50 protein-coding genes, 1 tRNA gene, 2 pseudogenes and 1 riboswitch (2 of these 54 only partly in view) are annotated in these 56879 nt (G+C 58.9%); of the genes and pseudogenes, 26 read left to right on the forward strand and 27 right to left on the reverse strand.

What is annotated here, in order from left to right; all coding sequences use genetic code 11:
- The 3 genes from AADW57_RS02865 to AADW57_RS02875 all read right to left on the reverse strand — a co-directional run.
- Nucleotides 1-909, reverse strand: partial view of a glutamate synthase-related protein gene (locus AADW57_RS02865; RefSeq protein WP_445819172.1) — the 5' end (the start) only. Its footprint begins 3840 nt before the window's first position; 909 of the gene's 4749 nt are visible here — the first part of the coding sequence; its start codon is at nt 907-909; its stop codon lies beyond the left edge, outside the window.
- Nucleotides 910-1129: 220 nt separating this feature from the next.
- The gene (locus tag AADW57_RS02870; RefSeq protein ID WP_341668555.1) at nt 1130-1873 is read right to left on the reverse strand and encodes an enoyl-CoA hydratase/isomerase family protein; all 744 of its coding nucleotides are present in this window, start codon (nt 1871-1873) and stop codon (nt 1130-1132) included.
- 21 nt (nt 1874-1894) lie between these two features.
- Entirely contained in the window at nt 1895-2866 is a 972-nt protein-coding gene (locus tag AADW57_RS02875) for an NAD(P)H-dependent flavin oxidoreductase (protein WP_341668556.1), read from the reverse strand.
- A gap of 247 nt (nt 2867-3113) precedes the next feature.
- Here AADW57_RS02875 and AADW57_RS02880 point away from each other — a divergent pair, with 247 nt between their 5' ends.
- Both AADW57_RS02880 and AADW57_RS02885 read left to right on the forward strand, forming a co-directional pair.
- Complete coding sequence (locus AADW57_RS02880) at nt 3114-4331, forward strand: CaiB/BaiF CoA transferase family protein (RefSeq protein ID WP_341668557.1); 1218 nt, start codon at nt 3114-3116, stop codon at nt 4329-4331.
- A 47-nt stretch (nt 4332-4378) separates the two neighbouring features.
- Complete coding sequence (locus AADW57_RS02885) at nt 4379-5914, forward strand: 3-hydroxyacyl-CoA dehydrogenase (protein WP_341668558.1); 1536 nt, start codon at nt 4379-4381, stop codon at nt 5912-5914.
- A 53-nt stretch (nt 5915-5967) separates the two neighbouring features.
- Here the strand turns inward: AADW57_RS02885 and AADW57_RS02890 are convergent, their stop codons facing one another.
- Both AADW57_RS02890 and AADW57_RS02895 read right to left on the reverse strand, forming a co-directional pair.
- Nucleotides 5968-8631 (reverse strand): DUF2339 domain-containing protein, encoded by a 2664-nt coding sequence (locus AADW57_RS02890; RefSeq protein WP_341668559.1) that lies wholly within the window; start codon nt 8629-8631, stop codon nt 5968-5970.
- A 743-nt stretch (nt 8632-9374) separates the two neighbouring features.
- Nucleotides 9375-10262, reverse strand: a complete 888-nt coding sequence (locus AADW57_RS02895) for a c-type cytochrome (RefSeq protein ID WP_341668560.1) — start codon at nt 10260-10262, stop codon at nt 9375-9377.
- Between the two features lie 240 nt (nt 10263-10502).
- On the opposite strand from AADW57_RS02895, the gene AADW57_RS02900 reads away from it, so the two are divergent.
- A tRNA-Arg gene (locus AADW57_RS02900) sits at nt 10503-10577 on the forward strand.
- Nucleotides 10578-10759: 182 nt separating this feature from the next.
- On the forward strand, nt 10760-11233 hold the full coding sequence (locus AADW57_RS02905) for a c-type cytochrome (RefSeq protein ID WP_341668561.1): 474 nt from the start codon (nt 10760-10762) through the stop codon (nt 11231-11233).
- 91 nt (nt 11234-11324) lie between these two features.
- Here AADW57_RS02905 and AADW57_RS02910 read toward each other — a convergent pair whose 3' ends face one another.
- The 4 genes from AADW57_RS02910 to gshA form a co-directional block, all read right to left on the reverse strand.
- Nucleotides 11325-11663 carry a hypothetical protein gene (locus AADW57_RS02910; RefSeq protein ID WP_341668562.1) on the reverse strand — a complete coding sequence of 113 codons (339 nt, stop codon included), beginning with the start codon at nt 11661-11663 and terminating at the stop codon, nt 11325-11327.
- Nucleotides 11664-11993: 330 nt separating this feature from the next.
- Nucleotides 11994-12770, reverse strand: coding sequence for a class I SAM-dependent methyltransferase (locus AADW57_RS02915; protein ID WP_341668563.1), 777 nt, complete (start codon nt 12768-12770; stop codon nt 11994-11996).
- On the reverse strand, nt 12767-14818 hold the full coding sequence (locus AADW57_RS02920; protein WP_341668564.1) for a TonB-dependent receptor domain-containing protein: 2052 nt from the start codon (nt 14816-14818) through the stop codon (nt 12767-12769). The genes AADW57_RS02915 and AADW57_RS02920 overlap by 4 nt, the downstream gene beginning before the upstream one ends.
- 219 nt (nt 14819-15037) lie before the next feature.
- Entirely contained in the window at nt 15038-16621 is a 1584-nt protein-coding gene (gene gshA, locus AADW57_RS02925; RefSeq protein WP_341668565.1) for a glutamate--cysteine ligase, read from the reverse strand.
- 188 nt (nt 16622-16809) lie between these two features.
- On the opposite strand from gshA, the gene AADW57_RS02930 reads away from it, so the two are divergent.
- The gene (locus AADW57_RS02930; RefSeq protein WP_341668566.1) at nt 16810-17364 is read left to right on the forward strand and encodes a hypothetical protein; all 555 of its coding nucleotides are present in this window, start codon (nt 16810-16812) and stop codon (nt 17362-17364) included.
- On the opposite strand, the gene AADW57_RS02935 is transcribed toward AADW57_RS02930, so the two are convergent.
- On the reverse strand, nt 17279-17554 hold the full coding sequence (locus AADW57_RS02935; protein ID WP_341668567.1) for a helix-turn-helix transcriptional regulator: 276 nt from the start codon (nt 17552-17554) through the stop codon (nt 17279-17281). The genes AADW57_RS02930 and AADW57_RS02935 overlap by 86 nt on opposite strands.
- A 201-nt stretch (nt 17555-17755) precedes the next feature.
- Nucleotides 17756-17834: riboswitch (SAM riboswitch) on the forward strand.
- Between AADW57_RS02935 and metX the strand changes: the two genes are divergently transcribed.
- The 4 genes from metX to AADW57_RS02955 all read left to right on the forward strand — a co-directional run bounded on the left by metX (nt 17824) and on the right by AADW57_RS02955 (nt 21557).
- Nucleotides 17824-19065: a homoserine O-succinyltransferase MetX gene (gene metX / locus AADW57_RS02940; RefSeq protein WP_341668568.1), complete on the forward strand. Its 1242-nt coding sequence runs from the start codon at nt 17824-17826 to the stop codon at nt 19063-19065. (Overlaps the previous riboswitch by 11 nt.)
- Nucleotides 19065-19697: a methionine biosynthesis protein MetW gene (metW, locus tag AADW57_RS02945; protein WP_341668569.1), complete on the forward strand. Its 633-nt coding sequence runs from the start codon at nt 19065-19067 to the stop codon at nt 19695-19697. Before metX ends, metW begins: the two co-directional genes overlap by 1 nt.
- A gap of 8 nt (nt 19698-19705) precedes the next feature.
- Nucleotides 19706-20935 (forward strand): muropeptide transporter, encoded by a 1230-nt coding sequence (locus AADW57_RS02950; RefSeq protein WP_341668570.1) that lies wholly within the window; start codon nt 19706-19708, stop codon nt 20933-20935.
- Between the two features lie 4 nt (nt 20936-20939).
- Complete coding sequence (locus AADW57_RS02955) at nt 20940-21557, forward strand: trimeric intracellular cation channel family protein (protein WP_341668571.1); 618 nt, start codon at nt 20940-20942, stop codon at nt 21555-21557.
- Nucleotides 21558-21631: 74 nt separating this feature from the next.
- Here AADW57_RS02955 and AADW57_RS02960 read toward each other — a convergent pair whose 3' ends face one another.
- The 4 genes from AADW57_RS02960 to AADW57_RS02975 all read right to left on the reverse strand — a co-directional run bounded on the left by AADW57_RS02960 (nt 21632) and on the right by AADW57_RS02975 (nt 23832).
- Entirely contained in the window at nt 21632-22366 is a 735-nt protein-coding gene (locus tag AADW57_RS02960) for an LrgB family protein (protein ID WP_341668572.1), read from the reverse strand.
- Nucleotides 22366-22716: a CidA/LrgA family protein gene (locus AADW57_RS02965; RefSeq protein ID WP_341668573.1), complete on the reverse strand. Its 351-nt coding sequence runs from the start codon at nt 22714-22716 to the stop codon at nt 22366-22368. Before AADW57_RS02965 ends, AADW57_RS02960 begins: the two co-directional genes overlap by 1 nt.
- A 144-nt stretch (nt 22717-22860) precedes the next feature.
- Complete coding sequence (locus AADW57_RS02970; RefSeq protein WP_341668574.1) at nt 22861-23352, reverse strand: RidA family protein; 492 nt, start codon at nt 23350-23352, stop codon at nt 22861-22863.
- A gap of 102 nt (nt 23353-23454) precedes the next feature.
- The gene (locus tag AADW57_RS02975; RefSeq protein WP_341668575.1) at nt 23455-23832 is read right to left on the reverse strand and encodes a RidA family protein; all 378 of its coding nucleotides are present in this window, start codon (nt 23830-23832) and stop codon (nt 23455-23457) included.
- A 130-nt stretch (nt 23833-23962) separates the two neighbouring features.
- Here AADW57_RS02975 and AADW57_RS02980 point away from each other — a divergent pair, with 130 nt between their 5' ends.
- The 10 genes and pseudogenes from AADW57_RS02980 to AADW57_RS03020 all read left to right on the forward strand — a co-directional run bounded on the left by AADW57_RS02980 (nt 23963) and on the right by AADW57_RS03020 (nt 37471).
- Complete coding sequence (locus AADW57_RS02980; protein ID WP_341668576.1) at nt 23963-24829, forward strand: ATP adenylyltransferase family protein; 867 nt, start codon at nt 23963-23965, stop codon at nt 24827-24829.
- A 342-nt stretch (nt 24830-25171) separates the two neighbouring features.
- Nucleotides 25172-25951, forward strand: coding sequence for an AraC family transcriptional regulator (locus tag AADW57_RS02985; protein ID WP_341668577.1), 780 nt, complete (start codon nt 25172-25174; stop codon nt 25949-25951).
- A gap of 281 nt (nt 25952-26232) precedes the next feature.
- Nucleotides 26233-26352, forward strand: a pseudogene (locus AADW57_RS16745) (ESPR domain-containing protein); the annotation flags it as partial.
- A gap of 9 nt (nt 26353-26361) precedes the next feature.
- Nucleotides 26362-32808, forward strand: coding sequence for a YadA-like family protein (locus tag AADW57_RS02990; protein ID WP_341668578.1), 6447 nt, complete (start codon nt 26362-26364; stop codon nt 32806-32808).
- 124 nt (nt 32809-32932) lie between these two features.
- Entirely contained in the window at nt 32933-33724 is a 792-nt protein-coding gene (locus tag AADW57_RS02995; protein WP_341668579.1) for an OmpA family protein, read from the forward strand.
- Nucleotides 33725-33726: 2 nt separating this feature from the next.
- Nucleotides 33727-34284, forward strand: a complete 558-nt coding sequence (locus AADW57_RS03000) for a SecDF P1 head subdomain-containing protein (protein ID WP_341668580.1) — start codon at nt 33727-33729, stop codon at nt 34282-34284.
- 49 nt (nt 34285-34333) lie between these two features.
- Nucleotides 34334-35104, forward strand: a complete 771-nt coding sequence (locus tag AADW57_RS03005; protein ID WP_341668581.1) for a winged helix-turn-helix domain-containing protein — start codon at nt 34334-34336, stop codon at nt 35102-35104.
- Nucleotides 35105-35136: 32 nt separating this feature from the next.
- Entirely contained in the window at nt 35137-35427 is a 291-nt protein-coding gene (locus AADW57_RS03010; protein WP_341668582.1) for a hypothetical protein, read from the forward strand.
- A gap of 200 nt (nt 35428-35627) precedes the next feature.
- Nucleotides 35628-37325 carry a sodium:solute symporter family protein gene (locus tag AADW57_RS03015; RefSeq protein WP_341668583.1) on the forward strand — a complete coding sequence of 566 codons (1698 nt, stop codon included), beginning with the start codon at nt 35628-35630 and terminating at the stop codon, nt 37323-37325.
- A gap of 23 nt (nt 37326-37348) precedes the next feature.
- Nucleotides 37349-37471, forward strand: coding sequence for a putative transporter small subunit (locus tag AADW57_RS03020; RefSeq protein WP_341668584.1), 123 nt, complete (start codon nt 37349-37351; stop codon nt 37469-37471).
- A gap of 118 nt (nt 37472-37589) precedes the next feature.
- On the opposite strand, the gene AADW57_RS03025 is transcribed toward AADW57_RS03020, so the two are convergent.
- Nucleotides 37590-38114, reverse strand: a complete 525-nt coding sequence (locus tag AADW57_RS03025; protein ID WP_341668585.1) for a carboxymuconolactone decarboxylase family protein — start codon at nt 38112-38114, stop codon at nt 37590-37592.
- A 42-nt stretch (nt 38115-38156) separates the two neighbouring features.
- The gene (locus tag AADW57_RS03030; RefSeq protein ID WP_341668586.1) at nt 38157-39482 is read right to left on the reverse strand and encodes an aspartate aminotransferase family protein; all 1326 of its coding nucleotides are present in this window, start codon (nt 39480-39482) and stop codon (nt 38157-38159) included.
- Between the two features lie 188 nt (nt 39483-39670).
- Between AADW57_RS03030 and AADW57_RS03035 the strand changes: the two genes are divergently transcribed.
- Complete coding sequence (locus tag AADW57_RS03035; protein WP_341668587.1) at nt 39671-40531, forward strand: MurR/RpiR family transcriptional regulator; 861 nt, start codon at nt 39671-39673, stop codon at nt 40529-40531.
- A 5-nt stretch (nt 40532-40536) separates the two neighbouring features.
- Entirely contained in the window at nt 40537-41574 is a 1038-nt protein-coding gene (locus tag AADW57_RS03040) for a C45 family peptidase (RefSeq protein WP_341668588.1), read from the forward strand.
- A gap of 17 nt (nt 41575-41591) precedes the next feature.
- Here the strand turns inward: AADW57_RS03040 and AADW57_RS03045 are convergent, their stop codons facing one another.
- Together AADW57_RS03045 and AADW57_RS03050 are read right to left on the reverse strand one after the other, a co-directional pair.
- The gene (locus tag AADW57_RS03045) at nt 41592-42149 is read right to left on the reverse strand and encodes a cob(I)yrinic acid a,c-diamide adenosyltransferase (protein ID WP_341668589.1); all 558 of its coding nucleotides are present in this window, start codon (nt 42147-42149) and stop codon (nt 41592-41594) included.
- A gap of 10 nt (nt 42150-42159) precedes the next feature.
- Nucleotides 42160-42684 carry a GNAT family N-acetyltransferase gene (locus AADW57_RS03050; protein WP_341668590.1) on the reverse strand — a complete coding sequence of 175 codons (525 nt, stop codon included), beginning with the start codon at nt 42682-42684 and terminating at the stop codon, nt 42160-42162.
- Between the two features lie 111 nt (nt 42685-42795).
- On the opposite strand from AADW57_RS03050, the gene AADW57_RS03055 reads away from it, so the two are divergent.
- Nucleotides 42796-43104, forward strand: a complete 309-nt coding sequence (locus AADW57_RS03055) for a copper-binding protein (RefSeq protein ID WP_341668591.1) — start codon at nt 42796-42798, stop codon at nt 43102-43104.
- A 168-nt stretch (nt 43105-43272) separates the two neighbouring features.
- Here the strand turns inward: AADW57_RS03055 and hslU are convergent, their stop codons facing one another.
- The 5 genes from hslU to AADW57_RS03080 all read right to left on the reverse strand — a co-directional run bounded on the left by hslU (nt 43273) and on the right by AADW57_RS03080 (nt 47665).
- A complete protein-coding gene (gene hslU, locus AADW57_RS03060) occupies nt 43273-44610 on the reverse strand; it encodes an ATP-dependent protease ATPase subunit HslU (RefSeq protein ID WP_341668592.1) in 1338 nt (445 codons plus the stop codon).
- Between the two features lie 17 nt (nt 44611-44627).
- Nucleotides 44628-45161: an ATP-dependent protease subunit HslV gene (gene hslV, locus AADW57_RS03065; RefSeq protein ID WP_341668593.1), complete on the reverse strand. Its 534-nt coding sequence runs from the start codon at nt 45159-45161 to the stop codon at nt 44628-44630.
- A gap of 205 nt (nt 45162-45366) precedes the next feature.
- Nucleotides 45367-45804: an RNA polymerase-binding protein DksA gene (gene dksA, locus AADW57_RS03070; RefSeq protein WP_341668594.1), complete on the reverse strand. Its 438-nt coding sequence runs from the start codon at nt 45802-45804 to the stop codon at nt 45367-45369.
- An 83-nt stretch (nt 45805-45887) separates the two neighbouring features.
- Nucleotides 45888-46976 (reverse strand): CobW family GTP-binding protein, encoded by a 1089-nt coding sequence (locus AADW57_RS03075; protein ID WP_341668595.1) that lies wholly within the window; start codon nt 46974-46976, stop codon nt 45888-45890.
- Nucleotides 46977-47173: 197 nt separating this feature from the next.
- A complete protein-coding gene (locus AADW57_RS03080) occupies nt 47174-47665 on the reverse strand; it encodes a Fur family transcriptional regulator (RefSeq protein WP_341668596.1) in 492 nt (163 codons plus the stop codon).
- Between the two features lie 83 nt (nt 47666-47748).
- Here AADW57_RS03080 and AADW57_RS03085 point away from each other — a divergent pair, with 83 nt between their 5' ends.
- Genes AADW57_RS03085 through AADW57_RS03100 form a run of 4 tightly spaced genes read left to right on the forward strand, consistent with a single transcriptional unit; the run spans nt 47749 to nt 50540 of the window.
- The gene (locus AADW57_RS03085; protein ID WP_341668597.1) at nt 47749-47898 is read left to right on the forward strand and encodes a hypothetical protein; all 150 of its coding nucleotides are present in this window, start codon (nt 47749-47751) and stop codon (nt 47896-47898) included.
- A 4-nt stretch (nt 47899-47902) separates the two neighbouring features.
- Nucleotides 47903-48619: a metal ABC transporter ATP-binding protein gene (locus AADW57_RS03090; RefSeq protein ID WP_341668598.1), complete on the forward strand. Its 717-nt coding sequence runs from the start codon at nt 47903-47905 to the stop codon at nt 48617-48619.
- Nucleotides 48616-49521, forward strand: coding sequence for a metal ABC transporter permease (locus AADW57_RS03095; RefSeq protein WP_341668599.1), 906 nt, complete (start codon nt 48616-48618; stop codon nt 49519-49521). The genes AADW57_RS03090 and AADW57_RS03095 overlap by 4 nt, the downstream gene beginning before the upstream one ends.
- Entirely contained in the window at nt 49518-50540 is a 1023-nt protein-coding gene (locus AADW57_RS03100) for a metal ABC transporter substrate-binding protein (RefSeq protein WP_341668600.1), read from the forward strand. The genes AADW57_RS03095 and AADW57_RS03100 overlap by 4 nt, the downstream gene beginning before the upstream one ends.
- 263 nt (nt 50541-50803) lie before the next feature.
- Here AADW57_RS03100 and AADW57_RS03105 read toward each other — a convergent pair whose 3' ends face one another.
- The 4 genes and pseudogenes from AADW57_RS03105 to AADW57_RS03120 all read right to left on the reverse strand — a co-directional run.
- Entirely contained in the window at nt 50804-52006 is a 1203-nt protein-coding gene (locus AADW57_RS03105) for a WD40/YVTN/BNR-like repeat-containing protein (RefSeq protein WP_341668601.1), read from the reverse strand.
- A gap of 106 nt (nt 52007-52112) precedes the next feature.
- Nucleotides 52113-53318: a WD40/YVTN/BNR-like repeat-containing protein gene (locus AADW57_RS03110; RefSeq protein WP_341668602.1), complete on the reverse strand. Its 1206-nt coding sequence runs from the start codon at nt 53316-53318 to the stop codon at nt 52113-52115.
- Between the two features lie 6 nt (nt 53319-53324).
- Complete coding sequence (locus AADW57_RS03115; protein WP_341668603.1) at nt 53325-54221, reverse strand: hypothetical protein; 897 nt, start codon at nt 54219-54221, stop codon at nt 53325-53327.
- 5 nt (nt 54222-54226) lie between these two features.
- A pseudogene (locus AADW57_RS03120) lies at nt 54227-56879 on the reverse strand (type VI secretion system Vgr family protein); it runs 135 nt beyond the window's last position.

Consider the following 56879-nt stretch of genomic DNA (forward strand, 5'->3'; position numbering starts at 1 on the left):
AAAGGTGGCTGTGTCGGACTGGCCTTCGTAAACAATGGGGTACAGTTTTTGCAGGTCTGCGCCCAGCACGGCCGATTCCATCGTGCCTTCGCGGGCGCGCAGCCAGTTGAAGTTGCCCTGTACCGTGTTGATCTCGCCGTTGTGGGCGATCAGGCGATATGGGTGGGCCAGAGGCCAGGCGGGGAAGGTGTTGGTGGAAAAGCGCTGGTGCACCAGCGCCAGGGCCGAGCTGGCGCGCGAGTCGGCCAGATCCAGGTAGTACTGCCCGACCTGGTTGGCCAGCAGCAGGCCTTTGTAGACGACGGTGCGTACCGATGCCGAGGGCACGAAGTATTCCTGGCCGTGGGCCAGCTGCATGCGGTAGATGGCATGGCTGGCCGTCTTGCGGATGACGTACAGCTTGCGCTCCAGCGCGTCGGGCACCATGACGTCGGGGCCGCGGCCGATAAACAGTTGGCGGATGACCGGCTCGTTGGCCTTGACGGTCGGCGACATGGGCATGGTGGCGTCCACAGGCACATCGCGCCAACCCAGCAGAACCTGTCCTTCGGCGCGCACGGCGCGCTCCAGCTCTTGTTCACAGGCCAGTCGCGAGGCGGTTTCTTTGGGCAGAAACACCATGGCGACGCCGTATTCGCCCGGTGGCGGCAAGGTCACGCCCTGAGCCGCCATTTCTTCGCGGTACAGTTGGTCGGGGATCTGGATCAGGATGCCTGCGCCATCGCCCATCAGTGGGTCGGCTCCCACCGCGCCGCGATGGTCCAGGTTCTCAAGAATCTTCAGGCCTTGGGTGATGATGGCGTGGCTAGCCTGGCCTTTTATGTGTGCAATAAAGCCGACGCCACAGGCGTCGTGTTCATTGGCGGGGTGATACAAGCCTTGGGCTTGGGGGGGACAGGACTTTGTCATGGGGGGCATCCGCAAAGAACAGTGTGAAGCGCTGCATTTGTTGCAGCGCAAAAAATAAAATACTGCGTTTTTTTTTTATCGCGCAAGATTTTTTTTGCGTTTTGGCAAAAAAAATGATGGATAGCCGTATTGTCCTAAGTCAAGCCTGGCAAGGGTTTGGGCGTTTTTTGATGTGATTGCCCTAGGCACTTGCTTGAAAATTGAAGCAAAAAGCCGAGTGTTAAGTCGGTTTACGCGCCGTCGACAACTGTGTCAGGATGTGTCTGGCCTCGTCGCCCTGCAGCAATTGCATGAACAGCTGGCGCTCACGCTCCAGCGTATCCATCAGCGCCTGTCGTTGGGGCGCGCGCAGCAGTTGTTTGCTGGCACGCAAGGCCCGAGGTGGCTGTTCGGCCAATGTCCGCGCGCAGGTGCGGGCGGCCTCCAGGCTGTTGCCCGGATCGGTCAGGTCGGTCAACAGGCCGTCCTGCATGGCCTGTTCGGCGCTAAAGGGTTGCGATTGCAGCAGCCACTGGTTGGCACGACGCGGTCCTATCATTTGCGCCAGCAACTGGCTGGATGCGCCTTCCGGGCAAAGCCCCAAGGCCGTGAAGGGCATGCGCAGACGTGCATTGCGGGCGGCAAATACAAAATCAGCGTGTAGCAGCAAGGTCGCGCCTATGCCTACGGCGTGGCCTTCGACGGCCACGATCAGCGCAATGTCGGCTTGTACGAGACTTTTCAGGAAGGTGATGGCCGGTGGCTCCTGGTCTGTGCGCACGCTGGACAGTTCGGACAGATCATTGCCGCCGCAGAAATGTTCGCCTTGGCCATGTACGATGACGGCCCGCCAATCTGGATTCCGGTCTGCTTCTTGGATGTAGTCAGCCAGTTGCAGGTACATGGCGTTGGTCAGGGCATTGCGCCGCTCCGGGCGATCCAGAGTGATTTCCAGCCAGTGTTCCCGTTCTTGGGTACGTATCATGGCGCTCTCCGTGGCGGCAGGTCAGGCAAAGGGGGAGTCGATGACGGCTTGGCGCGCTTGCCGGTACTCGGCTTGCAATTGGGTCACGATCTGGGCCGTGGGCAGCACGGCGTCGATGCCGCCTATGCCTTGGCCGGCCCCCCAGATATCGCGCCAGGCTTTGCTGGAACCAGAACCAAAGTGGGTGTTGACGGTGTTTTCGGGGTTCAGCCTTTCCGGGTCCAGGCCGGCGGTTCGTATGCTGTCTTTCAGGTAGTTGCCGGGGATGCCGGTGAAATAAGGTGTGTACACAATGTCGGCCGCCCGGCCGCGCACAATCATGTTTTTGTAATCGTCAGAGGCGTTGGCCTCGGTGCTGGCGATAAAGCGCGTGCCGATATAGGCCAGATCGGCACCCATCGCTTGGGCAGCCAGGATGTCGTGGCCGCGTGTCATGGCTCCGGACAGGGCGATGGGGCCGTCGAAAATACGCCGGATTTCGTTCACCAGCACGAAGGGACTGAGCGTGCCGGCATGTCCGCCTGCGCCGGCGGCCACCACGATCAGTCCATCGACGCCGGCTTCCAGGGCTTTTTCCGCATGGCGCAGTGTGGTGACATCGTGAAAGACCTTGCCGCCCCAAGCATGCACATGGGGGACGATGTCCTGGGGGGCACGCAGGCTGGTGATGACCAGCGGCACTTTATGGTCGGCGCAGACCGCCATGTCCTGTTCCAGTCTGTCGTTGGACTGGTGAATGATGTGGTTGATGGCGTAGGGGGCGATGCGGCGTTCGGGATGCTGGCGGCGCAGTTCGGCCAAGGCGGCGTCGATTTCGTCCAGCCAATCCTTGAGCCGTTCCTGGGGGCGTGCGTTCAGGGCGGGCACCGAACCTATGATGCCGCTGGCGCATTGGGCGATGACCAAGGCGGGGCACGACACGATGAACATGGGTGCCGCCATGACGGGCAGGGACAGGGATTGATAGAGCTGCTGGGTCAAGATCGAAGGCATGGGCCGGGTCTCCTGGAAACAAGATGTGCGCCCCGCCGGCAAGCCTGAGCGGGGGTCCTGCAAGGAACATCTGCCGCTGAGTGTCTATTGTGGCTATTCTAGGATGGTTTTCGTTCGTCGGGGCGTGTGCATAGCGACCACGGCGGATCGGCCCGAAACGACCATCCCATGAGCACTTTGTTCTGTCCGCACGCCGGACTGTCTGCCATGGTGCATAATGAAAAGCTTCTCTGGATCATTGCTTCTTATGACCGCGACTGTACGAATTGCTCCTTTGGCTGGTTTACGCGTGCTGGACCTGACGCGAGTATTGGCGGGGCCCTGGTGTACCCAGAACCTGGCGGATCTGGGCGCGGATGTCATTAAGATAGAGCGTCCGGGCGCAGGGGACGACACGCGCGGGTGGGGGCCGCCCTATTTGCAGGATGCCCACGGAGCGGACACATCGGACGCTGCCTACTTCGGGGCTGCCAATCGCAATAAAGAGTCGGTGGCCTTGGATATAGCTACCCCTCAAGGGGCCGCTCTGGTGCGTCGACTGGCGGTGCGCAGCGATATCCTGGTCGAGAATTTCAAGGTGGGCGGCTTAAAGAAGTATGGGCTGGATTACGAGTCCCTGAAGGCGCTTAACCCGGCCCTGATCTATTGCTCTATTACCGGCTTCGGGCAGACCGGCCCGTATGCGTCCCGGCCTGGCTACGATTTTATGATTCAGGGACTGGGTGGGCTGATGTCCTTGACCGGTGAGCCGGGCGGCGAGCCGCAAAAGGCCGGTGTTGCGGTGGCGGATGTCATGACCGGCATGTACGCCACGGTGGCCGTGCTGGCGGCAGTGCTGGAGCGTCAGCGCAGCGGCCTGGGCCAACACCTGGACATCGCTTTGCTCGATTGTCAGGTTGCCATGATGGCTAATCAGAACATGAATTTCTTGACGACAGGCCAGGTGCCGGAGCGGCCCGGCAATGCCCATCAGAATCTGGTGCCGTATCAGGTCTTTGCCGCCAGCGACGGGCACCTGATCGTGGCAGTGGGTAATGACACGCAGTTCGCCAGTCTTGCCCGTGTGCTGCAACATCCCGAATGGGCGCAGGACCCGCGTTTTGCGCGCAATGCCGGGCGCGTCGTACATAGAGAGCTCTTGGTGCCACTGCTGGCGCAGCAGATGCTTACCCGAACCCGCGATGCCTGGTTGTCGGCCCTGGAAGCCGCCGGTGTACCGGCCGGACCGATCAACACGATGGCGCAGGTGTACCAGGACCCGCAAGTGCTGGCCCGTGGCCTGCGGCTGGATTTGCCGCGCCCGGATGGCAGCCTGGTGCCTTCGGTGGCCAGTCCGCTGCGCTTGTCCGAGACGCCGGTCCAGTATCGCCGTGCGCCGCCGGGCGTGGGCGAGCACACCCGACAGGTGTTGACGCGGGTGTTGGATATGACGCCGGAGCAGATAGATTCGGCTTTAGGCGGCTAAGGTCGCCACATTGCTATTTTCATTGCTTATTGATCAGGTTGTGAAACATGAAACAGATACAAACCATCGGTATTGTCGGGGCCGGTGCCATGGGGCGCGGGATTGCCCAGATTGCGGCCCAGGCGGGCAAGCAGGTGCTGCTGTATGACGTGAATGCCGATTCCGTGCAGGCTGCCTTGGCGGATCTGCGCGCGGTCTGGGGGCGCTTACAAGAGAAAGGCAAGCTCAGCGCCGAGCAGGTCCAGGCCGCCCAGGCGTGCCTGAGCGTTGCTTCCGATTTGCAGGCCCTGGCCGGCGCGGATCTGGTGGTGGAAGCCATTGTGGAGCGACTGGATGTCAAGCAGGGCTTGCTGCAGCAGTTAGAGGACATCGTCGCGCCTGACTGCGTGCTGGCATCGAACACGTCGTCCTTGTCCATTACTGCCATTGCCCAGGCTTGCCGTCATCCGGAGCGTGTTGCCGGGTATCACTTCTTCAATCCTGTCCCGCTGATGAAGGTGGTGGAAGTCATCGACGGGCTGCGCACTCGCCCGGACGTAGGCGATGCGCTGATGCAGGTGTCGCGTGATATGGGCCATACACCGGTGCGCGCCAAGGACATGCCTGGCTTCATCGTGAATCACGCCGGGCGCGGGATGAATATCGAGGGGCTGAAGATCGCCCAGGAGTGCGTTGCGCCTTTCTACCAGATCGATGCCATCATGCGCGAACAGGCCGGCTTTCGCATGGGGCCGTTCGAGCTACTGGACCTGACAGCGCTGGACGTGTCCCATCCTGTCATGGAGTCGATCTATCGTCAGTTTTACGACGAGCCACGTTTCCGGCCTTCGCCCATTACGGCGGTGCGCCATGCCGGTAAGCTGTTTGGCCGCAAAAACGGTCAAGGCTTCTATACCTACGTAGACGGCAAGAAGCAGGTGCCCACCGAACCCGCCGTGCCCGTGGTCGAACAGACGGCGTCGGTCTGGGTGGCACCTTATCACGAGCAAGGCAGTGAACGGGCACGTCGTTTGATGGAGCAACTGGGCGCGACGGTGGTTCAGGGTGAACAGCCCCCGGCCGATGCCCTGATTCTGCTGACGCCGTATGGCGAAGATGTGGCCACGCTGGTGGCGCGCCATGGCCTGGACCCAGCGCGCAGCGTGGCCTTGGATACCTTGTTCGGCCTGGAGCAGGGGCGGCGTCGCGTGCTGATGTGCTCGGCGGCTACAACTCCGCCGTGGCGCGATCAGGCCTGGGCTCTGCTGGCCCGCGACGGCACAGCGGTCAGCGTGATCGAGGACTCGGCCGGCTTTGTGGCGCAGCGGCTGGTGGGGACGATTGTCAATATCGCCTGCGACATTGCGCAGCAGCAGATTGCCACGCCGTCGGACATTGACGCGGCCGTGCGCTTAGGTCTGGGTTACCCGCACAATGGGCCGCTGTCCATGGGCGATGCCTTCGGTGCTGCTGCCCTGCTGCAAGTGTTGCAGACTCTGCAAGCTGTGACCGGTGATATGCGCTACCGTGCCAGCCCCTGGTTGCAGCGCCGTGTGCAGTTGGGCCTGTCCCTGACCGCCCAACCTCAGTGTCGGGCCCAGTAGTGGGATGAGGGTATCATTCTCAGGCTCGTCAAAGCCGCCATGCCATATTCGCTTCATGGCGTATCATTGGCTGTAGGCATAGACTCGTCGCACTGGTGTTTATCCTTTGGGGGTAGTGGCGAAAAATACCCTACGATCAGCAGCAAAATGGCCGTGCCTATAAATGCGATCGATCGCGCCAAACCGCCCCCTCCTGCACTGTCGATCAGCATCAGTTTGGCGATTGCCAAGCCTAGCAGAAACGCACCGCACAGCCATTGTTGGCGAGACTGACGATTGGTCGCAAACAGCATTATGGTCAGCGCTGTCAACGTCCAGAACAGGGTGAAACAAGTTTGAATTAAACTGGATTGCCAAAGATCTGCGATCTGCCAGGCGACATTACTATATGTGGCCACCACGCGCAGCAGCGCTCCATTTAGCCACCAAAAAATCAACGCCAACAGGGCGAAGTGCGCTTGGAGGCGGTGGCGGGCAGGCAGGAGATGAAGAGAGAGACGGTTAAAGAGATACAAACCCGACAAGGCAAAGGCTGCGCCCATTTCGAGAGGATTGAGCAGTGGCAGATAGATTTGATTCGCAATGATACCGTCTTGTACGTTTGTGGCTACCAGCAGTAGTGACAGCAATGCGGCTACAGGCGCCAAGGCGATTGAGTCACACGGCGCACTCCAGTGCTTGAATGGCCACAATTGGTGACGAATCGCAGCATAGCTTAGTACGATAGTGATTCCGCCTGCGGCCATCAGCAAACCGCCGCGCCAGGCGGCCATATTCCAGGGCAACGATTGTGTAAACCAATACAATTGCATGCCGAATGCGCACACAATCATCCAGAACAAAGAAATATGCAGTGCTTGGGAAATGCGTAGCGGTAAGCGTTCGCTATCTCGATAAAGCAGGTTGAGGGCACAAGGAAGCGCCACGCACCAGGCCAGATTTTGCCAACCAGCCGCAAAAATCTGTTGCTGCTCGATTTGTTTTGCCAGCATTCCCAGCATGGCGGACCATAACAACCAGGGGCTGAGGCCGAGTTCCGGCCAGGCAAGCCGTTGGCTTAGGTAGCGCCAGAGCAAGGCGGAGAGCGCGATCAATGTCAGTGTTCCAAACCAGGTTGGGAAGACATGCGTTAATGCCCACTGTGATGCGCTGATCAGCGTCGCCAGCCAGCACACGAGGCTGGTAGCCAACATGCCGTGGCTAACCGAGTTGTCCGCGCCGCGCCATAGCCAGGCACCGGCCAGCCAGCACAGGCTGAGCACGGAAAAGATCATCACGATGGAGGCGGGCTGTTCCCCATCGATCAACGCCCAGAGTGCGCTGTTTAGCGCGAGAGTCATTAGCGCGGTACCGCTGTAACTCATACTTCGCTGCTGCTGCGAGATGCCGAGCCATAAAATACCCAGCCCTTCCACGGCCCAGGCCATGGCGGTCCAGCGCGAGGAAAATGCCAGTGGGATAGCGAGTGTGGTAAACGTCGCACCGAGTGCAAGAGTCGCCAGGGCTAAGAGGCGCCCCTGCAAGCGATAGCGGTGCCAGGTGAACCAGCCAAAGATCAGATAGAAGCACCCATAGCCCAAAGCGCTGAATGCTGGGCCATAAGCCATGTGTTGGGTGATGGCATATTGCATGCCAAAACCAATTAAAGGTGGAGCAAATAGGAAGACGCCGTCAATGAGCACCTGGTTTGTTTTTTGTGCGCGTAAGGAGAGCAGTACGCTGATGACGCCGAACAGCAGTACATTGGCAATCAAAAAGAGCTGAGAACTGAGCCAGTGTTCTGTTTGATAACTATTCAGCCCCCAAAAACCGCCGACCCCGAATGTGAACAACAATCCTAATAGATTGAGCTCACGCCAGTGCTGCCAGACGCTGATTGCCAAGATGCCGATGGAAAGTAAGAGATAGAGCGAAAATAAAGCAATATGGTTGCTGCTGCCGGTTGAGATTAGCAGTGGTGTCAGGTATCCGCCAAGGCTGGCGAGCATGGCCAAGCTGAGCGATTTTTGTAAAATAGCCAGTCCAACGCTGGCCGCGCAAATTAAAATTAGCAGACTGATGGTTAATGCCAATGGCAGCATTTGCCATAGTCGAAATGCACCGAAAACAATTAAATAAAGTGCACCGAGAGCGCCCCCTTGAAGAATTAAGGCATAAACCGGCTTTTTAAACCGTAGTCGCCAGCCCACGCCCAGCAAGCCTATGGCACCAGCGGCTGTCGCAATAAGCCTTAGCTCCAGTGGGAATAGGGCATGCTCTACGGTGTAGCGTAATAGAAAAGCCAAGCCAAGAAACAGTAGTAGGATACCCAGTTTAGCCAGTGGATTGCCCTGTATGCTCCAACGCAGCAGCGACGAAATAATGCCGTTGAACGCCGATTGTCTGTGTGCGGGGAAGAAAACAGTCTCTTTGTTTTCGGTTTGCTTGGGCTTATCCGGTAGAACTAAGGGCGTAGGTGTGATGGTTGTGGAGAGTTCGGAGGGGAGGGCCGTGAAGGCTGGAGCAGGATTGGCAAGTATTTCGGATGTCTCGGGAAGATCGCTGGGGGCGTTTGTAGACTCCGGATATGGGACGGTTGCCAGCGTTTGTTGTGTGATTTGTTCTTCGAGTTGTCCCACTTGATGACGCAGCATGGCAATTTCAGCGCGTAGTGATGAGCTCCGGGTCAAAGCGATAAATGCCATCAAAAGCGCTGCTGCGACGAGTAAATCAAGCATGACTATCCTTGGGTTGAAACGATTTGGCTTGTCTTGATCGAAAAATAAAATAAAAACAGATTTTTATAAAAGAAAAATAATTTTTAATATGAATTGTTATTGGATAAAAATCAAGTGTTGGTGTTTTGATTGGATTTTCATTTATTAATATATTGTTTTTAATTGTGGCAATAAAAATGTAACGCCATGATGTTGAAGAATAGATATTAAAAGCGTCAAAAAAGACGGCCTAGTGCAGTTTTAGGCGGAGTGATTGGGCCAGTTTTCGGAATCTATATGAAGGGGGCAGCCCAACGCAGCAAGGCTGTTGCGGCCATATCGGCAGTAACTTAGGATTGGGGAGGACCCACGGCTCACAAGCAGAGATCGTCTATGACTTGTGCCATATCGTGGCCAAGTAAGGATCAGAGCTCATTGAGCGGGTGCGCCTGCATCAACCTCTTCAACGGCTGCTGGCGATCCAGGTTCGACATATTGAACTCAAGCTGGTCTGGTTCTGCCGAAAAGCTGCCTGAACACAACAAGCCTGAAGCCACGGGTGTGAACAGGCCGAGCAAGGCACAATAGCCGCTGATCACCTGTGCCCAGTGCCCGACAGCTTATCCATCTGTACGGCATGCCGACCAGATGCCGCTATGCCCGGAATTTCTTGATGAGCCAAAAAAAATGCCAGGCAGTGTTGCTGCCTGGCATTTTTTAGGATGATGAGCAGGCGTTAGCCTGCGCAGCATGGACGTATTTGCTTATTTTGCGGCGTTGACCATGTGCTGGACGGCTGCGCGGATTTCCTCGTCGGAGGCTTGCGAACCGCCACGGGGAGGCATGGCACCGACGCCGTGGATGGCTTTCTGGACCATGCTGTCCATGCCGGTTTCGATGTAGGGCTTCCAGGCGGCCTGATCGCCGAACTTGGGCGCACCGGCAATGCCTGCGGCGTGGCAGGCAAAGCAAACCGTGTCGTAAAGTTTGATGCCGGCAGGGTCTACCTTGGCGGTGTCCTGAGCGGCGGCGGCAGGCTTGGCGGTTTCGGCAGCCTTGGGCGCTTCGCTGGCCTTGGCAGCTGTGCTGACGTCGGCAGGCTTGGCCTCGTCTTTAGCCTGTTGGCCATCGGCGGCAGCCGGCTCTTTGAAGTCTGCTCCGGTGGCATTGGCCATGTAGACTACGGCGCGGGCTACTTCTAGATCGTCCAGCGAAGGGTTGCCGCCCTTGGGGGGCATGGCGCGAATGCCGTGGATGGCGGCATTGACCAGCGCATCCTGACCTTGTTTGAGCAGAGGGCCCCAGGCACCGGCGTCACCGAACTTGGGCGCGCCGGCGATGCCGGCGGCGTGACATGCCGTACAGGTCGTTTCGTAGACTTGTTGGCCGGTCTTGAGTTCTTTGACGGCATTGGCGTCCACCAGCTTGAAGCCAGCGACGGGCTGAATGCGCTGGGCGATGGCTTCGGGAGCCAAGGCATCGGAGCCTGCGCCGGTTCCCATAGAGGCCGTGACCAGGTTGACCAGCATGACAATGATCGCGATGGGCACCAGGAAAGCCAGAGCCACGGTCACGAGCAATTGTTTAGGAGTTTTGATCATGGCTTTGTGACCCTCGTTGTGTTCTTCGGATTGTTGTTCCGTGTTGCTCATTATCGGATCCTGCAAGTTCGTACAAGAAAAGACGGTAGGGCCAAGGATGGCCGCCAGCGAAGGCTTGCGCCTGCGAAAATTCGTACGCGCACACGCGCGGCAGCATGCATGCCCAAGGTGCGCAGCCACCGATTATAGCGGAGTGTATCGCTCTTGTATTCGCCTGCAGCAATGCCGGCGATGATTCCATTGGATAATTGCTGAAAAAAACGTCGATTTCAGGCTACAATGATTGGCTTAGCGACCGTAGTTCAATGGATAGAATTAGAGTTTCCGAAGCTCTCGATACAGGTTCGATTCCTGTCGGTCGCGCCAGATGCAATAGTGTGCAGCCCGCTGGCTGCACGCTTTAGATATCAAACCACGGTCATGTGCCTTCAGGCATGCGGTGGATATTAAGGCAGCCGCAAGGCTGCCTTTTTTATTGTGTGCGTTCGGACATATCGCCTTGTTTGGGGCGGGATGCCTCCAAACAGTTGATCTGGATCATTTGTTCTATGACAACACTAAAGCGCAGTTTGTGGCTGGCGGGGATAGTGCTTGGCGCTGGAGTGGCGCTGTTTCAGGTGCTGGGTCTGTCATCATCCGAAGACTATATCTCCCCGGACGATACCGAGCGCGTGTTGCGCGGTCGGCAAGTGTATGCCCAAAATTGCGCGGCGTGCCACGGCGCGCAGCTTCAGGGTCAGCCTGATTGGCGTCGGCGGCGGGATGATGGCCGCCTGCCGGCACCGCCGCATGATGCTTCGGGCCATACCTGGCATCATGCCGATGACGTTCTGCTGGATATTACACGTCACGGCCTGGTGCCGGGGCGCACGGCTCCTGACGGGTATCACAGCGATATGCCGGCCTATGTCGATATCTTGTCCGATGACGATATCGTGGCTGTGATTGCCTATATCAAAAGCACATGGCCTGAAGCAGAACGGCAGGCCCAGAAAGAGGTAACCCTGCAGAGCAGGCCTTAGCGACAGGCATGCCAAGACGGTGGCCGTCGCTGGCGTCACCTGTTGGTGGCAGGCCTAGCTGATTCGCTGGCGTCACCTGTTGGTGGCAGGCCTAGCTGATTCGCTGGCGTGGCGTGGGGGTGGGGAGTTCGCGGTGGCTGCGCTCTAAGCGGACACGCCGCAGGGGCAGGCTTTCTGTGCGGCCCATGACGTTTTGCATGAAGCGGTCGGCTTGTTTGGAATGGGCCTGGAACTGCACGCGCAAACGCCAGGATTTATCGGCGGTGTCTGCGGCAGGGCGGCTCAGGCGTTGGCAGGACTGTAGGCGCAGACCGCATTCACGGGCAGCCTGCTGCAGTTCGGTTTCTAACTGACGCAGGCAGCGGCTTTGGGTGTCCAGGCTAAGGCTGTGGGTGGTCTTGGCCCGGTTCAGAAAGGCAAAATTGAACATGATGGAACTCCTTGTCGTCACGGCCCGTTAAGGACGGGCTGGATAAAACGATATCGGTCCTTATTCAGCCCAGAGGGGCGGAAAAAGGCGACGGGACGGTGCAAGGGGCGGGCGGCTTGGATGACTGGCCGCGCCGGCATCATGTGTCAGGCGGGCGGCGCATCCAGCCGACGCGGCCCCGGTTCGGGATCGTCGGGCATGATGGGCTCCGTAAAAAGTACCGGCAAGTCGCAATGAAATCAGGGCGAACCTGCCGGGGTTATGTTTTAGCTCTTTATTGTAAAACGGTTTTTTGTTTGCGCACAGCCTGCTCAAGCGCGTGATGCGGACTCAGGCAGCTTGGGCGCAGATGACGTAGTCGTGGCCGTGACGCAGGCCGCCTTCGGCCTGGCACAGGGCCAGCGCCCGGCGACGCAATGTTTCCACATGTTCGGACAGTGCCAGCGCCAGATTGCGGTCTTGCAGGCGACGTAGCCGTTGTGTACACATGTCCAGTTGGCCGTGGATAAAGCGTTCGCCGTAACGTATGCCAAAGCGCTGCGCATCCAAACAGCGAAAGCCTGCCTGGCGCAGGTGGCGCAGCACCCAATCCATCGGATATTCTCGGTAAGGGCGTTCACCGGCCAGGAGTAGACAGGCGTCGCGCAGTCGGCCTATTTCCACGACCAAGGCTCCTGCGGGTTCGTCTGCCGAATAGGGTACGTAGGGTTCCAGGCCGATGATGTACAGGCGCTGCCCTGTCAGAGGGCGCAGGCGGGCAAAGAGCTGGTCCTGGGCATAGGGGGCAAAACCATCCATGGCACCGAGCAAGTAGTCGGCCAGGACGGTATCAAACTGTTCACCCTGTAGCAGTTGCGTATCGGTCCAGTTTCCCACCACCAGCCTGTCTTGGGGGCGTTGCCGCTCACCCAGCTCTCGACGGACTTGTTCGGCCATGCTCTGGGCGCCGGTAATGGCCGTCCAGCTGTCTGTGGGCAGACTCAGCAGCCAGTTCATAGAGCCGCGTCCCGTGCCTGCGTCCAGAACGTGGCCCCAGGGCAGGCCGCCCTGCATATCGGCCACGACCTGGAACAGACGGCTGCCCGTGTGTATGGGCAGGGCGCTCAAAACTGCACCTTGATTCCGGCCATGATGTTGCGACCCATCAGGGGGGCTTGGCGGGCAATGAACGAAGTGTGGTTGTAGGCCAGCTTATCGAGCAAGTTGTTTCCTTTCAGGTACAGCGTGTACGTGGTGTGATCCATCCTGGTCTGGTAGCTGAGCCCTGCTCCCAGCAGACCATAGGAAGGCGAGCGTTGCTCGAAGTCGGCAAGCCGGCTCTGGGCAAAGGTGTGGGTGTAGTCGACAAAGCCCGACCATTGCTGCCAGTTCATGTCAGCCCGCACCCCCAGGCGTGCCGAAGGCATGCGTGGCAGGTTGCGGCTGGGATTGAGCAGTTTACCGCGCACTATATCGCCAAAGACGCTAAGCGTCGCCCAGCGGCGCACGGGGTAAGACACGGTGCCTTCCAGGCCCCAGAAACGGGCGTCGTCCTGACTGTACTGGATCAGGCTGAAATCTTCATGTCGGTCCAGGGTGCGGCCATAAATATAGTCTTTGCTGCGGGTATAGAAGGCGCGCAGGTCAAAACGCAGGTCTCCGGCATGTTTTTGCAGGCCCAGATCCACATTCTGGCTGGTTTCGCGCGTTAGATTCGGATTGCCCCGCTCATAGCTCAGCGTGGCAAAGTGGACGCCCCGGGCGTAGAGTTCTTGCGCGTTGGGCAGACGCTGCGAACGCGATACCGATACGCTGGCTGAATATTGCGGGGCAAAATCCCAGATCGCCCCGGCCGAAAAGGAATTGGCCGTGCCGGTGCGGCGCTCCAGGCGCGCAGAGTCAGGCGTGATGCTCTGCCATTCCTGGCGCGCCCCGAATTCAAAGCGCCAGTCCTGCCAATGCAGGTTTTCCAGCACGAACAATCCGTGGCTGCGACTGCGGGTTTTGGGAATAAAGTTTTCGCTGCCGCCGCGCGATTCAAAGTCGGACAGCGCGGTTTGCAGGCCGACGACGCCGGTAAAGGGGCCCAGCGGGCGGTGTTCCAGTTCCAGCCGGCCATCATAGCCACGGTTGCTGAAGCGGGTGCCATCGATGTCGCCGTCTTTTTCGACATGGCGATAGTCCGTGATGCCGGCGCGCAGCCGGGCGCGCTGAAAGCCTGGAAGTGGATCGCGCAGCTCGCCGCGCAGATCAATCCGTTCGCTGCGCAGCACGGCGGTGGCGGTGTGTTCGTGTTCATGAGCGTGATCATGCCCATGACTGTGATCGTGCCCATGGTGGTGGCCATGTCCGCCGCAGTGCAGTGTGGCTCCGTGCGGATGGCAGTCCTCGTACTCATGGCTGTGGCCAGGCAAGCCATATCTGTCTTCCCGGTAGGAATAGGCTGCGCCCAGATAACCGCGTTCGCCGATGAATGACAGGCCCACGCTCATGTTGTCGCTGCGGGCATGGGAGTCTTTGACGCGGCTGTCGGTCCAATTGGGTACGCGGTAGTCGCGGCCACGGCGCGAGGAACCTTCCACATGCACGGCCACATTGCCTTGACCAGCGGTTAATTCTACTGCTGCGGCGTGGCCACGATCCGCCGTGGACCCTTGTGCCTGCACCGAACCTTCAAAGCCATTTTCCGGGATGGCCTGAGGAATCTTGCGGTCAAGCACATTGACCACGCCGCCGATGGCATTGCCGCCGTACAGCAATGCTGACGGGCCACGCAGCACTTCGACCCGCTCGGCCAGCCAGGGGTCGACGGTAATGGCGTGATCGGGCGAAATAGCCGAGGCATCCATGACCTGCGAGCCGTCGCTCAGCACGGTAACGCGTGGTGCCGTCTGGCCACGGATGACGGGGCGACTGGCTCCGGCTCCAAACGTATCGGAGTAAATGCCCGGTTCGCCGTCCAGCAGTTCGCCCAAGGTGGCGCTGCGACGCAGGTCCAGCTTGGCCCCTTGCAATACGGTTGCCGGCGAAAGCAGCTCCTGCTGGCTCAGGGCCAGCGGGCTGGCCGAGATGCGTATAGGTTCGAGCTGAGTGACGGTTGCCGGATCAGCGGCCTGGGCCAATGGACTGATTGCCACGGCCAACGCCAGCGGCAGGGGACGGAGAGTGGGCTGCATGAACTATCCTGACGGTTCGTTAAAATTGTGTGATGTTATAACATAACAATTCTAGGGCGAACCCAGGATGACCCGGACGGGCGCAGGGGTTTTAAGCGCGTGTCTGACGATAAGAAACAGCCGCTAATGTTGCCGCTGTTTTATGCGTAGCCGTCCACAAGCAGTGGTGCGATGAGCGGATTGTTGAACGGCTGCGCAGAAAACGGGCGCTGGCGGCGGTCAGCTAAGTTTGACTTCCGGTGGGATCAGGTTGCGCTCGTAGCGATCGACATAGGCCTCGAAGGGCTCTTCGTCGCGCGCTTCGATGCGGGCCTGTTCCAGCAGCGATTCCGCCGCTTGTTGCTCGTAGTCGTGTTGCTGGGCCGGAGTCAGTGGCTGGGCCAGCAGGGCAGCGTGCTGCTCTTGGCTGCGCCGCAGGCCATAGTCGTGAAAGCTCAGACCGCTGGTGCGCAGGCGAGCCAGCGCCTGGGCCGAAGGAGTTTGCTCGGGGTCGTCCAGCTTGCTCGATTGTGCCTGGACAGCCTGGGTATGGGCTTGCGTGTTCAGCGCCTGATCCAGTAGCACGGCGTACGGCAGCAGGGCCTCTAGCACATCGCGTCCCCAGTCCTGCAGGGAAACGACCTGCTTGTCTTGATTGAGCAGTGTCAGGCCGGGACGGCGTCCTTCGCGCACGACGGTGGCGAAGTTGCTTTTGCTGTCCTGACAGTAGCCGCCATCGGGAAAGAAGGGGCTTTCGTGGGCGGCGCAGTACAGCAGGAATGTGTCCAGAAAGTAGCAGGTTTGCTCGGAGATGCCGACAGGCGATTCGGGATCGATGTCCAGGCAGCGCACTTCGATATATTCCACACCGCGTTGGGCCAGCGCGGTGGCGGGCCGCTCGCAACGGGCTGTCGTGCGCTTGGGGCGGATGCTGGAGTAATACTCGTTTTCGATTTGCAGAATATGCGTGTTCAACTGAATCCATTGACCATCGCGGTGGGTGCCCAGTTTTTCGTAGTCGGGCCAAGGCGTGATGGCAGCGTGATACATACGCATCACGAATGTGTCCAGATCGTTGTAGCACAGTTGCAGTTCGGCCTGGGCTTCTTTGTTGTGGTAGCCCAGATCGCTCATGCGCAGGCTGGTTGCCCAGGGCATGGTCAGGGTGTCCTCGTCCAATTGCTCCAGGGTGCTGGGCCGGCCGTGCAGAAAGCTCGATGCCAGGGTGGGCGAGGCACCGAACAGATACATCAGCAGCCAGGAGTAGCGCGTGAAGTTGCGGATCAGGGCCAGGTAACCGTTGGAACGCTGGTCTTGCAGCGTGTCGCCGGGAACGCCCAGCAGCGGCCAGATGGCATCGGGCAGCGAAAAATTGTAGTGAACCCCGGCAATGCACTGCATGGTTTTGCCATAGCGTTCGGCCAGGCCGCGCCGGTAGACGTGTTTGAGCATGCCGGTGTTCGAGGTCCCGTACCAGGCAATCGCAATGTCTTTTTCGTCGGGCAAGGTGGCGGGCATGGATTGGTTCCAGATGATTTCCTGGTCCAGTTTGCCAGCCACGAAGGTGTGGATGTCGCGTAGTTCTTGCAGCAGGTCTTGGACGCGCGCATGGGGGCGGGTAATCAGCTCCAGCAGGCTTTCCGCGTAGTCGGTGGTGATATGCTCGTTGGTCAGGGCCGAACCGATGGCAGGCGGGTGCGGGGTGCGTGCCAGCCGGCCTTGCGCATCGACGCGCAGGCCTTCTTTTTCGATACCGCGCAAAATGCCTCGCAGGATGTCGGGATTCTGTTGCAGGGCAGTCTGGCGGTGTTGGCTGGTCGTCATGGTGGCGTTTCCCACTTTTCGATATCGGGCACGGGGTCCGGGGCTGTTCAAGGGGCAAGTGCCCGTCTATAAATAGTAGTCTGAGCCCGCCGGCTTTGTTAAGTCGCAGTCAAATCGGCGGACTCCGGAGGGCGAGTATAAAGCCGGCTTGTCCGCTTGGCGGCAAAAAGCACCAAACAGGATATGGAATGAACATGACTATTTTCGGGCGTTTTATGGCCGCGATGGCCGCTGTTGCGGTGTTGGCCGCCTGTAGCCCGCAGTTCAACTGGCGTCAGGTGCAACTGGAGCATACAGGTTTGCCGGCCATGCTGCCGGGCCAGCCGGTGACCAGTCATCGGCCACTTCAATTCGAGCAGTTCACGCTGGACTTCTATCTGACCACGGCCACGGCGGGGGGCCAGATCTACACCGTGGGCCATGCATTGTTGCCGGCCCAATTGCAGCAGGATGCGGCGGCCCGGGAGCGGTTGTATCAGGCCGTTCATGCCTCTTTGCGCCAGAAGTTCCTGCCTGCCGAGCTGATTCCGGGTCAGGCACCGCCACCCTTGCCCGCGCCCGGCAAGATTTTTTCTATGGGGCGCGATATCGGCGGAACCGCGCTGCGCATGCAGGGCATGGTGCGTGTGGAGCCGGGCTGGCTGGTGGAGGGCTTTGTCATGACGGATTCCGGGGTGGCACCGGATGCCGAGCAGGCGGCGATTTTTTTTGACGCTTTGGCTCGCTTGTCGGATCGCCCGTGATCAAGCGTTGCTGCAGCGCCAGTGTGATGGCCGCCTGACGGCTGTAGACGCCCAGCTTGGCATAGGCATTTTGCAGATGGAAGTTGATGGTGCGTTCCGTGACGCCCAGGATAATGCTGATTTCCCAGCTGGTCTTGCCATGAGAGGCCCAGTTCAGGCAGGACTGTTCGCGTGTAGTTAAATGCGCCACGGTAAAGCCATTCCTCGTGCGGTCGTGATGAACATCGGGGCAATGTACCGAATTTCAGGGCCGAAAGCGGATACTTCAGGCCGAAAATAATGATGTAAATCAAAGTGCTGGATGTTTTCGGTGTTTGTCCGCGTCAGGCTGATCCTGCCGTTTTTCGGGGACGCTTGGACGCCGGGCGGGCGCGGTGCTAAACTTTCCAGCTATACGTTTTGCGCCGATTTGCCTGATCCGCTTGCGGGCGCTCCATAAATCCAGCTAAAGAGGTCCAGATGGCCACTGAATCCGTATCTTGCGCCGATAGCGGCGCGCTTGTCCCATCCTGCGGTCTGATCCCCGAAGGCTCCGTGGGCCCCGTCGAACCCGAACTGATCGCGTTCGACGAACCTTTACATTTAAGCAGCGGGCAGGTGTTGCATGGCTACGAGCTGGCCGTGGAAACCTACGGCGTGCTCAACGAGGCACGCAGCAACGCCGTGCTGGTTTGCCATGCCTTGAATGCTTCGCACCACGTGGCCGGTTATTACGCGCACGAACCCAAGAATCTGGGCTGGTGGGACAATATGGTCGGCCCAGGCAAGGCGGTGGACACCGACCGATTCTTTGTCATCGGCGTAAACAATATCGGCTCCTGCTTTGGCTCTACCGGCCCGTCCAGCATCAATCCGGCCACGGGCAAGCCTTGGGGCGCGGACTTTCCTGTTCTGACCGTGGAGGACTGGGTATGCGCCCAGGCCAGGCTGGCCGATTACTTCGGCATACGAAAATTTGCCGCTGTCATGGGGGGATCGCTGGGCGGCATGCAAGCGCTCAGTTGGGCCATCAGTTGTCCGGAGCGCGTCGAGAATTGCGTAGTCATTGCCAGTTCGCCGCGTCTGTCGGCACAAAATATTGCCTTTAACGAAGTGGCGCGCAGCGCCATCCTGTCCGACCCCCAGTTTCATGGCGGCAATTACTACGAACATGGCGTCGTGCCCAAGGCCGGGCTGGCGGTGGCGCGCATGGTGGGGCATATCACGTATCTGTCCGATACGGCTATGGCCGAAAAGTTTGGCCGCACCCAGCGCGAACCGGCCGCCGGGGGCGAATACCACTATAACTATGGCGTGGAGTTCGAGGTCGAGTCCTATCTGCGTTATCAGGGCGAGAAATTCTCGCGCTACTTCGATGCCAATACCTATTTGATCATCACGCGTGCCCTGGATTATTTTGACCCGGCACGTCAGCATCAGGGGGATCTGGCCAAAGCGCTGGAGAAAGTTCTGGCCAAGTTCCTGCTGGTGTCCTTCAGCACCGATTGGCGGTTTTCGCCCGAGCGTTCGCGCGAAATCGTGCAGGCCTTGCTCAAGAACCAGCGCCAGGTCACGTATGCCGAGATCGATGCGCCCCATGGGCACGATGCTTTTTTGCTGGAAGATGCGCGCTATCACGCCATTGTGCAGGGCTATTATGATCAGATCGCGCTGTCGCTAGGCCTGCCGGCGCGTCAACGTACCACAGGAGTGCTGGCCTGATGTCTGTTGTCATTTCGCAGGGGCAGTCGGTATTGCGCCAGGATTTGCTGCGCATAGCCCAGTGGATCGAACCCGGTTCGCGCGTGCTGGATCTGGGCTGCAACGATGGGGCGCTGCTGGCGTATCTGCGCGATACGCGTCAGGTCGTGGGCACCGGCGTGGAGCTGGATGACGAGTCCGTCATTGCCTCGGTACGTCGGGGCGTGCCCGTGATTCAGCAGAATCTGGAAGAAGGGCTGGCGCTGTTCAGCGATTTGCAGTTTGATACGGTGGTTTTGTCCAAGACTCTGCAATCCATGCACCATACCGAGCACATTTTGCGCGAGATGGGGCGGGTCGCCCGCTATGGCATTGTTTCCTTCCCCAATTTTGGTTACTGGCCGCATGGCTGGGCCATTTTGCGCGGGCGCATGCCCGTGACCGGCGAAATGCCCTACCAGTGGTACGACACGCCCAATATCCACTTGTGTACCATGAAAGACTTCCAGGACCTGGCCGGGTCGCTGGGATTGCGCATTACGCACCGCGCCGCATTTAATGACCGGGCCGAAGTGCGCGTGCTGCCGGGTTGGCGCAGCACGCTGGCCGTGTATCGTTTCGAGTCCCCTCACTTTCAATCTGCTGCGCGCTGAGGCTGTCCGTGTCCCGTGTCTATACCAGTCCCCGAGTCCTGCCTTTGCTGATTCTGGGGTTCGCCAGCGGCCTGCCCCTGGCGCTGGTGTCGGGCACGCTGCAAGCCTGGGCGACCGTCGAGAATGTGTCCCTGACCGAAATCGGTTTTTTGACGCTGGTGGGCTCGGCCTATACCCTGAAGTTTCTGTGGGCCCCTTTGGTTGACCGTTATGCGCCGCCTTTTCTGGGGCGCAGACGCGGCTGGATTGTGCTGACGCAATTGTTGCTGGCCGGCTCCATTGCCGCCATGGGTTTGTTTTCGCCGGCCACGAATCTGACTGCTTTGGCCTTGCTGGCCGTCTGGGTGGCGTTTTTGTCGGCTACCCAGGATATTGCGTTTGATGCGTATAGCACCGATGTGCTGCGCGCTCCGGAGCGGGCGGCCGGTGCCGCCGTCAAGGTCATGGGCTACCGGCTGGCCATGATCGCCTCCGGCGGTCTGGCTTTGATTCTGGCGGATCGCTGGCTGGGTTGGTCCAACACCTATATGTTGATGGGCGTATTCATGGGCTTGTGCGCCCTGGTCACCCTGATCGCGCCCGAACCCGAGCTGGACAGTCGCCCGCCGCGTAGCTTGTCTGAAGCTGTGGCGGCACCCTTGGCCGAGTTTTTTTCGCGCCCCGGTGCCTGGGCGATTTTGCTGCTGATCGTGTTGTATAAGCTGGGCGATGCCTTTGCAGGTGCTTTGTCCACCACGTTTTTGATCCGTGCCGCTGGATTTACCTTGTCCGAAGTCGGTAGCATTAATAAAGTGTTCGGGTTGGCCGCCACTGTGGTGGGTGCGCTGTTGGGCGGCACCATCATGGCGCGCCTGGGGCTGTACCGGGCCTTGATGATGTTTGGTCTGTTGCAGGCTGTCTCCAACCTGGGATATTGGTTCATTGCCGTCCAGGATACGCCGTCCATGCTGCTGATGGGCGTGGTGGTGGCGCTGGAAAACCTGTGTGGCGGGCTGGGAACGGCGGCATTCGTGGCGTTGCTCATGGCCTTGTGCAACCGGGCGTATTCGGCGACGCAGTTTGCTTTGTTGTCTGCTTTGTCGGCTGTGGGGCGCACGTATCTGGCCGGTCCGTTAACGCCGGTGCTGGTGCAGTCCCTGGGCTGGCCGGTGTTTTTTATCTGTACCGTGCTGATTGCCTTGCCGGGGCTGCTGATGCTGCGTGGCTACCGGGGTCTCATCAACCAGTTGGATGCCTGAAGCCATGCTACTACTTGTACTCTACATTATCGCCATCACGGCCGAGGCCATGACTGCGGCCCTGGCCGCCGGTCGCCGGGACATGGACTGGGTGGGAGTGTGTACCATCGCCTGTGTCACGGCCCTGGGGGGCGGCTCGGTACGCGATGTCTTGCTCGGTCATTACCCGCTGACCTGGGTGCAGCATCCGGAATACTTGTGGATTACCGCGGGTGCCGCTTTGCTGACCGCCCTGATTGCGCCGGTCATGCGGCGTCTGCACAGCTTGTTTCTCTTGCTCGATGCGATGGGCTTGGTGGTGTTTACGGTCATCGGCTGCCAGATCGCGCTGGACATGAAGCTGCCTATTACAGTGGTGCTGTTGAGCGGCATGATTACCGGCTGCGCAGGCGGTGTGCTGCGCGATATTCTGTGCAACGACATTCCCCTGTTGCTGCGCAAAGAAATGTATGCCAGCGTATCCATGCTGACCGGTGCCTTGTATCTGGGAGCCGTGCATCTGGAGATGAACCCGTATGTCACTTTGCTTGCTCCCATGTCCATAGGCTTGGGGTTCCGCATGCTGGCTTTGCGTCTGAACTGGCAAATGCCGCGTTTCGTGTACCGCGACGAGTGGCGCTAGCCATTGCGACAACCGCCCGAGCATCGACTCCGGGCGGCTTTCGTTATCGGGGCGCGGAACCCAGTACAGGCTGACTACATCATGCCCAGCCCGTGCAGCACCCAGGGCAGCAAAGGCATCAGAATGGCGGTCAGTATGCCGTTCAGGCTCATGCCCAGGGCAGAAAAAGCACCGATGGTTTCGTGCAGTTGCAGAGCGCGCGCGGTGCCGATGGCATGGGCGGTGACGCCGACGGAAAAGCCGCGCGCCTGTGGGCTGTCGATGCGTAGCCAGCGCAGCAGCGGCGGGGCCATGATGGTGCCGGCAATGCCTGTCATGGCCACGGCCACTGCCGCCAGCGAGGGCTGTCCCCCGAAATGATCGGCCAGCGCCATGGCAATCGGCATGGTGGCCGAACGCGGGGCCAGCGACATGATGGTTTCCGTCGAGGCACCCAGCGCCCAGGCAATCAGCACCGTGCTGGCGATGGCGGTCACCGAGCCGATCAGCAAGGCAATGCAGACCGGCTTCCAGATCTTGCGCAACTGGCGCAGTTGGCTGTAGAGCGGAACAGCCAGCGCCACCGTGGCCGGTCCGATCAGAAAGTGGATGAATTTAGCGCCTTCGAAGTAGACAGGGTAAGGGGTGCCGGTCAGCAGCAACAGGCTGACAATAACCAGCACCGACGTCAGGATAGGCAGCAAAAATGGCGTGCTGCCGCACTGTCTGTAGACCCAGACGGCGCTGGCATAGACCGTACAGGTCAGCGTTAGCCACAGCAGGGGTGATTCGGCCAGAAAAACCCAGATTTCAAAAAAACCGTCTGTCATTACTGGTTTTCCTTGTGGTTTTTAAGCAGGCGATTAAGCACCACGGCGGTGACTACGAGCGTAATCAGCGTACCGCCTAGGGTAGCAATGACAAAGGGTTGCCATTCTTTGGCGACATGATCGAAATACAACATGACACCGGTGACGGCGGGAATGAACAGCAGCATCAGGTGCTGCAGCATAGAACCGGCAGTCTGTTCCATGGCGGCCGGGACGCCGCCGCGCACGACAAAAGCCACGGTCAGCAGCAGCATGCCGGCCAAAGGGCCGGGCAAAGGCAGGGACAGCGCCTGCACCAGGATTTCGCCCAGCAACTGGAACACAAACAGAGCAGTAATCGCGTAGATCATGGGAAGTCCGGAAAAAAGCATTGCACGCCAGGCTACCGGGCCTGACGTGCAATGCATCATTCTTGAGTGGACACTTAGTGTGCCATATAAGCTGACTGGGCAGATATGTGGTCGCTCATATCTGTACGCCTATATTGATTGGGGTTACTTTTTGCCAGGAGCAGGGCGCTCGCCCACCCAGGCTTGAAGTTCGATTTCCACATCCACTCCTGCGACCAGCTTGGCCTGTACCAGCGAGCGGGCAGGGAAGTGATCGCCCAGCCGTTCTTGATAGGTCTTGTTGAATTCGTCGTAGAGCGCCATGTCGGACAGCCAGACGGTCGCTTTGACCACATTGCTCAGGTCGGCACCTGCCAGGGTCAGCGTTTCTTCGAGGCGGTCCAGTACGGCTTTGGTCTGATCTTGTATGCTGCCGCGCACGACTTCGCCTTTTTCATTGATGGGGATCTGTCCGGACAGAAACAGGAAGCCGCCGGCCTGAACGGCGCGTGAAAACGGAAGGGCGGTGTCACTGGCATAGCGTTTGATAGCCAAGGCCTGGGATGTTGCAGGGCCTGCGGCCTGGGCAGCGGTCAGGCCGATGCCCAGTAGCGTGGCGGCCAGCAGGCTATTGCGGGTCAAGGCAAAGAAACGCATGGAGGTTCTCCTTGTTGGTCTGGCTATACATAGAAAAAACAGTGTGCCATAGGCGCGGAGTACACGCGTTCCTTTGAATGACCCGCTGGTCAGAACAGGCGTTTAGGCGCGATCACCGATCCAGGCCTGTACTTCGATTTCCACATCGGCACCCTTGGCCAGCTTGGCCTGTACCAGCGAACGTGTGGGCAGTGTATCGCCGAAGCGCTCGGCATAGACTTTGTTGAAGTCTTCAAACAGAGCCATGTCGGATAGCCAGACGGTGGCCTTGACCACATCGGCCAGCGTGGCGTCAGCCAGCGCCAAACCTTCGATCAGGCGATCGAACGCGGCATGTGTCTGATCCTGGATGGAACCGCGCACGACCTGGCCTTGCTCATCGTAAGGCAACTGCCCGGACAAAAACAGAAAGCCGCCGGCCATGGTGGCGCGGGAAAAGGGTAGGGGCAGGTGGCTGGCAATGCGGCGGATGCCGGACATGGTGATCTCCTGAAGGGAAAAAAATCAATAACAAGGGTGGAAAACCAGAACAAGGCCGCCGGAGTAACTACGAGCGGGACTTGCCTACAATAAGACGTCACTATACAACTTCAATCAGCAAGGAGAGGTCATGAGCGCGGAGTTATTGCAAAGGCTGGAACGGCTGAGCCAGGCGGCTTTGGCCAGTGGCGATTTGCTGCCTGTACAGGCCCAGGAGGTGCTGGTGCAACAGCAGGGGCTGCCGTTTTATGTACGCTGGGTGTCGACCTTGGCCGCCAAGGATGCAGCCAACGTGTCGATTCCGGGTGGGCCACGCGATCCTAATTTCAATCCTTTCCTGCCACCTGACCCAAATTTGACGCTGGAGGATGTCAGCAGCACGCATAACATCGTGCTGAACAAGTTCGCGGTCTGTGATTTGCACTTGGTGTTGGCGGACAAGGTGTTTTCCGAGCAGCTCAGTCCTTTGCGCGATATAGATTTGCGGGCGCTGGCGCAGTTTTTGGGTACCTATGGCGGCCTGGGCTTTTATAACGGCGGCGGCCCGGCAGGAGCCAGCCAGCGTCACAAGCACACCCAATGGGTGCCGCAGGCGGCGGGCAATGGCAGCTTGGGCATGTATCTGGATGCGTTGCCGGCTGATGCGGCACCGGGCAGCGATCATCGTCATGTGGCGTTGCCATTTGCGCATTGTTTTGTCCGTTTACACGACCAGAACGACGTTGCGGCATTGGCCGACAGCCTGCTTGATGCGCATCGCCGGGCGTGCGAAGTATTAGGGCTGCGCGTGGGATCGGATGGACTGCTGCCGGCTCATAATGTATTGGCCGGTCAGGGCTGGATGCTGGTGGTGCCGCGCTCTGCGGAGCTGGTGGACGGTATTTCTATTAACGCCTTGTCGTATGCCGGGTGCATCTATGTGCGCACGCCCGAGCAGATCGACGTGGTGCGCACGACGGGGCCTTTGGAGGTGTTGGCCAGGGCAGGGTACGCCTGACAATTCTCTTTTGATCCGCAGTAGTTCGTCACCGACCTCGCTATCCAGCGAGGTTTTTTCTTGCCATGTGGTTTTGTAGTGTTTGGTATCTACCGTGTTTATCTTTGCTATTTATATATAAAAAAAGAGGGAAATATATAAATAATAATATTTGCTTGCAATTGGAAAAGAATAAGTCATCAAATAATGAAAACAAGAGAAACAATGTAATTTTTATTGAAAATAATAGGTGTTTTTAAAGGTCAATTACAGTAAAAGAATGAGTAATTAATTTTAATAATTATTAGAATGGCGCATAGCGACGAGCAGCATGGATTTTTCTTTCTTTCTCGGTTAATTGTCATGTGTGCCCAGCCCGATGCCCATATTCTGATTATTGCAGCAGAACCAGCCCGCATAGCCGGGCTGATGGCTTTGTTGCGCGCCAGTTCTTTTCGCGTCAGCTTTGCGCTGGATGCCCAGCAAGGTTTGCTGCGTTGTCAGACGTTGCTGCCGCATGTGGTGCTTAGTGACTATGAGCTGCCCAGCATGCGGGGCGATATGTTCATGCGCATGCTGCGCTCCAATCCGGTTACGGCCGCCATTCCGGTGCTTTTCTTATCGTCCATTGCCTGCGTGGAGGCGCAGATGCGGGCCTTGCGCAGTGGCGCGCGTGATTTTATTTTCAATAAAACCCACGAAGGCCTGATTCTGGAGCGATTGCGCCTGCATTTAAATTTGCGTGAAATCGGGTTTGAAAAGCAAGCAGATACGCCAGTGCGCGAGCCTATACGCAGAGAAGAAGACTTACCTCGCAATCATTTGGTGGAGGCGGTGCAGGAATACATACAGGACAATCTGGCCGATACCTTGTCGGCTGAATTTCTGGCGACTCTGTTCGGTTTGACCGAGCGCCGCCTGAACGAAGAATTCAAACAGGCCCTTGGCCTGACTGTGCATGACTTTGTCCGTTCCACGCGCATGCGCCATGCCATGAGCCTGCTCAGTCAAACAGATTTGGCCGTCACCAATGTGGCGGCTGAATCAGGCTACATAAACCCCGCCAATTTTGCGACGGCCTTCCGGCAGTACAGCGGATTTTCGCCTTCGGCATATCGTCGCCGGCATCGTGCTAAAAATTGAATCGAATTTATAAAACACAAATTTAACATTTATTGATGTTGTTTTGATGAAATTCAAAGGTGTTTGGCAGAAAATCAAAAGTCGTGTTCTTGAAGTAGTAAGAAAATAAAACGGTCTGAGTCATTCGGCGTGATTCAGTAAGTCTTTCCAACTCTGCATATTTCTTTTCGCTAATACGGGGCGAGGGATTTGCTGTGCCTAAAAAAAGCTGATGCGTGAACAAGCGTGCAGCGGGCCGGGAAGGGAGGGAACACCGCTAATTATTTTTTTGCGTAGAGATCATGAACAAAATCCACAAGTCGATTTGGAATGAGCAAACGGGGACATTTGTAGCCGTAGCGGAAAACACTAAAGCGTGCGGTAAGCGTACATCCGGATCTGCGCGGGAAATAGGCGCATCGTTGGGCGCAATGCAGGGTTTGACCTGGAAGCTGGGTGTGGTGGTACTGGCCTTGATGAGCGCGGGCATGTTGGCGCGCCCGGCCCAGGCCCAACTGCTGGGCGGCTGGGATCTGAGCGTGGATGGTGCGGCCGGATTGCGCGTGTTGCTGGACAGCACCTTGTCGCTGAACTCCAGCGACAATATCAATCTGGTACGCAATGGCAGCGCAATCACCTTTAATCTGGACCCTAATCTGGTCGTCGATACCGTTACCGCCTCGGGTGCCATCAAAGGGGGCAGCGGCGAATTCACAGGTGGGCTGACGGCGGGCAGCGCCACGATCGGTGGTGCCTTGCAGGCTGGCAGCGCGACAGTCAGCGGTGCTTTGCAGGCAGGTTCGGCCACCGTCACCAACAATTTGACGGCGGGCAGTGCTACGGTCGGCGGTGCCTTACAGGCCAACTCGGCCACTGTTACTAATAATTTGACCGCCGGCAGCGCGACAGTCAACGGTGCTTTGCAGGCGGGTTCAGCCAACGTCACCAATAATTTGACGGCGGGCAGTGCCACAGTCGGCGGTGCCTTGCAGGCCAACTCGGCCACCGTCACCAACAACCTGACGGCAGGCAGCGCCACGGTTAACGGTGCCTTGCAGGCTGGCACTGCAAACGTGACCAATCAACTGACGGCTGGAAGTGCAGTTATCAATGGTGCTTTACAGGCCAATAGCGCCGCTGTGACCGGCGCGCTTACATCTAACAGTCTGTCTACGGTGAATCTGACGGCGACCGGCACGACCAGCCTGCAAGCCGTTAATGTGAACAATAACAAGATATCCGGCCTGGCCGACGGTGTTGTCAGTAACACCAGTACCGATGCGGTTTCCGGCAAGGTACTTTATGGCATTCTGAACTCCGGCGACGGTATCAAGTATTTCCACACTAACTCCATTAAAGGCGATTCGACAGCGACAGGCGTAGACGCCGTTGCCATCGGTCCTGAAACGACGGCGCAAGGCCAGGCGGCTTTGGCCGCCGGTCTGCAGGCGCAGGCTAAAGGCGATTCTTCTTTGGCGTTAGGGCAGTTGGCCAAGGCCGAAGGTGTCAGCTCTATTGTGTTGGGCCAGGAAGCCGCTGTGGACGAATTGTCTGAAGGGGCCATTGCCATTGGACGTCAAGCCAGCGTACAAAAAGATACGGGCGCTGTATCGGCCATTGCTATCGGCGACAAGGCGTCTGCGTCTGCTACGAATGCGGCTGCCTTGGGTGCGTGGGCAACGGCAGGTGGTGCCAATGCCTTAGCGCTGGGGGTGCAGGCAGGGGCGGGCGGTGTTAATTCCCTGGCGGCAGGGCATCAGGCGCAAGCCGGCGGGAGCAATGCGGTTGCCCTGGGCGATGGCGCGCGTGGTCAGGCTACGGGGGCCGTGGCTTTGGGGTACGGAGCCAGCTCGACGACTTTGAACAGTATCGCAATCGGTACCGGGGCTGGCGTAGGAACCAGTTCCGGCAGCACGCCGCCGGGCTTGGACAAGACCTCGCATGTGGCTATTGGTACGAATGCGGGGCGTAACGTCACGGGTAATCAGAGCACCGCGATTGGTTACGATGCGGGTACCGGGATCGTCGGCGACTATACCGTTTCCATTGGTAATGAAGCGGGTGACTATCTGTCTGGCGATCACAACGTGTCGATCGGCAATAAAGCCAACAGCAAAGCCAGCGCGACCGTTGTCGAACACGCCATATCGATAGGCGGTAGCAGTTCGGCCAGCAGTCGCTCGGTGGCGATCGGTGAACTGGCACAGGCGATCGGTCAGGCATCGACCGCTGTAGGTGCCAATGCCACCGCATCCGGTGCAAATAGCGTGGCTCTGGGTGCCAATGCCTGGGCAGACGCGGACAGCGTGGCCCTGGGTGCCAATTCGCGTGCAGAGGCCTCGACGGGAGTCGGGTTTTTGACCAGGTCCAATAGTTCCGGCGGCAGCATCGATGTGGTGTCCGTAGGTTCGTCGGTCGGGGGAGGGAGTGTCGGGCGACGAATCACTAATGTGATCGATGGCTCAGCCGGAACCGATGCCGTCAACGTGAATCAGTTGTTGGCCGCGCAACAAAACCTGGCTGACGTTTTGGGCCAGGGTACGGTGGTCGATGGCCGGGTAACCGAGTTCCAGGTCGGCACCAAGAAATATGCCTCTGTTGCCGCTGCATTTGCGGAGTTGGGGGCTGGTGGCCCAGGCGTACCTATCGATCCGACCGGTGCGGTGTTGTATGACAGCGGCTCTAACAGCGGTGTTGTTACCTTACAGGGCACGGGTGGCACGCGTATCCAGAACGTAAAGGACGGTATTGCGCCGACCGATGCGGTTAACGTGGGTCAATTGACCTCCGTGGTGGATGCCAACAAAGCGCATTACGTCAGCATTAATTCTACGGGTAGCGAAAATCGCGAAAACCGGGGTGCGACGGGTGCTGAAGCGATTGCAATCGGGGCGGCTGCCGAGGCAACGGCGCGCAACAGTTTGGCCGTGGGTCGGGAAGCCACCGCCCTTGGCGAAAATGCCACCGGCTTGGGCTCGGGGGTCGAGGCGCGTGGCCTTGGATCTACCGCGATTGGCCTGGGTTCGATTGCGTACGATGAGCAGACCGTTGCTATGGGTGCTGTCGCCAAAAGTCGCGGCACAAACTCGATCGCCATCGGCACCGGCGCGGAAGTGGACAGCAAGGAAGGCGCGACTGTTACCTCCAATAACGGCATTGCCATCGGTACCGATGCCGATGTGACGGCGGATAACGGTATTTCTCTGGGTGAACGGGCTGTGGCGTCCGCCGTTCGGGGCATGGCGTTTGGTAACGAGGCAGAAGCACGCGGCGTGAATTCCTCGGCCAGTGGTACCCGAGCACGGGCTTTGGGTGTGGATTCACAGGCCAGTGGCACGGGCGCAACCGCATCGGGCAGCCGTTCGCAGGCCAGTGGCACCGGTGCCACGGCCTCGGGTACAGATACCGTTGCTGTCGGTACCGGTGCCAACGGGCACGGAGTCAACGGCGTGGCGCTGGGTACGGGCGCGGTAGCCGGACGAGCCGGTTTGACTAGACCGGAAGATATTGCCAACAACGTCGATATGCTGGCTTTGGGGGCTCGTTCGCAGGCAGAAGCCAAGGGTTCCGTGGCACTGGGCTCGGATTCCAAGACGCAGGCCTCGTACGGGGCATCGGTAGCGCGCTACTCCAATGTGAACCACGATGACTCGGTCAATGGCGTGGTGTCAGTGGGCGATCACGGTGGCGAGGGTGGAGTTAACAGCATTCAACGCCGCATTACCAATCTGGCCGGTGGCATGGCCGATACCGATGCGGTCAATGTGCGCCAGCTTCGGGCGGTGCGTGATACGCACTGGTCCTACTCGGGCAATACCGGCTCGACCAATCAGACCATGGGCTCGACGGTTGCGATTTCGGGCGGGCATACCGGTGCGGCCATCACCAGCAACGAGAACGTCAAAACGGTGGTCACCCCTGGTGTACAGGGTGTAGACGGTAACGGCGACGTCGTCTTTACCGGCGGCAAGATCGATATTCAGTTTGCAGAAACGCCGCATTTCAAGGGCGCGGACATGGGTGGCCAAAAAATCACCAATGTCGCAGCCGGCACGGTGTCCTCCAGCAGCATGGATGCCATCAATGGTTCGCAGCTGTATGCGGTGGAAAACAAGCCCATTACCTTCAGCGGCAATACGGGTTCTGTACAGCGCAAACTGGGCGAAACGCAGATCATCAAGGGTTCGTTGGCGACGTCGGCAACGGCCAATGCCAGCAATATCCGCACTCAGGTCAATGCAGCTGGCGAGGTCGAGATTCTGTTGGCCAACGCCCTGACCGCCGACAGCCTGACCATCAACAACGGCGGTCCGGTGCTGGGCAGCGGCGGCCTGAACATGAACAATCACAAGATCACCAACCTGACGGCCGGCACAGCCGACACGGATGCGGTGAATTTAAGCCAGTTAAAGGCCGTAGATGATACGGCCAAACTGGGTTGGAACCTGGGCGTGAACGGTGGCGTGGCCACTAACGTGGCCCCCGGCGGTGCCGTGGATCTGAGCAGCGCGACCGACAACAACATCGTGATTACCAAGGATGCTAACAACCACGTCAAGTTTGGCCTGGCGAACAATGTGAACGTGGGCGGCACACTGACGGTGGCGGGTGTCAGCACGCTGACCGGTGGTGCGCATATCAGCAACGAGCTGATTGTTAATCCGAACACGACCGTGAACCTGGGTGGCAACAAAATCACCAATGTGGCAGCCGGCGTGGTGTCCTCCACCAGTACGGAGGCTATCAATGGTTCGCAGTTGCATGCGGTGGAAAACAAGCCCATTACCTTCCAGGGCAACTCGGGCACCACGCCACGCAAGCTGGGTGAAACCCAGGTCATCAGGGGTTCGCTGGCCAGCACGGCAGCCGCCAATACCAGCAATATCCGTACCAACGTAACGGGCACGGGTGAGCTGGAAATCCTGCTGGCCAATGCGCTGACGGCGGACAGCCTGACCATCAACAACGGTGGGCCCGTACTGAGCAATACCGGCCTGAATATGAATAACCAAAAGATCACTAACCTGACGGATGGCACGGTCGACACGGACGCGGTCAACCTTGGCCAGTTGAAGGAGGTAGGCGATATCGCCAATACCGGTTGGAAGCTGGGTGTGAATGGCGGCACGGCCAACAAGGTGGCTCCTGGCGATACGGTGGATTTTTCCAGTTCGGACGGCAATATCGTCCTGACGCAAACCGACAAAAAAGTGGACCTGAAGCTGTCCGATGACCTGAGCTTGACCAATGTGACGGTAGCCGGCAACACCACGGTCAATAACTTGACGGCGACCGGCGACACGATTCTGAAGAACGTGAATGTAGGCGGCGATACCTTGGTCGTGAATGAAGGCAATGTGACGATCAAGCAAGGCACGACCGTCAAGCTGGGAGACCAGTTCACGGTGAATCAGGGCGGCGATGTGCACTACACCGGTCCGATCACCGAAAACACGCACATCGTGAACAAGGAGTACGTGGATAACAGTTCGCAGAACGTCATCAACAACAATCCGCTGACCTTTGCTGGCACAACGGGCTCCACACAGCGCAAGCTGGGTGAAACGCTGAATGTGGTGGGCAGCAACGCCAATATTTCCACAGTGGCGACCGAAGGCCAACTGGCCATTGCCTTGAGCGATGATCTGGTTCTGAACAGCGTCACGACCGGCGACACCAAGGTCAACACCGACGGTGTAACGGTCAAGGGCGCGGCGGGTGGCCCGGATGTGGTGATGAACAACACGGGCTTTAGCGTAGGGCCGAACATCGCTTTGACGGCAGCCGGGCTGCGCGCCGGAACGGTGGTGGTGTCCGCGGAGAGTAATGACATCACGGGCCTGAGCAATCTGACGCTGGGCAGCAGCGACTTTGGTACCAAAGGCCGTGGCGCGACCGAAGAACAGTTGCAACTGGTGCGCGGCGAAACCCAGAAAGTGGCCGACCGCTCCGTCAAGTACGACCTGAATCCGGACAACACGGTCAACTATGGCAAGGTCACCATGGAAGGGGACGTGTCCACCGACGGCGGTCGTACCGGCGGTACCGGGATCACCAATGTGGCGCGTGGTGATATTTCCGCCAACAGTACAGATGCGGTCAACGGCAGCCAGATATCCGACATGGGCGACAGCATCGCGGCGGGCATGGGTGGCGGCTCCAAATTCGTGGACGGCAAGCTGGTGACCGACCTGAATGTGGGCGGCACAAGCTACAACAACGTCAACGATGCCTTGGGCGGCTTGGATTCCAAGATCGATAACGTCGGTCAGGTGGCCAGCGCAGGCTGGAATATCCAGACCAACGGCGATGTGGCCGATAAGGTGGCCCCTGGCTCCACGGTGCAGTTCCTGAACGGCGACAACATCGAGATCACCCGTTCCGGCGCGAATGTGACAGTCGGAATGGCTCAGGACATCAAGGTCAACAGTGTGGTGTCCAAGTCGGTGACGACCAACGAGCTCAAGATCGAGAATGGCCCGACCATCAACCAGAGCGGCGTGAACATGAACGATAAGCCCATCACCAATCTGGCCGATGGGAAAGCACCGCAAGATGCCGTGAACGTGCGCCAGTTGGGGCAGGCCACGGCCAATATTCAGGGCCAGATCAATCATCTGGATGGCCGCGTCAACAAGGTCGAAAACCGCGCCAATGCCGGTATTGCGGCAGCGCTGGCAACCGCCGGCTTGCCCCAGGCGTATTTGCCCGGCAAGAGCATGTTCTCGATGGCCGGCGGTGCCTGGAATGGCGAAAGCGGCTATGCCCTGGGCTTGTCCACGGTGTCGGATGGCGGCAGTTGGGTGGTCAAGGGCACGGTGGCAGGCTCGTCTCGTGGTGACTACGGCGGCTCGGTAGGCGTGGGCTTCCAGTGGTAAGCAGGCACTAGCAGTCACTAGCAGGGTCGCGCACAAGAAGGGCGCGACCCATTTGCCGGGTTCGGCCCGGTATTGCATGTCCGCAGACCAGGCGTTCGGGCCTGTCCGGAACGGAGAATACAGAATGTACGAAACAATGAAACAAGCAGGTAAAAGCGCTGTGGCGCTGGTGGCCGCTTTGGTCTTGGCAGGCTGCGGCTCGCTAAGCAAGGTGGACGACAAAGGCAACACCCAGGAGCCGGTGTGGCCTGATACCAAGGACATCACCTTCAAAAACGGCTCGTATCCGAATCTGGACGATCTGCGTCTGGTGGGCCCGGGCATGAGCAAGGATCAGTTGTATAACCTGCTGGGTCGTCCGCATTTTGGCGAAGGCCTGGTTGGCGTGCGTGAATGGGACTACTGGTTTCATTTCCGGACGCCGCAGGGCGATCTGAGCTGCCAGTACAAAGTGCTGTTTGATTCGGACAAGCGAGCGCAGAACTTTCTGTGGAAAGACCCTGCATGCGCGGACCTGCTCAAGGCTGCACCGGCAGAATCCGCTCAGCCGGCACAACGCGATTTTTCCTTGGGCGCAGATGTGTTGTTTGGCTTTGACAGCGCGCAGCTCTCGCCCGCCGGTCGCCAGGCGGTGGAGCAGGTTGCCGACCAATTGCGCGAACAGTCATACAAAGAAGTGCGTGTGGTTGGGCACACGGATCGTTTGGGGGGCGAGCGCTACAACCAGCGTTTGTCCGAACAGCGTGCTCAGGCGGTAGCCAATCAATTGCGCGCGCAGGGTGTGGACAGCACGCGCATAACGGTGCTGGGTGCCGGCGCATCGCAGCCGCTGGTCAAGTGCGGTCCTTTGTCGCGCAGTGAACTGCTGGCGTGCCTGAAGCCCAATCGGCGCGTTGACATCTCAGTGCGAGGTTGAGCATGGGTCTCGGACATATCGTAGCGCGCCTATGGGGTGCGGCCGCGCTGTCACTGCTGGCTGCCTGCCAGACGACTGCTCCGCGCGCCGCCGCGCCCGCGCCGGATCTAAGGCCGCCTGCGGTACAGGCTCCGCGAGATGTCGAGGCCCAGGACGGAACGCGTAGCTTTTTGGCGTCCCAAGCGCCGGCGCGTGCACCACAAGTGGATTTTTTTGTGGGCATGCCGCAGCCAGGGCAAGGTCTGGTGCAGGTTCAGGGGCCGGCAGGCCCGTTGTGGCTGTATCCACAAGTCATCCTGCAGCGCGCGGATCTGAGCCGGGTGGCAACCTTGCGTACCCAGCAGGGGCAGCACCTGGTGCATTTCCAGCTTAACGGGTTGGGGGCGCGCAAGCTGGCCGAAGTCAGCACCAGCAATGTCGGTGCTTTGCTGGTGCTGGTCATGGACGACAGAGTCGTGCATGTGGCTCGCATCGGTGGCCCCATGAATCAGGGCGAGATTTACCTGGCCGTGCAGGATGATGCCGCAGCCCAGCAGTTGCTACGGCGTATCCAGGGTTGAGTTCTGCCGTTCATGAGCAAATCGTTGGCAAGCAACAAGGAATGACACTATGACGGTGGAGCGGGTTTTTCTGTTGTACGACGACGCGGCGATGCTGCACAAAATTGTGGCCGAGTCCGGGCAGTGGGGGGTTCATATGCAGACCTTGGGGAGCATGGACGAGTGCCTGTCCGTGGCCCGCTCGGAGCCGGTCGAGTTGGTGTGTGCCTTGCGCTTTCAGGCCGATAGCGTGTTCTTGTATGTCAACCGCCTGCGTGCCGATTTTCCGGCAGCAGGCATTATTATTTTGCGCGGAGAGAACGTGGCAGGATTGGAGCGCGGGCATTTGCTGCTGGTGGGGGCCGATGCCTGTTTTGATGCCAGTGCCTTGCCGGTGGAAGTGGTCGCCAGCATCCAGGCGTTGCGGCGTCGTGGGCGGGCATTACGGCAAAGCCTGCAAGCGGCAGTGACTTCGATGCCTGAAGCACATGCTGCAGCGACGGTTCAGCAGGACTGGGATTTGCACGAGAACGGCTGGCGCTTGCAGACACCGCGCGGACATTCAATCATGCTGACCCGGGGGGAGCGGCGCATCATGTTGGTACTGTTTGCAGCCTGCCCGGAAACGGTGGAGCGAGACAGGTTGTTTGCGACTGATTCTGGGCGCGAATTGCCGGCCCGCTCCGTGGATGTGCTGATTAGCCGACTCAAGCGCAAACTGGCGTCCGTCGGCGAGGAGCTGCCTATCCGCTCAGTGCGCGGAGAAGGGTACGCTTTTGTCGGTAAAGTGCAGTCGGGCGGCATGGAGCAGGCGCGCCTGTGTCTGCAAGACGAGGTGTAAGCGGTTTTTTCTGTCCTTAAACCCCAGGATCGATGCTGAAACCGCATGATCTGGACTGCTGCATCTTAAAACTGTATACTTCAAGTATCTGGTCGATCAGGCCAGCATTCCGAATCGGCCTGTCCAGCTTGCCCGGCAAGTCTGGAAATGGCTGGTTCATCAACCGGCTGCTGCACAGCGGCCCGGCTTCAATGGCCGAAACACCCTGCCCGACCCTTTGGTCGCGGAACAATCAGCCGGATGCCTTGGTATCCGGTCAGCAACAGAGCGGCATGTCTCTGGCCCTTTTCAAGCGTAAGGCCTGCAGGCGTGGCGTGATGTAAGGCACTTTGCGGTGTGTCTTGCGCATGGCCTTGTTTTTCTTCACGAAAAGCATGGGCGGTTGCGTGCGTCCTATTTCTTTACCTCGGGTGTGTCGGTCCACGTGGGATCAGTGCCGCCCAGCGCGCTCAAGCGGAATCGGCACACATGCGTATTCGGTGCCGCCCTGGCAACCGGCGCGCAGAAGAGGAGAGAAAAAGACATGCAAGAGACGGAATTTTTCCAACTCTCGGGGACAACAGCCTTGCTGCTGCTGATCGGTTTCTACGGCGCTACCTTCTTGATGTCGCTGCTGATCGGGCAAAAAAAAGAGAATGTCGACGGTTATATGGTGTCTAACAGTGCTGTGGGCTTTGGCCTGTCGGCCGCCAGCATGATTGCCACCTGGATCTGGGCGGCCTCGTTTTATGCCAGCGCCACCTCCGGTTACAAATACGGCCTGTCCGGGCCTTTGCACTATGGCTTTTGGGGGGCCTTGATGATTTTGTTCATTTACCCCTTTGGCCGGCGTTTTCGGGCGCTGGCACCGCAGGCTCACACACTGGCCGAAGTGGTGCATGCGCGTCACGGTGCGTCCAGCCAGATGATCATGGCGGTCTCTAACATTGTGGGCAGTTGCATCAGCCTGATGGTCAATTTCACGGCAGCCGGGGCGCTGGTATCTGTATTGAGCCCGCTCTCGTTCATACAAGGCGTCTTGATTGCCGGGCTGGGCGTGCTGTCGTACACACTCTGGTCGGGTTTTCGTGCTTCGGTCATGACGGACTTTGCCCAGTTGGTGGCGATGGTGCTGTCGGCCGTGGTCATTATTCCGCTGATTTTTTATAACGCAGGCGGTACCGAGATGTTGCAGGCCAATATGTGGCGTCTGGATGCCGAACAAGCCGATTTCTACTCCACCAAGGCCATTCTGGAGCAGGGAGCACCATACTTTGTGGCCGTACTGGCTTACGCCATCGGTAACCAGACGATTGCTCAGCGCCTGTTTGCCGTGCGGGAAGATCTGATCAAGCCCACTTTTCTGACCGCTACGATCGGCTATGGCGCAGTGGTGATCGGCCTGGGCATGCTGGGCCTGTTGGCCCTGTTTACCGGCTTGCAGCCGGTGGACGGCAATATGAATAACATCATTCCGCAAATGGCCTCGACCTACCTGCCGCCGTTCGGCATCGCGCTGTTCTTCATTCTGGTGGTAGGGTCGCTATCCTCGACGGCGGACTCGGATCTGTCTGCCCTGTCTGCCATCATGATGACGGACATTTACGCCAAGAACCTGGCGCGCGGCCGTCCCAACCCGCAGCGCATGCTGTGGTGGGGCCGTGCCACCATGATCGTGGCCACCATGCTGGGCGTGATCTTTGCCAGCCTGCGTCTGGATATCCTGGTCATGCTGGTGTTTGTGGGGGCCTTGTGGGGGGCCATCGTGTTTCCTGTCATTGTCAGTTTTTATTGGGATCGCGTCTCCAACAGCGCCTTTACCTGGTCGGTGCTCAGTGCCGTCATTTTGTTTTCGATCGTGCGCTTTGAGCTGCTCCCCATCCAGGGGGCCGTGGCCGTGTTCTACGAGATCAGCGCGGCCGTCGGCGGCGGCGTGGTGGCGGGGTTGATGGCCTTTGCGTTCTTTCGAAGCAATATCGCCATTGCTTTTGGCACTGTCATTGCTTTGATTTTGCTGCCCAATTTTGTTGGCGCTTTGCGGGAATACATTGTGTTGACGGCATCGTTGACAGCGTATGGCGTCAGTGCCGTGGTGTGTACGGTATTGAGCCTGCGCAGTCAGGAGCGTTTCGATTTTTCTGTACTGGCCGACCGGGTCACGTCGTTTCACTACGAAGAAGCCCGTTTACAGGGTAAAAAGCCTGCCGGACAGGCAGGCAAACCAGCAGCGGCGCGTGCTTGAACACATTGAATAAGGAAAACACTATGTGGTTGACACTGTACATCCTAATCTGGCCAGCCATGTCGGCGGCGGTATTGCTGCTGTTGCTGGTGACTTTGCGGCGCGATTTAAAAGCGGCACGCCAGAGCGGCAAAGCCATGCTCTAGGCGCATCGGCAGCCATCAACGAATTCGCCCCGGTTCCGCTGCGCGCGGGCCGGGGCGATTTGCTTGAGGACGTCAGTTTGGACTGGTGCAGGCATGTTGCCCCTGGGCACCGCCGGGTTCAACGCGCGTCGTGCGAGTGGATTTGCAGGGCTTCCAGAAAGCGCGACACCATATTGTAGGTGGCGATGGTGGCGGTCAACTCCACGGTCAGACGTTCGTCAAAGTGGTCGCGAACCTCCTGGAACACGGCGTCCGGCACTTGCACCTCGCAAGTCATGGCATCCGTGTACGCCAGTACGGCACGCTGTGTGGCGTTGAACAGGTCCGAATCCTGCCAGTGGGGCAGGGCGTCCAGCTGGGCCTGATTCATGCCTTCTTGCAGGGCGATCGGTGCGTGCTGGTCGGCTTCGTAGGGAGCGCGATTCAGAATGGCAACGCGCATAATGACCAGTTCGCGCAGATCGCCTGGCAGGCTGTTGTGGTGGCGTATGCCGGTCAGGTGATTGAGCCAGCCGCCGGCAATGGGCGGGCTGTGCAACAGCATTTGATACAGGTGCAGGACACTGCCGCGTTCGGCAATGATTTTTTCCACCAGAGCGGCGGCCTCGGGGGCGGCAAGATTGGCGTATGGCAGGCGGGCCATGATTCTCCTCGTTCAAAAGCCGGCCAAGCCGGCGTGGCAGGTTCAGCGCGGCAGGACGGCGTCTATGGTCTGGACCAGCAACTGCACAATGCGGCTGATGTCTTGGGGGGTGCAGATAAAGGGCGGAGCCAGCAGGATATGGTCGCCATGCACGCCGTCGACCGTGCCACCCATAGGGTAGATCATCAAACCATGTTCAAAGGCCTTCTTCTTTAGGGTGGCATGGGTTTTGAGCGCCGGGTCCAGGACTTGCTTGCTGGTCTTGTCCTGCACCAGTTCTATACCGACGAACAGGCCGCGACCGCGTATATCGCCCACATTGGGGTGGCTGTCCAGCGCGGCATGCAGCTCGGCGCGCAATTGCTCGCCGCGTTCGCGCACATTGGCCAGCAGCCCGTCTTGTTCAATGGCGTGTTGTACGGCCAGTGCGCCGGCGCAGGCGCTAGCATGACCCATGTAGGTGTGGCCATGCTGGAAAAAACCCGATCCGTCCAGAATGGCCTGGTAGATGCGGTCACTGGCGATCATGGCACCGATAGGCTGGTAACCGGCACCCAGGCCCTTGGCGATGGCCAGAATATCGGGTGTCACGCCGTCTTCTTCGCAGGCGAACAGATAACCGGTGCGTCCCATGCCGGACATGACTTCATCCAGAATCAGCAATACGCCGTGGCGGTCGCAGACGGCTCGTATCTTTTGCAGGTAGCCGCCGACCGGGGCCAGCGCGCCGGCTGTGGCTCCCACCACGGTTTCGGCCACGAAGGCAGCCACATTGTGCGCGCCCAGCTCGCGTATCGCGTCGTCCAGCTCCTGGGCCAGACGGTCTGCGTATTGTTCGTCACTTTCGCCGGTCTGTTGATCGCGGTATGGATAGCAGGCAGAGACATGGTGGGCCTGGGTCAGCAGCGGTAGAAATGGCTTGCGACGCCACTCGTTGCCGCCTATGGCCAGGGCTCCCAGGGTGTTGCCGTGGTAGCTCTGGCGGCGGGCAATGAAAATCCGGCGCTCGGGCTGGCCGGTTTCGACAAAATACTGACGCGCCAGCTTCAGGCTGGCCTCCACGGCTTCGGAGCCGCCGGACAAAAAGTACACGTGGTTCAGGTCGCCCGGAGCGCGCTCGGCCAGAAAGTCGGCCAGATCTTCGGCCGCCTGGCTGGTGAAAAAGGACGTGTGAGCGTAGGCAATGTTGTCCAGTTGCTGCTTGATAGCCTGGATGACGGCCGGATGGCTGTGGCCCAGGCAAGAGACGGCGGCACCGCCGCTGGCATCAATATAGCGCTTGCCATCACTGGCAATAATGGCGATGCCATCGCCTTTGACAGCATAGGGCAGCGTCTGTTTTGGGGAGCGGTGAAACACATGAGTCATGGCGCGGGTCCGTAAAGGGGTAGGTGCGGCAAAAGACGAATTTCAACAAATGTTGATTTAATAATAATACTTTCAACAAATAAATCATCATTCGATGTGCAAAAGATCTGGATAAAGCCCGGCACTGTTGCCCTTTTGCCGCTTTTTCTCACGATATACTTGATAAGTCGCCTTTATTTCATCAGCCCATGACAAACCTGAGCACCCTGACGCAACGCATTCAGGCGCAGTTCGCCACCATGTCACCCCAGTTTCAGGTGGGCGTGCGCTATGTTCTCGATCATGCCGAGCAGGTGCCTTTGCTGTCCATGCGCCAGATTGCAGTTCAGGCGGGTGTGCAGCCGGCGACATTGTTGCGGCTGGCTCAGTCCCTGGGCTACGCAGGCTGGGGGGATTTCAAGGCGGTGTTCACGCAGGCCATTCATGGCCAGACCGGGCGGCGCTATGCCGAGCAGGCCCGCGCGGTGGTTCGTAACCGCCACAATCCGGATCGCTTCGAGCAGACGCTGTCTGCGCAAATCGATAATCTGTCCGCCTTGCGCGAGCTGAACCAGGATCGCCTGCCGTCCGCCGTCCAGTTGCTCAACCGCGCCCGTCGTGTGTACGTGGCGGGGTTCCGGGCTTCGTTTGCGCATGCCTTCACCTTTCACTATCAGTATCGCTTGTTCCGTCCGTCCGTCGTTCTGTTGCGGGGGGACGCGGGTACGCTGGAAATGGATCTGCGGGCGTTGCAAAAAGACGATGTGCTGGTTCTGTTCGGTTTCGCGCCATATTCGCAGGAAGGGGTGCGGGCCCATCAGGCGGCGCGTCAAGCCGGGGCGCGCGTGCTGGCCATCTGCGATAGCTTGCTTGCCCCTATTGCGCTGGAGGCCGACACCACATTATTGTTTGGGACCGACGTGCCCTCCTTTTTTCCATCGGGTGTGGCAGCCCAGGCTTTGGTGGAAGTGCTGGTGGAGCATGTGCTGGCTAAGGCCGGGCGCAAGGCCGTCAGTGGCATTGAGCTGGCCGAAAATCAATTGCACCAATCCGGTGCTTACTGGAAATAGATACGATGGCTAAGTTGTCCTACCTGGAGTTAAGCGGTGGCCCCAAAGAAATCGGCCATTCCCTGGGACGTTTCGGCGCGCCTGTTGCCCATGCCTACCTGATTCACTCGCCGGCCTGGCAGGGAGTCATGCAGTGGAAGGGCAGTGAACAGGCACGTCGCATGGCTGAATTCACCGAACGCTATTTCCCTCGAATATGGACCGAACTCCAAGGCCTGGCGCTGGGGCTGGAGCTGCCTTTCGAAGACGTATTGCTGTGGAACTGTCGCGGCGATATCTGGGCGATGACTCCCGACGGGTGTACCACCGTGCAGATGCCCGGGGACGGGCAGCCGCGCATTGTGCATAACGAAGACGGTGATCCGGGCTTTGCGGGGCATTGCGGGGTGGCCAAGTTCATTCCTGACAGCGGCATGTCTTTTATTTCGTTTGTCTACCCGGCCTCCATACCCGGCCATACGCTGGCAGTTACGCAGGCCGGGTTGGCCATGACGGTCAATAATGTGCGCGCCCGTCAGGTGCAGCCCGGCGTGCCGCGCATGGTGCTGACGCGCGCGATGCTCGATCAGCCCAGCCTGGATCAGGCCGTGGCGGTATTGCGCGATCATCCCCGTTCCGGTGCCTTCCATCTTAGTCTGGCACAGCGCGGCGATGCCCGTTTACTGAGCGTGGAGTTCAGTTCGCAGGCAGTATCCGTGCTGGATGTGACCCGCAACAGCCTGCACGCCAATCATGCCATCCATCCGGCCATGCAAGGTTTCGAGCAACAGATCACCCGTTCGTCCCAGTTGCGCCAGGAGCGGGGCGACCAATTGCTCGAACAGGCGGCGGCCAGTGTTAATCCATTGGCGGTGTTGGCCGACCAGCACCATGTGGACTACCCAATCTGGCGCTGCGCGCCCGACGACAGCGACGCGGAAAATACCTTGGCCACCGTTGACATACAGCTGGGCAGCCAGTCCCTGAAGTGGCAGGTCTACGAAAATCCCACCCAGGAACCACGCTTCAGATTTGCCGACATTACCCGGCTGGATCAGGACTAGACCGGGGGCTGCTGCTATCAGGCCTGCTGGTCCCGCTTGGGCTGCCAGAGAACGTCGGGGCGACCGGCATGGCGGTTCAGGCTGCGTGCCAGCACGAACATCAGGTCGGACAGCCGGTTCAGGTACAGGCGCGGCCCGTCCTGCGGCAGGGCGTCCACAGGAACGGCTACCACGCTGCGTTCGGCTCGGCGCGCCACGCAACGCACCACGTGGGCGCAAGCGGCGGCGGGACTGCCGCCGGGCAGGATAAATTCCTGCAGCTTGCCCAATGCTTCGTTGTAGTGGAGCAGGGCCTGTTCCAGGCGTTCCACGTGGGTGTTGGCGATGACTTGGTGGCCCGGAATGCATAACTCTGCACCCATGTCGAACAGGTCGTGCTGAATGTCCGACAGCAGCGTATCCATGTCGGGCGGCAGATCCAGCGTGCGCAGCACGCCGATCTGGCTGTTCAGTTCGTCTACATCGCCCAGCGCATGGATCAAAGGCGCGTCTTTGGGCAGGCGGCTGCCGTCGCCCAGGCCCGTGGTGCCATCGTCGCCCGTGCGTGTGCTGATAATGGAAAGTCGTATGGACATCGTTAAGGGCCTAGGAGTCGGTGGACACGGGGTGACCTTGAGCCAGGTGGAGCAGGGCCGGGCCGGTTACGCGTGCCACGCGCCAGTCGTGCAGGATCTGCGCGCCCTGATGCTCGTAAAAGTCGATGGCGTTCTTGTTCCAGTCCAGCACGACCCATTCAAAGCGACCGCAGCCTTGGCTGACCGCCAGTTTGGCCAGGTGGCGTAGCACGGCGGCTCCCAGTCCTTTTTTGCGGTGCGCCGGGTCGATATACAAGTCTTCCAGGTAGATCCCACGACGATCCAGAAAGCTGGAATAGTTGTAGAACCACATAATGTAGGAAATCGGCGTATCCGGCTCATCTTGCGGGGTGATGACCAGACAGTAAGCGCTGGGTTCATCAGTGAAAAAGCTGTTGCGTAGTGATTCGGGCGTGGCGTGGAAAATATGTTCCAGCTTCTCGAATGCGGCCAGATCGCGCATCAGTTTCAAAATACCGGGAATGTCGGCGGGGCGGGCGGGGCGAAGGGTATACCCTTTGATAAATTCGCTCATGCTTTTGCAATGGTTTGGCGTTATGCTTGATTGCAGACAAGACGGCGTATCCGTCTTAGAACAGGCATTATGGGCCATTTGCATGGCCCTGCCCAATTTGCAGGAGCATGTATGACGTGGACTACTCAACGCAGCGCGCTGCTGGCAGGAGCCCTGGGTCTGGCCGCGACGGCGGCCTATGTCGTGGTCGCGCAGGCCCAGGAGGCCAGCGCATCGGGCGAGGTACGGCGTGTAGATGCAGCCGCCGGCAAGATTACCCTGAAGCACGGCGCGATCGATCTGTTGCAACTACCGGCCATGACGCTGGTCTACAAAATTGATCCGGCCTTGCTGGCCGGCATCAATCCGGGCGATAAGGTCAAGTTCACGGCGCAGCGCGATGGCGGCGACTATGTCGTGACCAAGATCGAAAAGTCTTGATTCCGACGGACGAAAAAAGCCCCGACAGGGCTGCGTCGGCGTCTATAGATACCTGTTTTTTATGGAATATCGGCATCTGCATATAACTTGGGATGCAAAAAAATGCCAGTCAGCGCTTAACTGACTGGCATTTCCCCGGAGGGCTTTTAACGGGGTTGAAACCGTGTTTTACAGCACGTATCGCGCCAAATCCTGACTGGCTGCAGTTTCCTGCAACTGGCGGTTGACGTAGTCTGCGTCGATGACCACAGACTGTTCGCCGTGGCTGCCGGCGCTGTAGGACAGTTCTTCCAGCAGTTTTTCCATAACGGTGTACAGGCGGCGCGCGCCGATGTTCTCGGTGCGTTCGTTGACTTCGAAAGCCAGTTCGGCCATGCGCTGGATGCCGTCGGGGCGGAAGTCCAGGTGCACGTCCTCGGTGCTTAGCAGGGCTGTGTACTGTTTGGTCAGGGACGAGTCCGTGGCCGACAGGATCTGCACAAAATCCTGGGCGCTGAGCGATTCCAGCTCCACCCGGATCGGGAAGCGGCCTTGCAGCTCGGGGATCAGGTCCGAGGGGCGCGACAGGTGGAAAGCTCCCGAGGCGATGAACAGGATATGATCGGTGCGCACCACGCCGTATTTGGTCGTGACGGTCGTGCCTTCGACCAGCGGCAGCAGATCGCGCTGTACGCCCTGGCGGGATACGTCGCCGCTGCCGCCCTGGTTTTCGCTGCGGGCGGTGATCTTGTCGATCTCATCCAGGAACACAATGCCGTTTTGTTCGGCATTGGCCACCGCGGCGGCCCGCAGTTCGTCTTCGTTGACCCGGCGCGCGGCTTCTTCTTCAGTCAGCTGTTTAAACGCTTCCTTGACGGTCAGCTTGCGTGCTTTGGTTTTTTCCTGGCCCAGGCCGGAGAACATGCTGCGCAATTGCTCGGTCATCTCTTCCATGCCGGGGGGGGCCATAATTTCCATGCGGGGCATGGCCTGGGCCATTTCGATTTCGATCTCGGTATCGTCCAGACGGCCTTCACGCAAACGCTTGCGAAACACCTGGCGGGCCGAATTGTCCTCGCGCTGGGGCAGGCCGTGGGCATCGCGCGAGGGCGGCACCAGCACATCCAGAATGCGGTCTTCGGCGGCTTCCTCGGCTTGGGTGCGGACGCGGCGCATTTCTGTTTCGCGGGTTTGCTTGACCGAGATGTCCACCAGGTCGCGAATAATGGTTTCTACGTCCCGGCCTACATAGCCCACTTCGGTGAACTTGGTGGCTTCGACCTTGATGAAGGGCGCATTGGCCAGCTTGGCCAGGCGACGTGCGATTTCGGTCTTGCCCACGCCGGTGGGCCCGATCATCAGGATGTTTTTGGGCACGATCTCGCTGCGCAGGGGCTCGGCCACCTGCTGGCGACGCCAGCGGTTGCGCAGCGCCACGGCCACGGAGCGCTTGGCCTTGCCCTGGCCCACGATGTGTTTGTCCAGTTCGGAGACGATCTCTCCGGGAGTCATATTAGTGGTAGACATGGTGCGTTATCCGGCGGTCAGAGTGTTTCGACGATGTGGTTCTGGTTGGTGTAGATGCACAGGTCGCCCGCGATTTCCAGGGATTTCTTGACGATCTGGGCCGGCTCCATATCGGTATTTTGCAGCAGCGCCAGAGCAGCCGACTGGGCATAGGCACCTCCCGAACCGATGGCGGCCAAGCCGTGCTCGGGTTCGAGCACATCGCCGTTGCCGGTCAGCACCAGCGTGTGTTCTTTGTCGGCGACCAGCAGCATGGCTTCCAGACGGCGCAGCACACGGTCCGTGCGCCAGTCGCGTGTCAGTTCGACGGCGGCGCGCAGCAGATTGCCCTGGTGTTTTTCCAGTTTGGCCTCGAAGCGTTCCTGCAGGGTGAAGGCGTCGGCCGTAGCCCCGGCAAAACCGGCCAGGATGCTGTCGTTGTAGAGTCGGCGGATTTTCCGGGCCGTGCCCTTGATGACGATATTGCCCAGGGTGACCTGGCCATCGCCGCCGATGGCGACTTGGTCGCCGCGGCGCACGCAGACAATGGTAGTGGCGTGAAATTGTTCCATGAGTTCCTTCCTTTAAGTGTCCCATCTGGGGGTGAGGGCGGCAATTTCAAGCCTGATTGTGTATCGTGGCGGGGTGGCCCTGTAGGCGTTCGTTGTTCGCGCGATGGTGCTGATTGCTGTCGCAGGGCGGTCGATCAACGTAAAAAACCCCTCGCCGGAATGAACCGTCGAGGGGTTTGCACCAGTCAGGCCAGGCCTTGGGCGGTCAGTCGCCGAACATTTTCTGGCGCTTTTCACGGCGTTCCTGGGCTTCCAGGGACAGTGTGGCGGTAGGGCGGGCCAACAGGCGTGGAATGCCGATGGGTTCGCCCGTTTCCTCACACCAGCCGTATTCGCCGGAATCGATCAGGGCGATGGACTGCTGCACCTTCTTGAGCAACTTGCGCTCACGGTCGCGGGTGCGCAGCTCCAGTGCGTGTTCTTCTTCGATGGTGGCGCGGTCGGCGGGGTCAGGAACAAACTGGGTTTCCCGCAGGTTTTCCGTAGTGGCACCGGCGTTGGCCAGAATATCCTGTTCCAGCTGGCGCAGGCGGTGCTTGAAGAACTCCAGCTGTGCGGCGTTCATGTAATCCGACTCAGGCATCGCCAAAAGCTCCTGCTCGGTCAGCAGGGTTGTAGAACTGTCATGTGACTTCGTTGCCATGATGCTTACCTCTTGTTGACGTCTGGGAGCCTGTAACTCTCGTCACGCGCAATCGCTCCGCATTTACTGAATGAGAAATAACTTCAGACCAGGCAATTCTCCAGGCCTTGGGTGAAGATATCCTGCGGCAGCTTGCGGCCAATAAAGACCATTTTGTTGCCTTTCTTTTCTTTGGCCAGCCAGGCGGTGCCCGGCTCGGCGCTCATCATCATGTGCACGCCTTGGAACAGCATGCGCCGGTTGATGCCCTTCAGGTACAAAATGCCCTTGTAGCGCATCAGGTCAGGACCGAAGACCTGAACGATGCCCGACAGGAAGTCTTCCAGGCGCTCGGGATCGAAGGGGCGATCCGAGCGAAAGACAAAGGCCCCGATTTCATCGTTGTGGGCCGCATGTTCGTGGTGATGATGGTGTCCGCAGCCTGGGCCGCAGTCGCCGTCATCGTGATGGTGATCATGGCTGTGTGCATGATCGTTGGCGGCATCCGGGTGCTCGGCCGCCAGAAAATCCGGGTCTATGTCCAGGATGGAGTTCAAGTTAAAGCCGCTGATGTCCAGCAGCGCCTTGATGTCGGTTTCGCCGAAATTGACAGGCGTGATGGTTGCACGCGGGTTAATGCGTACCAGGCGGGCGCGCAGCGCCTCGTAGTCAGCGTCGTTGACCAGGTCTTTCTTGGAGATCAGCAGCCGGTCTGCAAAACCTACCTGTTTCTGCGCCTCTTCTTGACGATCCAGCGTGGCCATGCCGTGTTTGGCATCTACGATGGTGACTACGGCATCGAGCCGGTAATATTCGGCGATATCGTCGTCCATGAAGAAAGTCTGACAGACGGGGCCAGGGTTGGCCATGCCAGTCGTTTCGATGATGACGCGTTCGAAATTCAGTTCGCCAGCTTGGCGGCGCACACGCAGATCGTTCAGGGTGCGCATCAGGTCGCCACGCACGGTGCAGCAGACGCAGCCATTGCTCAGTTCGACGATTTCTTCTTCGGTGTCTTGCACCAACAGATCGTTGTCGATGCCTTCGGGTCCGAATTCGTTTTCGATGACGGCAATGCGCCGGCCATGGTATTCGGACAGGATGCGCTTGAGCAGCGTAGTCTTACCTGCGCCCAGAAATCCGGTCAGTACAGTGACCGGAACCATTTTCTTCAGATCTAATGCGGCGTTCATAACAGGCCTCGCAAAGGCGAAAGCAAAAGTACAGGGCACGATGTCATCGCGACGTCCTGTGCTGCTTGGTTCCGCTCAAAAACAACGTGCGATTACATCACAGCCGTGCCCGTTCGGCAAACGCGGCGCTCAGGACAGCGCAGCAGTTTGCCAATAGATCGGGAAATATATACCGATTGGGGTCAAAACACCACGTTTCAGGCCTGGGATAAGGGTTTTCGAGCGTTGGTATCGTGGGCGCAGCGCTGGCACAGCGCACGCAATTCTGTTTCGTGGCCGGACAGGGCAAAACCCGCTTCGCGCACGCAATCGGCCAGCTTCTGGCTAAGCGCAGGCGCACACAGCTCCACGACGGTGCCACATTGGATGCAGACAATGAGCAGATCGTGCGGATGACCGCCGGCGTCCACACAGGCCGTCCAGGCGTTGACGGCGTCCAGGCGGTGGATCAAGCCCTCTTCGGTCAGAAAGTCCAGAGCCCGGTAGACGGTGGGCGGCTTGGCGCCGGGCTGAAATTCACGCACCCGGTCCAGCAGTTCATATGCCTTCAGGCTGCGCTGGGCCTGGATCAGGATCTCCAGCACCTGTCGGCGTATCGAGGTCAAGCGTTTGCCGCGTTGCAGGCATAGCTGCTCGGCAGTCGCAAGCTGGTGTTCGATGGCGTGGGGCGTAAGGATATGCACAGGCATGGGCGCTTGTTCGGATTAATTGTTATGTTATAACATCGTGGCGAGAATATAATTCCAGCCTTTCGGCGCATTATCCCTGTTTCATGTCTTGTCCTCAATTTTCCTCTGTTTCGCGCCGTCCGGTACCGCGCCGCTCTCTATTGTTGGCTTCCGCTGGCCAGCGTCTGCTGGCCGCTTTGTGTCTGGTGGCGGCCCTGTGGGCCTTGAGCTCCTGGGCCCTGGGGTGGTGGTAAGGCTATGTCCTCTACCTTGATCGAATTGGATCATGTCGCCCTGGGCTGGAAAGACAAAGTGGCCTTACGCGATATCAGTGGTCGCTTCAATCGTGGTTCGTTGACGGCTGTGGTCGGGCCGAACGGTGCAGGTAAGTCCACGCTGCTCAAAGGCCTGACCGGTCAGATCAATCCCCTCAAAGGTCGGATTGTGCTGGCCCCGTCTTTGGCCGACGAGCTGGCTTTGTTGCCGCAGATGGGGGATCTGGACAAGAGTTTTCCGATTACGGTCTACGACCTGGTGGCGATGGGGGCCTGGAAGCGCGTGGGCGCGCTGGGGGGCTTTTCCGGGCAGGAACGCGAACGCATCAGCGACGCACTGGAGCAGGTCGGGTTGGCCGACTTTGCGCGTCGCTCAATTGGCACCTTGTCAGGCGGCCAACTGCAGCGTGCCTTGTTTGCCCGCATGATCATGCATGATGCCCAGGTGCTGCTGCTGGACGAACCGTTTGCGGCAGTGGACAAGGCCACGTCCGACGAATTGATGGCCCTGATCTGTCGCTGGCACGAGCAAGGCCGTACCGTAATTGCAGTGCTGCACGATCTGGATATGGTTCGGGCGTTTTTTCCGCAGGCCGTTTTGCTGGCCGGACAGGTCGTGGCCTGGGGCGCGACGGCCTCTGTGCTGACAGCCGAGCATCTGCATCTGGCCCGACATTTGTGCGCCGGAGACTATTTATGAGCGCGTTGTGGGAATTTCTATGGGGCCCTTTTGCCGAGTTTGGCTTTATGCAGCGCGCCCTGGCCGGTTCATTCGCCTTGGCGGCTGCCGCCGGGCCTTTAGGGGTATTTTTGGTATTACGCCGTATGAGCCTGATGGGCGATGCGATGGCGCATGCCATTTTGCCGGGTGTGGCCGTCGGGTTTCTGACGGCAGGCTTGTCGCTGGGCGCGATGGCGCTGGGCGGCATGATTACCGGCATTGTCGTGGCCTTGCTGGCCGGCCTGGTGGCACGGTTGACGCCGCAGCGCGAGGATGCCAGTTTTGCGGCCTTTTATCTAGTGTCTCTGGGCCTGGGCGTGCTGCTGGTGTCGCTGCGCGGCTCCAATATGGACTTGATTCATGTGTTGTTTGGCACGGTGCTGGGCTTGGATGATGCCTCGTTGTTGCTGGTGACAGGCAGCAGTTCTGTGGCGTTGATTTTACTGGCCCTGATCTTTCGGCCTTTGGTGCTGGAATGCCTGGACCCGATTTTCCTGCGTACTCAGGGCGGGCGGGGGTCGTTGGCGCATATGGTGTTTCTGTTCATGCTGGTCATCACCTTGGTGTCGGGCTTTCAGGTGTTGGGCACGTTGATGGTGGTGGGCATCATGATGTTACCGGCGGCGTCGGCGCGTTTCTGGGTGTATTCGGTGGGTCGGCAAATGACAGTGGCCGCCGCGCTGGGCATGGTCAGCTCCTATCTGGGCCTGTTGTTTTCCTATTACTACAACGTGCCGGCATCGCCCGCCATCATTTTGGCGGCCGGGCTGTTCTATTTTCTGTCTGTCAGTGTCGGGCCGCATGGTGGCTTGGTACGCGCCTGGGTTGCGTTCCGTGCGCGACGGCGGCGCATGGCGTCTTTTCTGGAGCATGAAGCATGAGCGTTCGAGTTTTCAAGCGGTCCGGTGCTGTGTTGTCGCTAAGTCTGCTAGCGTGGGCTCTGCCGGTGCAGGCCGAGCCTTTGCGGGTTGTCAGCAGTTTTTCGATCTTGCACGATATGGTGCGCGAGATCGGCGGCGACAAGGTGGCGGCCAGCGTCATTGTGCCTGCCAATGGCGATGCGCATTCTTTTGAGCCGCGTCCCAGCGATGCCAAGACATTGGCCTCCGCTCAGTTGCTGGTCATCAACGGCCTGGATTTTGAGGCCTGGTTACCGCGCCTGCAGCAGTCGGCAGGTTACAGGGGGCCACAAGTGGTGGCTGCCCAGGGCGTCGACGCGCTAGCTTTTGCTGGGCAAGATGAACATGTCGAGCACGGGCATGGTGATTCGCATGACCACGGGCATAGCCATGATCATGGGCACGATCACGATCACGGGCACGAGTCTGCGAAGCAGGTTGTTGGCGAACCGGCGCACGAACACAGCCACGGCAGTCAAGATCCGCATGCATGGCAAAGCCCGACCCAGGCGCAGGTGTATATACGCAATATCAGTCAGGGGCTGGCAGCCGCCGATCCGGCCAATGCAGACTATTACCGCACGCGGGCGCAGGAATATGCCCAGCGCGTGCAGCAGCTAGACCAAAGCGTCAAAGCGCGCTTGCAGGCGATTCCCGTAGAGCAGCGCAAGGTAATTACGTCGCACGATGCCTTCGCTTATTTGGGTAAAGCCTACGATATCAGCTTCATCGCCCTGATGGGTGTATCCAGCCAGGCAGAACCTTCCGCGCGCGATATTGCCAAGGTCATTGAGCAGGCACGCCGTGAAAATATTCACGCTATTTTCGTGGAAAACACCGTCAATCCGCGCCTGGTCGAACAGGTCGCCCGCGAAACCGGAGCCAAAGTGGGCGGCACTTTGTATTCCGACGCTTTGGGTAAACCGGGATCGGGGGCCGATACGTACCTGGGCATGATGAAGTGGAATACGGATAAGCTAATCGAGGCCTTGCAGCCATGACTGGTGACCCAATGTACCTGGGCCGGTCGGTGGGCTTGCCCAGATCGGGGCGAATGACAGTCAGTCGGCGCAGCGAATTTGAGAGAGCGGCTGCAACGAGATAGCGTAGGCACAGAAACAGTCCTTCCCGTGCGACTGGACGTTCTGGCGACATCCTTGGGGTCAGAAAACAAAGAAAGCCTGCCGCAAGACTGCTTCGGCGAATAAGAAGGGATGGACAAAAGGTGTGGCGGTGTGTCGGCTATTCTGTGTCTTGATGGTCATTATGGAATGACCCTCTTGTACAAGGAATAGCTACTGACGCGCCAGCGTGTGCCTGTTTGCGTATCGTAGTAGCCGCCTTGCGCGGAGGAGCCTTCGTCTTCTTGTTTCCAGGTGCGTCCGCCGTCCAGGCTTAGGGCGGTCAGGTCTCGTGGCCGCAGGCCTGATTCGTCCACGCCATCGAACAATAGCGCCTGGCTGGGCGTGGTATACAGCGCATAACCGGTCACGCTCTTGTCAAAGGTCTGCAGCACATCGACCCCGTTGGTGCGTTGAATCGAGACTTGGCTCAGTCGCGGTGCGGCGTCCGGGCCGGCCAGGTAAGAGGGCAATCCTGTTTGGCTAAGGATATAGAGACGGTTTGAACCGTCGTCCGCCATGTCGGTCACGGTTTGCTCGGGTAAACGCAAGGCGAGTTTGGGGGTGTTTTCCCCCCAGCGCAGAACATGGATTTGGCTGTGGTAGCCGGTATCATCGCGCACCAGAAAGGCAAGGCGTAATGTGCCATCCTTGCCCAGGGCGACCAAGTCAAATTGCTTGCGTTTGTGGTTGGGGTCCCGTGCCTGTTCAGGGACGGAGAGCTCCGTCCAGTTCGTGCCGCCATCGGTCGTGCGCCAGATTCGGGGTCCCCAGCCGATCAGGTACCCGCGTTGCGGGTCCAGGAAGCGTAAAAAGGTAATGTTTTGGTGCTCAGGCCATTCCAGTTGCTGCCAGTCTTGGCCTTGATTGGTGGATTTGAACAGTTTGGTGATTTGAGGGGCATAGCGCACCCCTGGTTTGACGTTGTGGCGATTGGTCCAGCCTGTAGCCAAGTAGGCGGTACTCCAATCGGGGGCCAGCCACCAGTCGGCTTTTTGGGCACGTTCTTCGAATGTCCGCAAAGGATTGTCGAGTGTTCCGGCCAGAATACGTACAGAGCGACGGTTAGCGGACTCTTTGACGTCGCTCATCCATGCCTCTGTGGGCTCGGCAACATCGGGCCTGCTGCGCTCTTCTATCGGTTTAAACGTGACGATAGGCTCGGTGAGCTTCATAGAAATGACCCGGTCTCCTCGGATACGGAAGTCCCCGGGTCCATAGGGTTTATCTTCTTTCATGAATGTTGAACTGACTTTGGTCCACATAGGCTCTCCGTGCATCATGCCGACCAGTACCGCCAAGGCCGCCAGCAGATAGATGGTGTTTTTTTTACTGAGTGTAGGCATGGGTGTTTAGAACCGTAGGTGGCGGGTCAGTGACTCCAGCGTTGCGTCAATCGCATGACCCATAGCGTCTTTGGTGGTGGATTTGTTCTTTGGATCGAGTCATCCATTACTGAATCATCCGCTTGTAGAGGGAATAGCTACTGACGCGCCAGCGTGTGCCTGTTTGCGTATCGTAGTAGCCGCCTTGCGCGGAGGAGCCTTCGTCTTCTTGTTTCCAGGTGCGTCCGCCGTCCAGGCTTAGGGCGGTCAGGTCTCGTGGCCGCAGGCCTGATTCGTCCACGCCATCGAACAATAGCGCCTGGCTGGGCGTGGTATACAGCGCATAACCGGTCACGCTCTTGTCAAAGGTCTGCAGCACATCGACCCCGTTGGTGCGTTGAATCGAGACTTGGCTCAGTCGCGGTGCGGCGTCCGGGCCGGCCAGGTAAGAGGGCAATCCTGTTTGGCTAAGGATATAGAGGCGGTTTGAACCGTCGTCCGCCATATCAGTCACGGTTTGCTCGGGTAAGCGCAAGGCGAGTTTGGGGGTGTTTTCCCCCCAGCGCAGGACATGGATTTGGCTGTGGTAGCCGGTATCATCGCGCACCAGAAAGGCAAGGCGTAATGTGCCATCCTTGCCCAGGGCGACCAGATCGAACTCGGCACGCTCGTCTTGTGGATCACGTGCTTGCTCGGGAACGGGGATCTCTGTCCAGTTCGCGCCGCCATCGGTCGTACGCCAGATTCGGGGTCCCCAGCCGATCAGGTACCCGCGTTGCGGGTCCAGGAAGCGTAAAAAGGTAATGTCCTGGTGTTCAGGCCATTCCAGTTGTTGCCAGTCTTGGCCTTGATTGGTGGATTTGAATAGTTTGGTTAATTGCGGCGTATTGCGTTCGCTGGGCTTGGGCTCATCGTGGTAGTCCATCCAGCCTGTGGCTAAGTAAGCGGTACTCCAATCGGGTGCCAGCCACCAGTCGGCTTTTTGGGCACGTTCTTCGAATGTCCGCAAAGGATTGTCGAGCGCTCCGGCCAGAATACGTACAGAGCGACGGTTAGCGGACTCTTTGACGTCGCTCATCCATGCCTCTGTGGGCTCGGCAACATCGGGCCTGCTGCGCTCTTCCATCGGTTTAAACGTGACGATAGGCTCGGTGAGCTTCATAGAAATGACCCGGTCTCCTCGGATACGGAAGTCCCCGGGTCCATAGGGTTTATCTTCTTTGATGAATGTTGAACTGACTTTGGTCCACATAGGTTCTCCGTGCATCATGCCGATCAGTACAGCCAAGGCCGCCAGCAGATAGATGGTGTTTTTTTTACTGAGTGTAGGCATGGGTGTTTAGAACCGTAGGTGGCGGGTCAGTGACTCCAGCGTTGCGTCAATCGCATTGCCCATAGCGTCTTTGGTGGCATCGTATGCGTCGCCTAGCGAGTGCAGTGCGCTGTTTCCCCAGTCTTTAGCGACTTCAACGGTGGAGTCGATTGCTTGTGACCGGGTTTCCCTGTCCAGCCATTCCTCGATATTGGGCTGGCCGCCAATTTTAAGTAAATCGCTTAGTGGTAAATCGGCCAGTCCTGCGTCAAGGTAGGCTGGGACGTGGGTCTGGAAGGCGAAGCTCTTGAAGGTTTGTGGGGTCACTTCCAGTTCATATTGGGGGACTGTCATATTGACTGTGCGGTTTGGATAGCGGCGGCAGATAACTGTTATTTCGTCTCCATCCATATTGTCTTCAAGTCCTTTTTCTATGTTTTTTTGGAGCTTGTAGCGTGCGTTATCCAGCCACGTCTGACCCGCCGAACTTAGACGGGGTCTAAGCCTTTTCCCGTATGTTGAACAATAGTAATAGCCATAGCTGACGTAATAGTCCGGCGGCTGATGGCCGCAGCCGATGTGTCGGACCATGAAGTTGGCGTGGCGCGACCAGTTATCGTCGCTGTTGTTGGCGGCAATAAGCTGGTCTCTTTTTAAGAGCAGTCTTCTTGCCACGATCAGGTCGTCCCAGGGATTCCATTCGGTTGACCAGGCTTTGAAGACCTCCCACGTTGAGACTCCTGATTTGGCGACGTATTCTTCATGCAGCGGCCGGTAGTAGAACTCGCACTTGCCTAGGAGAGCATTCGCCGCAGGGGTGACGTCCTTGTTACATTGTTTGGCGTAGACCGGCGCGGGAGCGGGGCTTGAAAGAGGTAGATGAGTAGCCCGGGCTTCGCCCAGGATGGGAGCATCTGTATTCATCGTTGTTAATCCTCCATCAATTGAATGATCAGATCATCTGGCGCATCACTGATCGATAAGTCGGTTTCCCCGGCCTCGTTGGTTCGCCCTTCCATCAACGATTCGCCTTGTGGATTGGTGATTCGATACCGGGTATTGGCAATTGGTATGTCTGTGCCTGCCCAGGTCGCGACGAATCTTCTGTGGTACTGGCCGGTCTTGGGCGTTTTGGGCATTCTGGGCACCTGGGCTTGATCGCTCGACGGCCCGCCCCATTGATGAGCGGCGGACAAGAGTTGAATGTCCTTTTGAGTACCCACGGTGACGCCGTCGCCGATCTTGATATAGCTGCCATCGGCCGCGACCAACCGGATGACCGGCGCGGTGATCAACACTTCGTTTTCGTTGCTGGTCAGGGTCATGCCTTTTTGCGCATTGGCGGTCAGTGCGTCGTCCTGGGCTTGCAGCAGCACTGGACCTTCACCGGCCACCGCCTGCACCCCTGTGCCGCGTGCAAACAGCTGTATCCCCTGTCCCGCCGTGACATTGAAGCGCTGACCGCTCATCAATTGCAGGTGCTGCTGCGCCACCTGGTCGATGTTCTCGCCGGCAAAGGTCAGATGCGTTTTGGGTGTCAGGCTGATGGTTCCGGCCTGTGCGCCCAGGGTTAGCAGCGCTTGGGCGTCGGCCCTCGCATCGCTTGATGATGCTGCAGGCGGGGGTGCAGACCAATTGCGCATGGCATCGGACACATTCTGCTGCCCTTGCGTATCGGCTGCCTGCCCACCATGCTCTCCGGCATAGGAGCCCAAGGCGTGGAACAAGTTCTGACACTGCTCCAGCAGACCCAGCAATTCTTCTCGGTCCAATTGCCCGCCCTGGGCCTGGCTGCGCGCATACGTGGTCAATAACATGCCCTGCGCCGCGCGCAAGGCCATCGCCGCGTCTGTGCGCAACTCGGCCCCCACGCCGCGCTCCTGCCCTTTGCCTTGCTGGCGCGGTTGCGTCAGAAATCCTAAGTTAAGCTGGGAGTGAGCCTGTTCGCTGGCTAGCTGCGTGCTGATCTCTCCCGGCGTATCGTCAAATCGAAGCTGGTTATACGCCGAACCCTTGATTTCCTGAGTCTTGATACCCGAGAGATAGCGGTTCCCAGGCAGATTTCCGGTGTGGCTGAAGGTGGTGGGCGGATGAACACCGTTGCTGAGCACGCCCAGGATGACCAGCCGATCTGGATCGCCTCCCAGACAATCCAGTAAGACCTCCATGCCGATCCGGGGCAGAAACAAGCCGCCAAAGCCATTACCGGCCAGGCAAGACGACACGCGCAGCGGCGCACTGTCGCGGGCCGATCCGCTGACGCCAGCCCCTTGCGCGTGCGCATGGTCCGCCGCATCCAGGCCATGGATGCCCACCCGCACACGGCCTTGATCGTCGCAAAAAACCTCGTCGTCCTCGGGGCCGACAATGGTGCCTGTCAATAAATGGACCGCTGGCAAGTCTTTGCGAGGGTCGTAGGGGGGGGGGCAGGGGAGCGCCCCGGCGCACGCAGGAAAAGCGGTTCTGATAGCGTGTCGGCTCTTGCGGGCAGGCTACGGGGGCACCCCCACCCCCATCCACAGTAAGGCTTGTTTGGCCGGGCAACAGTGCCAAGGCGCGCTCGTTCAACTCCTTGGGCAGGTTGTTCCAGATCGTGTGTTCGATCGAGGTGATCATGAATTGGCGCTGTTCAGCCGGCAACTGGCTCCAGACCGCTCCATCATCCAAGAGAATCCAGGCCCCGACGGCCAGATCGCGCACGGCACTGATGCCGTCATAGCGCTGTGCCTGGGCCTGATGCGCCAAGACCCTGGCTACCGTAAGCCGGTCATGGTCATTCCATGAGTCGCCTGCGTGGGGAATGTCGATGGCTACGTCGGTTAGCAGTTGGGCAAGATCATTGCCATGTGCTCCCTGTTCCAGGTTAACCGGAACAAAAGACTCATCCATGCGGGCTTTTTTATAGTCCCAGGACGGTCGGCCGGCCGCGCCCGGCACTAAGTGTTGATGCAAAGCGAAGTGAGTAATGGCATCACGCTCTTCTACCGCTGCATTGCGTGAATGCAGGCGTACCGTCCCGGCCGGTGCCTGGGGCAGGCACATGGGATCGTCGCAACATACCAGCGTGTGCACCGGCGTATCGTCTTCCCGTGGGCTTCCGGTCTGGGCCTGCCCAGGACGAACGAACGCGGTGATGCCGTCACGCCGCAACAGACGCCGCACGAAAGCAGCATCCGATTCGTTGACCTGACGGGTCAGTTCCCGTGCAGGGTAGCGTTCCGCGTGCAAGCCGCTGATATCGAACTCAAAGGCCGCCGCCAGCGTTGCGCTGCGTTGACGCCATTCAGAGAACAACACATTCAGGATTTCCACGACGTTCAGTTGCCGGAATATCCGTGAATTGGTTCGATGTTCCATTAAAGACAAGGCATCGCAAATCGTCAGGCGGTAGACGCATAACTCGCCGTCGCTCTGTCCGATTTCGACATCGCGCACGATAGCGCTGATGGCATGCTCACGCCCTTGATCCGTGACCAGTCGGACCGAGACCGGCACGCCCAAAAAAAGACGCGGCGACAGATCGCGGCGGGCAGACAGGCACGTCAATTCGCCCTGGATGCCGGTCATCAGGCTTTCGTGAAT

It is taken from the genome of Alcaligenes sp. SDU_A2 (assembly GCF_038237375.1).
GTDB lineage: Bacteria > Pseudomonadota > Gammaproteobacteria > Burkholderiales > Burkholderiaceae_B > Alcaligenes.

Excerpts from the sequence above, each read along its gene's own strand:
- AADW57_RS02870 (WP_341668555.1), bottom strand. The coding sequence starts at position 1,873 with ATGATACGTACCCAAGAACGGGAACACTGGCTGGAAATCACTCTGGAT.
- AADW57_RS02875 (WP_341668556.1), bottom strand. The coding sequence starts at position 2,866 with ATGCCTTCGATCTTGACCCAGCAGCTCTATCAATCCCTGTCCCTGCCC.
- AADW57_RS02880 (WP_341668557.1), top strand. The coding sequence starts at position 3,114 with ATGACCGCGACTGTACGAATTGCTCCTTTGGCTGGTTTACGCGTGCTG.
- AADW57_RS02885 (WP_341668558.1), top strand. The coding sequence starts at position 4,379 with ATGAAACAGATACAAACCATCGGTATTGTCGGGGCCGGTGCCATGGGG.
- AADW57_RS02890 (WP_341668559.1), bottom strand. The coding sequence starts at position 8,631 with ATGCTTGATTTACTCGTCGCAGCAGCGCTTTTGATGGCATTTATCGCT.
- AADW57_RS02895 (WP_341668560.1), bottom strand. The coding sequence starts at position 10,262 with ATGAGCAACACGGAACAACAATCCGAAGAACACAACGAGGGTCACAAA.
- AADW57_RS02905 (WP_341668561.1), top strand. The coding sequence starts at position 10,760 with ATGACAACACTAAAGCGCAGTTTGTGGCTGGCGGGGATAGTGCTTGGC.
- AADW57_RS02910 (WP_341668562.1), bottom strand. The coding sequence starts at position 11,663 with ATGTTCAATTTTGCCTTTCTGAACCGGGCCAAGACCACCCACAGCCTT.
- AADW57_RS02920 (WP_341668564.1), bottom strand. The coding sequence starts at position 14,818 with ATGCAGCCCACTCTCCGTCCCCTGCCGCTGGCGTTGGCCGTGGCAATC.
- gshA (WP_341668565.1), bottom strand. The coding sequence starts at position 16,621 with ATGACGACCAGCCAACACCGCCAGACTGCCCTGCAACAGAATCCCGAC.
- AADW57_RS02930 (WP_341668566.1), top strand. The coding sequence starts at position 16,810 with ATGAACATGACTATTTTCGGGCGTTTTATGGCCGCGATGGCCGCTGTT.
- metX (WP_341668568.1), top strand. The coding sequence starts at position 17,824 with ATGGCCACTGAATCCGTATCTTGCGCCGATAGCGGCGCGCTTGTCCCA.
- metW (WP_341668569.1), top strand. The coding sequence starts at position 19,065 with ATGTCTGTTGTCATTTCGCAGGGGCAGTCGGTATTGCGCCAGGATTTG.
- AADW57_RS02955 (WP_341668571.1), top strand. The coding sequence starts at position 20,940 with ATGCTACTACTTGTACTCTACATTATCGCCATCACGGCCGAGGCCATG.
- AADW57_RS02960 (WP_341668572.1), bottom strand. The coding sequence starts at position 22,366 with ATGACAGACGGTTTTTTTGAAATCTGGGTTTTTCTGGCCGAATCACCC.
- AADW57_RS02965 (WP_341668573.1), bottom strand. The coding sequence starts at position 22,716 with ATGATCTACGCGATTACTGCTCTGTTTGTGTTCCAGTTGCTGGGCGAA.
- AADW57_RS02970 (WP_341668574.1), bottom strand. The coding sequence starts at position 23,352 with ATGCGTTTCTTTGCCTTGACCCGCAATAGCCTGCTGGCCGCCACGCTA.
- AADW57_RS02975 (WP_341668575.1), bottom strand. The coding sequence starts at position 23,832 with ATGTCCGGCATCCGCCGCATTGCCAGCCACCTGCCCCTACCCTTTTCC.
- AADW57_RS02980 (WP_341668576.1), top strand. The coding sequence starts at position 23,963 with ATGAGCGCGGAGTTATTGCAAAGGCTGGAACGGCTGAGCCAGGCGGCT.
- AADW57_RS02985 (WP_341668577.1), top strand. The coding sequence starts at position 25,172 with ATGTGTGCCCAGCCCGATGCCCATATTCTGATTATTGCAGCAGAACCA.
- AADW57_RS02990 (WP_341668578.1), top strand. The coding sequence starts at position 26,362 with ATGCAGGGTTTGACCTGGAAGCTGGGTGTGGTGGTACTGGCCTTGATG.
- AADW57_RS02995 (WP_341668579.1), top strand. The coding sequence starts at position 32,933 with ATGTACGAAACAATGAAACAAGCAGGTAAAAGCGCTGTGGCGCTGGTG.
- AADW57_RS03000 (WP_341668580.1), top strand. The coding sequence starts at position 33,727 with ATGGGTCTCGGACATATCGTAGCGCGCCTATGGGGTGCGGCCGCGCTG.
- AADW57_RS03005 (WP_341668581.1), top strand. The coding sequence starts at position 34,334 with ATGACGGTGGAGCGGGTTTTTCTGTTGTACGACGACGCGGCGATGCTG.
- AADW57_RS03010 (WP_341668582.1), top strand. The coding sequence starts at position 35,137 with ATGCTGAAACCGCATGATCTGGACTGCTGCATCTTAAAACTGTATACT.
- AADW57_RS03015 (WP_341668583.1), top strand. The coding sequence starts at position 35,628 with ATGCAAGAGACGGAATTTTTCCAACTCTCGGGGACAACAGCCTTGCTG.
- AADW57_RS03020 (WP_341668584.1), top strand. The coding sequence starts at position 37,349 with ATGTGGTTGACACTGTACATCCTAATCTGGCCAGCCATGTCGGCGGCG.
- AADW57_RS03025 (WP_341668585.1), bottom strand. The coding sequence starts at position 38,114 with ATGGCCCGCCTGCCATACGCCAATCTTGCCGCCCCCGAGGCCGCCGCT.
- AADW57_RS03030 (WP_341668586.1), bottom strand. The coding sequence starts at position 39,482 with ATGACTCATGTGTTTCACCGCTCCCCAAAACAGACGCTGCCCTATGCT.
- AADW57_RS03035 (WP_341668587.1), top strand. The coding sequence starts at position 39,671 with ATGACAAACCTGAGCACCCTGACGCAACGCATTCAGGCGCAGTTCGCC.
- AADW57_RS03040 (WP_341668588.1), top strand. The coding sequence starts at position 40,537 with ATGGCTAAGTTGTCCTACCTGGAGTTAAGCGGTGGCCCCAAAGAAATC.
- AADW57_RS03045 (WP_341668589.1), bottom strand. The coding sequence starts at position 42,149 with ATGTCCATACGACTTTCCATTATCAGCACACGCACGGGCGACGATGGC.
- AADW57_RS03050 (WP_341668590.1), bottom strand. The coding sequence starts at position 42,684 with ATGAGCGAATTTATCAAAGGGTATACCCTTCGCCCCGCCCGCCCCGCC.
- AADW57_RS03055 (WP_341668591.1), top strand. The coding sequence starts at position 42,796 with ATGACGTGGACTACTCAACGCAGCGCGCTGCTGGCAGGAGCCCTGGGT.
- hslU (WP_341668592.1), bottom strand. The coding sequence starts at position 44,610 with ATGTCTACCACTAATATGACTCCCGGAGAGATCGTCTCCGAACTGGAC.
- hslV (WP_341668593.1), bottom strand. The coding sequence starts at position 45,161 with ATGGAACAATTTCACGCCACTACCATTGTCTGCGTGCGCCGCGGCGAC.
- dksA (WP_341668594.1), bottom strand. The coding sequence starts at position 45,804 with ATGGCAACGAAGTCACATGACAGTTCTACAACCCTGCTGACCGAGCAG.
- AADW57_RS03075 (WP_341668595.1), bottom strand. The coding sequence starts at position 46,976 with ATGAACGCCGCATTAGATCTGAAGAAAATGGTTCCGGTCACTGTACTG.
- AADW57_RS03080 (WP_341668596.1), bottom strand. The coding sequence starts at position 47,665 with ATGCCTGTGCATATCCTTACGCCCCACGCCATCGAACACCAGCTTGCG.
- AADW57_RS03085 (WP_341668597.1), top strand. The coding sequence starts at position 47,749 with ATGTCTTGTCCTCAATTTTCCTCTGTTTCGCGCCGTCCGGTACCGCGC.
- AADW57_RS03090 (WP_341668598.1), top strand. The coding sequence starts at position 47,903 with ATGTCCTCTACCTTGATCGAATTGGATCATGTCGCCCTGGGCTGGAAA.
- AADW57_RS03095 (WP_341668599.1), top strand. The coding sequence starts at position 48,616 with ATGAGCGCGTTGTGGGAATTTCTATGGGGCCCTTTTGCCGAGTTTGGC.
- AADW57_RS03100 (WP_341668600.1), top strand. The coding sequence starts at position 49,518 with ATGAGCGTTCGAGTTTTCAAGCGGTCCGGTGCTGTGTTGTCGCTAAGT.
- AADW57_RS03105 (WP_341668601.1), bottom strand. The coding sequence starts at position 52,006 with ATGCCTACACTCAGTAAAAAAAACACCATCTATCTGCTGGCGGCCTTG.
- AADW57_RS03110 (WP_341668602.1), bottom strand. The coding sequence starts at position 53,318 with ATGCCTACACTCAGTAAAAAAAACACCATCTATCTGCTGGCGGCCTTG.
- AADW57_RS03115 (WP_341668603.1), bottom strand. The coding sequence starts at position 54,221 with ATGAATACAGATGCTCCCATCCTGGGCGAAGCCCGGGCTACTCATCTA.